Origin of the sequence: Cupriavidus sp. BIC8F (assembly GCF_032465815.1) — a bacterium.
Lineage (GTDB): Bacteria > Pseudomonadota > Gammaproteobacteria > Burkholderiales > Burkholderiaceae > Cupriavidus > Cupriavidus necator.
Genome location: NZ_CP136094.1, coordinates 2,591,538 through 2,648,097 on the forward strand (window position 1 = coordinate 2,591,538; position 56,560 = coordinate 2,648,097).

General features: G+C 67.3%; 51 protein-coding genes, 1 tRNA gene and 1 pseudogene (2 of these 53 only partly in view). 31 read left to right on the forward strand and 22 right to left on the reverse strand.

What is annotated here, in order from left to right; all coding sequences use genetic code 11:
• Positions 1-459, forward strand: partial view of an outer membrane protein assembly factor BamC gene (gene bamC, locus RS901_RS12160; RefSeq protein ID WP_316149013.1) — the 3' end only. Its footprint begins 762 nt before the window's first position; 459 of the gene's 1,221 nt are visible here — the last part of the coding sequence; the start codon falls outside the window, past its left edge; the stop codon is at positions 457-459.
• Positions 460-526: 67 nt separating this feature from the next.
• The gene (locus RS901_RS12165) at positions 527-1,315 is read left to right on the forward strand and encodes an MBL fold metallo-hydrolase (protein WP_114134582.1); all 789 of its coding nucleotides are present in this window, start codon (positions 527-529) and stop codon (positions 1,313-1,315) included.
• A gap of 91 nt (positions 1,316-1,406) precedes the next feature.
• On the opposite strand, the gene RS901_RS12170 is transcribed toward RS901_RS12165, so the two are convergent.
• Positions 1,407-1,652 (reverse strand): hypothetical protein, encoded by a 246-nt coding sequence (locus tag RS901_RS12170; protein ID WP_013956163.1) that lies wholly within the window; start codon positions 1,650-1,652, stop codon positions 1,407-1,409.
• 198 nt (positions 1,653-1,850) lie between these two features.
• Positions 1,851-3,056: a cupin domain-containing protein gene (locus RS901_RS12175; RefSeq protein WP_316149014.1), complete on the reverse strand. Its 1,206-nt coding sequence runs from the start codon at positions 3,054-3,056 to the stop codon at positions 1,851-1,853.
• Between the two features lie 11 nt (positions 3,057-3,067).
• Here RS901_RS12175 and RS901_RS12180 point away from each other — a divergent pair, with 11 nt between their 5' ends.
• Complete coding sequence (locus tag RS901_RS12180) at positions 3,068-3,595, forward strand: FKBP-type peptidyl-prolyl cis-trans isomerase (protein WP_026201125.1); 528 nt, start codon at positions 3,068-3,070, stop codon at positions 3,593-3,595.
• An 85-nt stretch (positions 3,596-3,680) separates the two neighbouring features.
• Here the strand turns inward: RS901_RS12180 and RS901_RS12185 are convergent, their stop codons facing one another.
• From RS901_RS12185 to RS901_RS12210, 6 genes are all read right to left on the reverse strand, one after another.
• Positions 3,681-4,730: a hypothetical protein gene (locus RS901_RS12185; RefSeq protein ID WP_316149015.1), complete on the reverse strand. Its 1,050-nt coding sequence runs from the start codon at positions 4,728-4,730 to the stop codon at positions 3,681-3,683.
• The gene (gene mutS, locus RS901_RS12190) at positions 4,727-7,426 is read right to left on the reverse strand and encodes a DNA mismatch repair protein MutS (protein ID WP_316149016.1); all 2,700 of its coding nucleotides are present in this window, start codon (positions 7,424-7,426) and stop codon (positions 4,727-4,729) included. The genes RS901_RS12185 and mutS overlap by 4 nt, the downstream gene beginning before the upstream one ends.
• 234 nt (positions 7,427-7,660) lie before the next feature.
• Positions 7,661-8,095, reverse strand: coding sequence for a universal stress protein (locus RS901_RS12195; protein WP_316149017.1), 435 nt, complete (start codon positions 8,093-8,095; stop codon positions 7,661-7,663).
• A 51-nt stretch (positions 8,096-8,146) separates the two neighbouring features.
• On the reverse strand, positions 8,147-9,259 hold the full coding sequence (gene ppk2 / locus RS901_RS12200) for a polyphosphate kinase 2 (RefSeq protein WP_316149018.1): 1,113 nt from the start codon (positions 9,257-9,259) through the stop codon (positions 8,147-8,149).
• 13 nt (positions 9,260-9,272) lie between these two features.
• On the reverse strand, positions 9,273-9,488 hold the full coding sequence (locus RS901_RS12205; RefSeq protein ID WP_316149019.1) for a YdcH family protein: 216 nt from the start codon (positions 9,486-9,488) through the stop codon (positions 9,273-9,275).
• A gap of 223 nt (positions 9,489-9,711) precedes the next feature.
• Entirely contained in the window at positions 9,712-10,530 is an 819-nt protein-coding gene (locus tag RS901_RS12210) for an inositol monophosphatase family protein (RefSeq protein ID WP_316149020.1), read from the reverse strand.
• 122 nt (positions 10,531-10,652) lie between these two features.
• Between RS901_RS12210 and RS901_RS12215 the strand changes: the two genes are divergently transcribed.
• Together RS901_RS12215 and cysE are read left to right on the forward strand one after the other, a co-directional pair.
• The gene (locus RS901_RS12215) at positions 10,653-11,552 is read left to right on the forward strand and encodes an RNA methyltransferase (RefSeq protein WP_316149021.1); all 900 of its coding nucleotides are present in this window, start codon (positions 10,653-10,655) and stop codon (positions 11,550-11,552) included.
• Between the two features lie 304 nt (positions 11,553-11,856).
• Positions 11,857-12,600: a serine O-acetyltransferase gene (gene cysE / locus RS901_RS12220; RefSeq protein WP_035825307.1), complete on the forward strand. Its 744-nt coding sequence runs from the start codon at positions 11,857-11,859 to the stop codon at positions 12,598-12,600.
• 30 nt (positions 12,601-12,630) lie between these two features.
• Here the strand turns inward: cysE and RS901_RS12225 are convergent, their stop codons facing one another.
• The 4 genes from RS901_RS12225 to RS901_RS12240 all read right to left on the reverse strand — a co-directional run bounded on the left by RS901_RS12225 (position 12,631) and on the right by RS901_RS12240 (position 15,376).
• Positions 12,631-13,428, reverse strand: coding sequence for a UDP-2,3-diacylglucosamine diphosphatase (locus tag RS901_RS12225; protein WP_316149023.1), 798 nt, complete (start codon positions 13,426-13,428; stop codon positions 12,631-12,633).
• Positions 13,429-13,494: 66 nt separating this feature from the next.
• Complete coding sequence (locus tag RS901_RS12230; RefSeq protein WP_013956230.1) at positions 13,495-13,995, reverse strand: peptidylprolyl isomerase; 501 nt, start codon at positions 13,993-13,995, stop codon at positions 13,495-13,497.
• A 23-nt stretch (positions 13,996-14,018) separates the two neighbouring features.
• Positions 14,019-14,603 carry a peptidylprolyl isomerase gene (locus RS901_RS12235; RefSeq protein WP_316149024.1) on the reverse strand — a complete coding sequence of 195 codons (585 nt, stop codon included), beginning with the start codon at positions 14,601-14,603 and terminating at the stop codon, positions 14,019-14,021.
• Between the two features lie 71 nt (positions 14,604-14,674).
• Positions 14,675-15,376 carry a tetratricopeptide repeat protein gene (locus tag RS901_RS12240; RefSeq protein ID WP_316149025.1) on the reverse strand — a complete coding sequence of 234 codons (702 nt, stop codon included), beginning with the start codon at positions 15,374-15,376 and terminating at the stop codon, positions 14,675-14,677.
• Between the two features lie 283 nt (positions 15,377-15,659).
• Here RS901_RS12240 and cysS point away from each other — a divergent pair, with 283 nt between their 5' ends.
• The 10 genes from cysS (at position 15,660) to RS901_RS12290 (ending at position 30,637) form a co-directional block, all read left to right on the forward strand.
• Positions 15,660-17,048 carry a cysteine--tRNA ligase gene (gene cysS, locus RS901_RS12245; RefSeq protein WP_316149026.1) on the forward strand — a complete coding sequence of 463 codons (1,389 nt, stop codon included), beginning with the start codon at positions 15,660-15,662 and terminating at the stop codon, positions 17,046-17,048.
• Positions 17,045-17,884, forward strand: coding sequence for a DNA-3-methyladenine glycosylase (locus RS901_RS12250; RefSeq protein WP_316149027.1), 840 nt, complete (start codon positions 17,045-17,047; stop codon positions 17,882-17,884). The genes cysS and RS901_RS12250 overlap by 4 nt, the downstream gene beginning before the upstream one ends.
• 115 nt (positions 17,885-17,999) lie before the next feature.
• On the forward strand, positions 18,000-18,971 hold the full coding sequence (locus RS901_RS12255; protein WP_010808961.1) for an acetyl-CoA carboxylase carboxyltransferase subunit alpha: 972 nt from the start codon (positions 18,000-18,002) through the stop codon (positions 18,969-18,971).
• Entirely contained in the window at positions 18,937-20,388 is a 1,452-nt protein-coding gene (tilS, locus tag RS901_RS12260) for a tRNA lysidine(34) synthetase TilS (RefSeq protein ID WP_410054107.1), read from the forward strand. The genes RS901_RS12255 and tilS overlap by 35 nt, the downstream gene beginning before the upstream one ends.
• Before the next feature lie 123 nt (positions 20,389-20,511).
• Positions 20,512-21,762, forward strand: a complete 1,251-nt coding sequence (locus RS901_RS12265; protein ID WP_316149028.1) for an aspartate kinase — start codon at positions 20,512-20,514, stop codon at positions 21,760-21,762.
• Positions 21,763-21,891: 129 nt separating this feature from the next.
• Positions 21,892-21,985 (forward strand) — tRNA-Ser (locus tag RS901_RS12270).
• 463 nt (positions 21,986-22,448) lie between these two features.
• A complete protein-coding gene (locus RS901_RS12275) occupies positions 22,449-25,862 on the forward strand; it encodes a bifunctional diguanylate cyclase/phosphodiesterase (protein ID WP_410054108.1) in 3,414 nt (1,137 codons plus the stop codon).
• Between the two features lie 69 nt (positions 25,863-25,931).
• A complete protein-coding gene (locus RS901_RS12280) occupies positions 25,932-26,507 on the forward strand; it encodes a hypothetical protein (protein ID WP_316149030.1) in 576 nt (191 codons plus the stop codon).
• A 204-nt stretch (positions 26,508-26,711) separates the two neighbouring features.
• Positions 26,712-27,041: a hypothetical protein gene (locus RS901_RS12285; protein ID WP_316149032.1), complete on the forward strand. Its 330-nt coding sequence runs from the start codon at positions 26,712-26,714 to the stop codon at positions 27,039-27,041.
• Positions 27,042-27,133: 92 nt separating this feature from the next.
• The gene (locus RS901_RS12290) at positions 27,134-30,637 is read left to right on the forward strand and encodes a pyruvate carboxylase (protein ID WP_316153485.1); all 3,504 of its coding nucleotides are present in this window, start codon (positions 27,134-27,136) and stop codon (positions 30,635-30,637) included.
• Between the two features lie 85 nt (positions 30,638-30,722).
• Here RS901_RS12290 and RS901_RS12295 read toward each other — a convergent pair whose 3' ends face one another.
• Positions 30,723-31,073: a hypothetical protein gene (locus RS901_RS12295; RefSeq protein ID WP_316153487.1), complete on the reverse strand. Its 351-nt coding sequence runs from the start codon at positions 31,071-31,073 to the stop codon at positions 30,723-30,725.
• Between the two features lie 302 nt (positions 31,074-31,375).
• Here RS901_RS12295 and RS901_RS12300 point away from each other — a divergent pair, with 302 nt between their 5' ends.
• Positions 31,376-33,157 (forward strand): SulP family inorganic anion transporter, encoded by a 1,782-nt coding sequence (locus RS901_RS12300; RefSeq protein ID WP_316149033.1) that lies wholly within the window; start codon positions 31,376-31,378, stop codon positions 33,155-33,157.
• A gap of 38 nt (positions 33,158-33,195) precedes the next feature.
• Here the strand turns inward: RS901_RS12300 and RS901_RS12305 are convergent, their stop codons facing one another.
• The 7 genes from RS901_RS12305 to RS901_RS12335 all read right to left on the reverse strand — a co-directional run bounded on the left by RS901_RS12305 (position 33,196) and on the right by RS901_RS12335 (position 42,549).
• A complete protein-coding gene (locus tag RS901_RS12305) occupies positions 33,196-34,521 on the reverse strand; it encodes an MFS transporter (protein WP_316149034.1) in 1,326 nt (441 codons plus the stop codon).
• Between the two features lie 126 nt (positions 34,522-34,647).
• Positions 34,648-35,628 (reverse strand): tripartite tricarboxylate transporter substrate binding protein, encoded by a 981-nt coding sequence (locus RS901_RS12310; RefSeq protein WP_316149035.1) that lies wholly within the window; start codon positions 35,626-35,628, stop codon positions 34,648-34,650.
• A 70-nt stretch (positions 35,629-35,698) separates the two neighbouring features.
• Complete coding sequence (locus tag RS901_RS12315; RefSeq protein ID WP_316149036.1) at positions 35,699-39,265, reverse strand: indolepyruvate ferredoxin oxidoreductase family protein; 3,567 nt, start codon at positions 39,263-39,265, stop codon at positions 35,699-35,701.
• Between the two features lie 91 nt (positions 39,266-39,356).
• The gene (locus tag RS901_RS12320; RefSeq protein WP_316149037.1) at positions 39,357-40,391 is read right to left on the reverse strand and encodes an Ldh family oxidoreductase; all 1,035 of its coding nucleotides are present in this window, start codon (positions 40,389-40,391) and stop codon (positions 39,357-39,359) included.
• Positions 40,388-41,092: a GntR family transcriptional regulator gene (locus RS901_RS12325; protein WP_316149038.1), complete on the reverse strand. Its 705-nt coding sequence runs from the start codon at positions 41,090-41,092 to the stop codon at positions 40,388-40,390. Before RS901_RS12325 ends, RS901_RS12320 begins: the two co-directional genes overlap by 4 nt.
• A gap of 6 nt (positions 41,093-41,098) precedes the next feature.
• On the reverse strand, positions 41,099-42,253 hold the full coding sequence (locus RS901_RS12330; protein ID WP_316149040.1) for a UxaA family hydrolase: 1,155 nt from the start codon (positions 42,251-42,253) through the stop codon (positions 41,099-41,101).
• 5 nt (positions 42,254-42,258) lie between these two features.
• Positions 42,259-42,549: a UxaA family hydrolase gene (locus RS901_RS12335; protein WP_316149041.1), complete on the reverse strand. Its 291-nt coding sequence runs from the start codon at positions 42,547-42,549 to the stop codon at positions 42,259-42,261.
• Positions 42,550-42,766: 217 nt separating this feature from the next.
• On the opposite strand from RS901_RS12335, the gene RS901_RS12340 reads away from it, so the two are divergent.
• From RS901_RS12340 to RS901_RS12390, 11 genes are all read left to right on the forward strand, one after another.
• Positions 42,767-43,228: a hypothetical protein gene (locus tag RS901_RS12340; protein ID WP_316149042.1), complete on the forward strand. Its 462-nt coding sequence runs from the start codon at positions 42,767-42,769 to the stop codon at positions 43,226-43,228.
• Entirely contained in the window at positions 43,218-43,583 is a 366-nt protein-coding gene (locus RS901_RS12345) for a hypothetical protein (protein ID WP_316149043.1), read from the forward strand. Before RS901_RS12340 ends, RS901_RS12345 begins: the two co-directional genes overlap by 11 nt.
• Positions 43,584-43,635: 52 nt before the next feature.
• Positions 43,636-44,607 carry a zinc-binding dehydrogenase gene (locus RS901_RS12350; RefSeq protein WP_316149044.1) on the forward strand — a complete coding sequence of 324 codons (972 nt, stop codon included), beginning with the start codon at positions 43,636-43,638 and terminating at the stop codon, positions 44,605-44,607.
• A 33-nt stretch (positions 44,608-44,640) separates the two neighbouring features.
• Complete coding sequence (locus tag RS901_RS12355) at positions 44,641-45,435, forward strand: TauD/TfdA family dioxygenase (RefSeq protein WP_316153489.1); 795 nt, start codon at positions 44,641-44,643, stop codon at positions 45,433-45,435.
• Positions 45,436-45,552: 117 nt separating this feature from the next.
• Positions 45,553-46,671 carry a Re/Si-specific NAD(P)(+) transhydrogenase subunit alpha gene (locus tag RS901_RS12360; protein ID WP_316149045.1) on the forward strand — a complete coding sequence of 373 codons (1,119 nt, stop codon included), beginning with the start codon at positions 45,553-45,555 and terminating at the stop codon, positions 46,669-46,671.
• Between the two features lie 22 nt (positions 46,672-46,693).
• Positions 46,694-47,044 (forward strand): NAD(P) transhydrogenase subunit alpha, encoded by a 351-nt coding sequence (locus RS901_RS12365; protein WP_013956254.1) that lies wholly within the window; start codon positions 46,694-46,696, stop codon positions 47,042-47,044.
• Positions 47,041-48,510 (forward strand): NAD(P)(+) transhydrogenase (Re/Si-specific) subunit beta, encoded by a 1,470-nt coding sequence (locus RS901_RS12370; RefSeq protein WP_316149046.1) that lies wholly within the window; start codon positions 47,041-47,043, stop codon positions 48,508-48,510. Before RS901_RS12365 ends, RS901_RS12370 begins: the two co-directional genes overlap by 4 nt.
• A 23-nt stretch (positions 48,511-48,533) precedes the next feature.
• Positions 48,534-49,322 (forward strand): SDR family NAD(P)-dependent oxidoreductase, encoded by a 789-nt coding sequence (locus RS901_RS12375; RefSeq protein ID WP_316149047.1) that lies wholly within the window; start codon positions 48,534-48,536, stop codon positions 49,320-49,322.
• Positions 49,323-49,351: 29 nt separating this feature from the next.
• The gene (locus RS901_RS12380; RefSeq protein ID WP_316149048.1) at positions 49,352-50,413 is read left to right on the forward strand and encodes a phosphotransferase family protein; all 1,062 of its coding nucleotides are present in this window, start codon (positions 49,352-49,354) and stop codon (positions 50,411-50,413) included.
• Positions 50,414-50,608: 195 nt separating this feature from the next.
• Positions 50,609-50,863, forward strand: a complete 255-nt coding sequence (locus tag RS901_RS12385) for an RNA-binding protein (protein ID WP_316149049.1) — start codon at positions 50,609-50,611, stop codon at positions 50,861-50,863.
• An 83-nt stretch (positions 50,864-50,946) separates the two neighbouring features.
• A complete protein-coding gene (locus RS901_RS12390) occupies positions 50,947-51,348 on the forward strand; it encodes a hypothetical protein (RefSeq protein ID WP_316149050.1) in 402 nt (133 codons plus the stop codon).
• 46 nt (positions 51,349-51,394) lie between these two features.
• Here the strand turns inward: RS901_RS12390 and ppk2 (RS901_RS12395) are convergent, their stop codons facing one another.
• On the reverse strand, positions 51,395-52,279 hold the full coding sequence (gene ppk2 / locus RS901_RS12395) for a polyphosphate kinase 2 (RefSeq protein WP_410054109.1): 885 nt from the start codon (positions 52,277-52,279) through the stop codon (positions 51,395-51,397).
• A gap of 351 nt (positions 52,280-52,630) precedes the next feature.
• On the opposite strand from ppk2 (RS901_RS12395), the pseudogene RS901_RS12400 reads away from it, so the two are divergent.
• The 3 genes and pseudogenes from RS901_RS12400 (at position 52,631) to RS901_RS12410 (ending at position 55,348) form a co-directional block, all read left to right on the forward strand.
• Positions 52,631-54,045: pseudogene (locus RS901_RS12400) on the forward strand (DUF3300 domain-containing protein).
• A 20-nt stretch (positions 54,046-54,065) separates the two neighbouring features.
• Positions 54,066-54,983 carry a DUF2950 domain-containing protein gene (locus RS901_RS12405; RefSeq protein WP_316149051.1) on the forward strand — a complete coding sequence of 306 codons (918 nt, stop codon included), beginning with the start codon at positions 54,066-54,068 and terminating at the stop codon, positions 54,981-54,983.
• Positions 54,980-55,348: a hypothetical protein gene (locus RS901_RS12410; protein ID WP_018315177.1), complete on the forward strand. Its 369-nt coding sequence runs from the start codon at positions 54,980-54,982 to the stop codon at positions 55,346-55,348. The genes RS901_RS12405 and RS901_RS12410 overlap by 4 nt, the downstream gene beginning before the upstream one ends.
• A gap of 31 nt (positions 55,349-55,379) precedes the next feature.
• Here the strand turns inward: RS901_RS12410 and RS901_RS12415 are convergent, their stop codons facing one another.
• Positions 55,380-55,733 carry a hypothetical protein gene (locus RS901_RS12415; RefSeq protein ID WP_316149052.1) on the reverse strand — a complete coding sequence of 118 codons (354 nt, stop codon included), beginning with the start codon at positions 55,731-55,733 and terminating at the stop codon, positions 55,380-55,382.
• A gap of 327 nt (positions 55,734-56,060) precedes the next feature.
• On the opposite strand from RS901_RS12415, the gene RS901_RS12420 reads away from it, so the two are divergent.
• A protein-coding gene (locus tag RS901_RS12420) for a ShlB/FhaC/HecB family hemolysin secretion/activation protein (protein WP_316149053.1) crosses the window boundary here: on the forward strand, positions 56,061-56,560 show its beginning. It continues 1,150 nt past the right edge of the window; only the first 500 of its 1,650 coding nucleotides appear in the window; the start codon lies at positions 56,061-56,063; its stop codon lies off the right edge, out of view.

Consider the following 56,560-nt stretch of genomic DNA (forward strand, 5'->3'; position numbering starts at 1 on the left):
CGCATGGCCAAGAACCCGGCGGCGGCGGGCAATACCGCAGCCGCCGCCGCTGCCGGCGCCGCAGCCGCCGCTGGTGCCGATGGCGCCGCGCCGGGCAAGTCGTACCTGTCCCAGGTCAACGGCGCCCCGGCGCTGCAGCTGCCCGAGCCGTTCGACCGCGCCTGGCGCTCGGTCGGCCTGTCGCTGGACCGCGTGAACTTCACCGTGGAAGACCGCGACCGCGGCCAGGGCCTGTACTACGTGCGCTATGTCGACCCGCGCACCGTTGCCGACAGCCGTGGCTTCTTCTCCAAGCTGTTCACCAAGCCGGACGATGCCAAGACCGCCAAGAAGTATCGCGTGGCGCTCAAGGGCACGGGCAGCGGCACGCTGGTGACGGTGCTCAACGATGCCGGCCAGCCTGAGAACGGCGAAATCGGCAAGCGCATCCTGTCGCTGATCGACGAGCAACTGCACTGAGCCGGCGCATGACTGCTGGCTTGCCGGCCGGCCTTCCTGGCCGGTGCCTGGCGGGGAGGGCGCTGCCATGATGCGCTTCGCCTTCCTCGGCAGCGGCAGCGAGGGCAACTCGCTGCTGATCGAATCCCGCGAAGACACCACCACCACGCGCGTGCTGCTGGACTGCGGCTTCGGCATCCGCGAGACCGCCCGGCGCCTGGAGCGCCTGGGCGTCGCGCCGGACCAGCTCGACGCCGTGCTGGTCACGCACGAGCATGGCGACCACGTCGGCTCGGCTTATGCCTTTGCCGCCCGCCATCGCCTGGCGGTCTACACCAGCCACGGTACCTGGCTGGCGACCTCGCACCTGCGCGGCGCCGATGCGGCCGACGTGCGCGTCTGCTGCGCCGACCATGCCTTTGCCATCGGCGGACTGCAGGTGCTGCCGTACACCGTGCCGCACGATGCGCGCGAGCCGCTGCAGTTTGTCTTGTCGGACGGGCAGGCGAGGCTGGGCGTGCTGACCGATGCGGGCATGGAGACGCCCTACGTGACGGCGCGCCTGGCAGGTGTGGATGCACTGGTGCTGGAATGCAACCATGACCGCGAGATGCTGCGCAATTCGGTCTATCCGGCTTCGCTGAAGCGGCGCATCGGCGGGGACTTCGGCCACCTGGCCAATGAAGTGGCGGCCAGTATCCTGGCGCAAGTTGCCCATGCCGGCCTGAACCGCGTGGTCGCGGCCCACCTCAGCAAGCAGAACAATACGCGTGAGCTGGCGACCGGGGCGCTGGCGGTGGCATTGGGGGCGCTGCCGTCCGAGGTGCTGGTGGCAGACCAGGACGAGGGCCTGGACTGGCAGGCGGTGCGCGCCTGAGGGATACCTGGATGCGGCACGCAGTGCAGTAGCGGCGCCCAGATAAAAAAAACCGGCCCGAAGGCCGGTTTTTTCATCGGTCAGGAACCGATTACTGCTTGGCAGCCGGAGCCGAAGCGTCAGCAGCGGCAGCAGCCGGGGCTTCAGCAGCCGGAGCCGAAGCGTCAGCAGCGGCAGCAGCCGGGGCTGCAGCAGCGGGAGCCGAAGCTTCAGCAGCCGGAGCGGCAGCAGCCGGAGCAGCCGTTTCAGCGGCCGGAGCGGCAGCTTCTTCCTTCTTGCCGCAAGCGGCGAGAGCAACAGCGGCCAGCAGCGATGCGATCAGGAGAGACTTCTTCATTGTTCGTCCTTTAACTTGTAATAACGGAAAACAGGCGATGAATAATTACCGGTAATTATCGCTCTTGAACTGCAAATAGAGGCCCTCCCGGGTCCCGATAAATGCAATGGTCCACAGTACTAGCCAGCCGACGATTATATCCGCGTTTTCCCGGCTTGTGTAGCGCCGAAATTTACTGATTCGCAATGTTACGCATTATTACAGCCGCGGGCCCAATTGCAGCCATCCTTCCAGCGTCCAGTGATGGAAAGTTTCCATCAGATCGGGAAGATCCGCGCAAGTCGCAACATCTTCGCCACTAAGTTGCCGATAATCGGCCAACTTTTTCAGCCACTGCATCAGTTCGGCCGGCGGCTCGTAGGCTTCTCCATTGAGGAAGAAATTCGCGCGGTCGTAAAGCGCAATCGATGCCGATGGCAGGACGACACCATGGCGGGCCGCCAGTGTCGCATAACGACGCAACGGCATGTCCGGTATCTCTGCGAATTCAACGCCAGGCTTGGGTTCTGACAGATGGCTGCCGAGGAATTCAGACACCATCTGGCTATTCCATTGCAGCGCCTTGAGCCGCTCGGCGACTGCCTTGGCCATGCCGGCGGGCAACTGCGCGGGCCGCGTGGCGGCGCGCTCGCCGGCATCGGCATAACGGCCGCCGAGGTCTTCGTTGTCTTCCACCGTTTCAGACAGCCAGGCCAGGAAATGCCCGGCCAGTTCGCGGTAGGCCGGCGCGCGGAAGCCGATCGAGCAGGTCATGCATTCGCCCTCGGCAATGCCATCGTGCGCATATTGCGGCGGCAGGTAGAGCATGTCGCCGGGTTCGAGCACCCATTCCTGTTCCGCGTTGAAGTCGGCGAGGATCTTCAGCGGCATGTCCGGGATCAGCTCAAGGCTGGTCTGCGACGAAATGCGCCAGCGGCGCCGGCCCGAGACTTGCAGCAGGAACACGTCGTAGGAGTCGAAGTGCGGGCCCACGCCGCCGCCGTCGGTGGCGTAGCTGATCATCAGGTCGTCCAGGCGCGCATCGGGCACGAAACGGAAGCGGCCCATCAGCTCCGCCGCCGCGGCGTCGTGCAGATTTACCCCTTGCACCAGCAGGGTCCACTGGCGGGTCTTGACGCCGGGCAGGTTTTCGCGCGCAAATGGGCCATGCGCGAGTTTCCAGCGGTTGCGGAAGTGCGTCACCAGGCGCGATTCGACGTCGTCGCTGTCGGCCAGGTCGAAAAGCGCTTCGCGCGACACAGGCGGCACGATTCCGGGTACTGCCTGTCGAATCAGCAGGGGCTTGCGATGCCAGACATCCCGCATGAATGCAGCAGGCGTCATGCCACCAAGCAGGTCGAGCGGAGTGTCTGGATCGACGGGGCCAGGGGGCAGGGCCTGCGCGTATAATGCGGAATCGTTCATGGAGTCAAGAATTGAAAATCGCTAAGAATACTGTGGTGTCCGTGATGTACAAGCTATCGGACGCGCAAGGCAATCTGATCGAGGAGTCAGATGAAGCCATGGTTTATTTGCACGGCGGGTATGATGGCACGTTCCCCAAGATCGAGGAAGCGCTCGACGGTCACGACGCGGGCTTCGAGACCCAGCTGCAGCTGGAGCCGGAAGACGCGTTCGGCGACTACGACGCCGATATGGTGAAGGTCGAGCCGCGCAACCGCTTCCCCGAGCCGCTGGAAGTCGGCATGCAGTTCGAAGGCATGCCCGAAGATGGCGACGAAGAGGACTCCGTCATCTACACCGTGACCGACGTGGCCGAGGACAAGGTCGTGCTGGATGGCAACCATCCGCTGGCCGGCATGGCGCTGCGCTTCTGGCTGAAGGTCTCCGAAGTCCGCGAGGCCACCGCCGAGGAAATCGAGCACGGCCACGCCCATGGCGCCTCGGGCGTTGAAGTCGTGGATGAGGACGAGGACGACGACACGCCGCGCACGCTGCACTGATCGCGCTGCACAGATCGTATTCCGCACCCTGAGAAAAAGCCGGCCGCAGCCGGCTTTTTCGTTTTCGGCCGGACCGCAAGCCGGCTCAGTGCAACGCCGGTGCGTCCTTGAGCATGACCGCGAACGGTGACGCCGCGCCTGGCGTGATCACCAGCTCGGCCCATTGCGAGACCGTGTTGGCGGGCAGCGACACGCGCGTGAAGTTCTGCATGACCTTGTCGGCCGCGTCGCGTAGCGGCTTGTCGATGCCGAAGCCGTTGTCGGCCCCGTTGGCCCCGTTTCCGCCCGCATGCACCAGCAGCACCTGGCCGCGGAAACGACCGGCCAGATTGCGCAGCTGGCGCTTGAATTCCAGGTAGCCATCGCGGGTGCGGTGGCGCATGAAGCCGTCCAGCAGCGTCGGGCGGCCTTTCTTCTCCCAGCCGTTGGCAAAATGCGGGTCGGCGTGGACCACCACCACGATGCCGTTCATGTCGCGTTGCCGCGCCACCGAGAACGCGCGCGCCAGCCACTGGCGGTTGGCCTCGCGCCGGTCCTCGAACTCGCCGTTGCGCCCGCCTTCGTTGCGGTAGTGGTTGTTGTCGCCCGGCAGGTTCATGCCGACGAGCAGGATATCGCCCACCTCCATGCGCATGTTCTCGCGGAAACTGCGGAACAGCGCCTGGTCCGACTGCCGCAACAGCGGCCGCGGATGCCGGCCGAGCGTGGCGTCCTCGGGGAAGAACAGCTCACGCAGCCGGTTCAGGCGCTCGACCGCGTCAAAGCCGCCGTTGACCGGCAGCCGGCATTCGGACCAGTCGGTCTCGCCGGGCACGTAGACCAGCGGCAGCGGCGACTGGTTCAGCAGTTGCTGGCGGTTGCCCAGCACCGCATCGCTGCACGATTCCGTATCGCCCTTGATGCCGCCGGCATGAATGACCAGGTCCAGCTTGCGCTCGCCGAAATAGTCGAGCAGTGCTGCCGCGTTGGCCTCGGCGGCCGGCCACTGGGGCAGGTCGGCGATCAGCGCGATGCGCGTCAGCTGTGGCCGGGCCGGTGCCTTGGCGCCGCGGCCGGCGGGCGCGGCCGATGCCATGCCGGCCGTGCAAAGCAGCGGCAGCAGCATGGCAAGCAGGGCACGGCGCGCACCGTTCATGCGGCGTCGAGCGCCTCGCCTGCCAGTGCCTTGAGCCGGTACAGCGCCTCCAGCGCGGCGCGCGGCGTCAGGGTGTCGGGGTCCAGGCCGGCCAGCGCATCGACCAGCGCGGCCTGTTCGGGTGCGAGCGCGGGCGCGAGCGGCGCGGACACGGTCGCCGGGGCGGCGCCGAAGTCGTCCTCGTCGTCCTCGGGCGTTGGCGGTGCCGCGAACAGGTCCAGCTGCGGCGTGGGCGTGGCGTCGGCCGATTGCTGCTCCAGCCAGGCCAGGTGCTTGCGCGCGGCGCGGATCACCGGCTGCGGCACGCCGGCCAGCTGCGCCACCTGCAGGCCATAGCTCTGGCTGGCGGGGCCGTCCTGCACCGCGTGCAGGAAGACAATGCCGTCGCCATGCTCGACCGCCGACAGGTGCACGTTGGCCGCCTGCGGGAACTCTTGCGGCAGTTGTGTCAGCTCGAAGTAATGCGTGGCGAAGAGGGTATGGCTGCGATTGTGCGACAGCAGGTGGCGCGCGATCGCCCAGGCCAGCGCCAGCCCGTCGAAGGTCGACGTGCCGCGTCCGATCTCGTCCATCAGCACCAGCGAAGCCGGGGTCGCGTGGTGCAGAATGCCGGCGGCCTCGGTCATCTCCACCATGAAGGTGGAGCGGCCGCCCGCGAGGTCATCGGCGGCGCCGATGCGGGTAAAGATGCGGTCGATCGGCCCGATCACCGCGCGCCGTGCCGGCACGTAGGCGCCGACACAGGCCAGCAGCACGATCAGTGCGGTCTGGCGCATGAAGGTCGACTTGCCGCCCATGTTCGGGCCGGTGATCAGCAAGAGCTTGCGCGCTTCGTTGAGCTGGCAGTCGTTGGCGATGAACGCCACCGACTCCGCCGCGAGCTGGTCTTCGACCACTGGATGACGCCCCTGCACGATGTCGACCACGTTCTCGGCAACGCGCTCCGGCGCGGACCAGTCCAGTGTCTGCGCGCGCTCGGCCAGTGCCGTCAGCACGTCCAGGCGCGCCAGTGCGCCCGCCACCCGCTGCAGCTCGCCGATATGCGGCAGCAGCGCCTGCAGCAGGCCGTCATAGAGCTGCTTCTCGCGCGCGAGCGCGCGGTCCTGCGCCGACAGCGCCTTGTCTTCGAAGGCCTTCAGCTCAGGCGTGATGTAGCGCTCGGCATTCTTCAGCGTCTGGCGGCGGCGGTAGTCGTCGGGCACCTTGTCGGCCTGGCCGTTGGTGACCTCGATATAGAAGCCATGCACTCGGTTGAACTCGACGCGCAGGTTGGCAATGCCGGTGCGGGCGCGTTCGCGCGTTTCCAGGTCGATCAGGAACTGGCCGCAGTTCTCGGAGATGTCGCGCAGTTCATCCAGGCCGGCATCGTAGCCGCGCGCGATCACGCCGCCGTCGCGCACCACGGTGGCCGGCTCGTCGGCCACGGCGCGCACCAGCAGGTCCAGGCAGTCTTGCGGCACGGCCAGGTCGTGCAGGGTCTGCGCCAGCAGGGTGCTGCCCTGGTCGTCACGGATGCAGGCCTGGACGTCCGGCAGCGCGCGCAAGGTGTCGCGCAGCGAGGACAGGTCGCGCGGCCGCGCATTGAGCAGCGCCAGCCGCGAGGTGATGCGCTCGACGTCGGCCAGCCGGCGCAGCGCCGCGCGCAAGGCATCGGTGCCCTGGTCGATCAGCACGCCGATGGCCTGCTGGCGTGCCTGCGGCAGCGCCGGGTCGCGCAGCGGGTGGTGCAGCCAGTGGCGCAGCGCGCGGCTGCCCATGGCCGTGCAGCAGGTGTCCAGCAGCGAGAACAGCGTCGGCGACTCGCCGCCGCGCAGGGTCTCGGTCAGCTCCAGGTTGCGCCGCGTGGCGGAATCCAGGCCGACGTACTCCGATTCGCGCTCCACCTTCACGCCCTGCACATGGCGCAGCGACTGGCCCTGCGTGGTGGCGGCGTAGTTCAGCAGCGCGCCGGCCGCGCCCAGCGCGGCACCCAGCCCGGCACAGCCGAACGGGTCCAGGCTAGCCACGCCCAGCTGCTCGCGCAGCCGGCGCGTGCCGGCGTCCTGGTCGAAGTGCCATTCGGGCAGGCGGGTACGCGCGCACGCCAGCGCGGGCAGCTCGATGCCATCGGCATACAGCAGCTCGGCCGGGCGGATGCGCTCCAGCTCGCGGCCCAGTTGCGCCGCCTCGCATTCCATCAGGCGCAGCTCGCCGCTGGCCAGGTTCAGCCACGCCAGCCCGGTCTTGCTGACGCCGCGGCGCGTGGTCTGCTGGTGCACCGCCATCAGGAAGGTATCGGCCTTGTCCGGCAGCAGCGCCGCATCGGTCAGCGTGCCCGGGGTGACGATGCGCACCACCTTGCGCTCCACCGGCCCCTTGCTGGTGGCCGGGTCGCCGATCTGCTCGCAGATCGCCACGGATTCTCCCAGCTTCACCAGGCGCGCCAGGTACTGGTCCGCCGAATGGAAGGGGATGCCGGCCATGCGGATCGGCACCCCGTTGGAGGCGCCGCGCGCGGTCAGCGTGATGTCGAGCAGGCGCGCGGCCTTTTCGGCATCGTCGTGGAAGAGTTCGTAGAAGTCACCCATGCGGTAGAACAGCAGGGTGTCGGGGTGGTCTGCCTTGATGCGGAGATACTGCTGCATCATCGGCGTGTGGCGGCTCGCGGACGAATCTGCCTGCGCCTGTTCCGGGTCGGTTTTCTTCTGCAATCCCATTGCCATTTAGCCTGTCTGGCGGTGGGCCTGCCTGATGCTGCCCGCTCCGCTCGGATCGCCGCCTTGCGCAAGCCGGATGGCGGCCGCGCGGGGCGTCCGGGCGGTCATCCGGCGGCCTGGGGCCGTGGCGCGAAGGGGCGTTTTCGAATATGGGCGATATGGTACAGCACGGGGCAGCGGTTGCCGCGCCGCGTGGGCCGGATCTGGCCCGGCGGCGGGGTCAGCGGCGTGCCGTCAGCGGAACACCAGCACCGGCACGTCGCTGTGGGTCAGCACCTTCTGCGTCTCGCTGCCCAGCAGCAGCCCGCTGATGCCCTTGCGGCCGTGCGAGGCCATGAAGATGACGTCGCAACCCAGGTCCCGGGCGGCGTTGATGATGCCGTGATACGGGGCGCTGGCGGCCGAGATGTGGCCCGCGCAGGGGACGCCGGCCATTGCCGCCGCAGCCTCGATCTTGACCAGTTCCTGGCGCGCCAGTGCTTCCACGCGTTGCTGGAACACCTCGCGCCTCTCATGGGTGCTGTCGCTGCCCACCATGTAGGGGTAGGTCTCCACGCACATGTAGGGCGTCAGGCGCGCCGCGGCGGTGCGGGCAAACTGGATGGCGGCGGACACGGCCTTGTGGGACAGCTCGGAACCGTCGACAGGCAGCAGGATGTGCTTGAACATAGGGGCCTCGGTAAAGGGGAAACGGAAGTAATGCGGGAGTAGGGGGCGAGTTCAGTTGGCCAGCGCGCGTCCCACGATCAGCGGATCGGGCTGCCCGATGGCAGTGGTGTCCCGGTTGCCGTAGGGGAAGCGCGACAGGATGGAGCGCAGCGCGTTGAGCCGCGCGCGCTTCTTGCAGTCCGAGCGGATGACCGTCCACGGCGCATCGGCGGTGTCGGTGTGGGCGAACATTGCCTCCTTGGCCTCGGTGTAGTCGTCCCATTTGTCCAGCGAGGCAACGTCGACCGGGCTCAGCTTCCATTGCTTGAGCGGGTGGATCTCGCGCTCGCGGAAGCGCCGGCGCTGTTCCTTCTGGCTGACCGAGAACCAGAACTTGAACAGGTGGATGCCGCTGCGCACCAGATGCCGCTCGAAGTCCGGCGCCTGCTGCAGGAAGTCCTGGTATTCGCGCTGCGAGCAGAAGCCCATCACGTGTTCCACGCCGGCGCGGTTGTACCAGGAGCGGTCGAATAGCACGATCTCGCCGGCCGACGGCAGGTGCTGCACATAGCGCTGGAAGTACCATTGCCCGCGCTCGGCCTCGGTGGGTTTTTCCAGCGCGACCACGCGCGCGCCGCGCGGGTTCATGTGTTCCATGAAGCGTTTGATGGTGCCGCCCTTGCCGGCGGCGTCGCGGCCTTCGAACACGATCACCACGCGCTGGCCGGTCTCGCGCACCCAGGCCTGGAACTTGAGCAGCTCCACCTGCAGGCGGTACTTCTGCTTCTCGTAATTGCGCCGCGACATCAGGTTCTGGTACGGGTACGCGCCTTCGCGCCAGCCCGCGGACAGCTCGTCGTCCGGATGGCGCTTGCGGCCGGCCTGCCAGGTGGCGGGATCGCCTTCGAGGATCAAGCTGCGCAACTGCGCGGCCTCGTCGGGCGCCAGGCCGTCAAGCAGCGTGCGCATGGCGTCGAGCATGTCGGCGCCGTGGCCGGCGCGGCTGGCCAGGATGTCCTGCATGCTGCTGGCCGCCAGCTGCACCGCGGCATCGACGGCGCTGTCGACTTCATTGCGCTGGGCTGAAAGCGCCGAGTTGGTGGGCAGTACGTCGCCCCTGGCCGTGGCACGGGCGCGTGGCGGGGTGGCGGCGTGGGCGGACGGGATGGTGTCGCGATCGGTCATCTGCGGTCCTCCGTCAGGCTGCGGTCTTGCGCAGGATCTCGTAGAGCTGGTCCTTGAGCAGGAGCTTTTCTTTCTTCAGCCGCTCGATCTCGAAGGTGGAGGCCGGCACCAGCCCCGATTCCATGTTGTGGATTTCCTGGTCCAGCGCGTTGTGGCGGTGGAACAGGCGCGCGAAGCGGGCATCCTGCGTCTTCAGGGCGGTGATCTGGTCGCGGTATTCGGGAAACATGCTGGCTCTCCTGCTGGATCCGCGCGCACGGGGCGTGGCGCATGGTTTCATTTTGAGGAGGGCGGGGTGGGGCGACCTTGACGAGGATCATGGCCGTCTGGGGAATGAGAAGGATCTGCAGTGCAAGGCGCGGTGGCGGGCGGGGCGCACCATGCAAAACGCCCGCCGGGGTGCGGCGGGCGTCGGGGTATGGCTGATCTGGCGGTTAGACCAGGTGCCGGTATCAGGCGGCGGGCTTGGCGTTGTCCAGCGAGAACGGCGACAGCAGGCGCACCATCTGGGCGAACGCCTTGGGGTTGCCGGCCAGCACTTCGCCCTGTTCCATCTGGCGCGGCTCGCCGGCGTAGTTGCCGACCAGGCCGCCCGATTCGGTGATCAGCAGCATGCCTGCAGCCATGTCCCACGGCTGCAGGCCGCGCTCGAAGAAGCCGTCCAGGCGGCCGCAGGCCACATAGGCCAGGTCCAGCGCGGCGGCGCCCGGGCGGCGCAGGCCGGCGCAGCTGCGGGTCATCAGCGCGAACATCTCCAGGTATTCGTCCATGCCTTCCAGGTCGCGGAACGGGAAGCCGGTGCCGATCAGGCAGTCGGCCAGCTTGTCGCGGCGCGTGACGCGGATGCGGCGGTTGTTCAGGAAGGCGCCGGCGCCCTTGCTGGCGGTGAAGAGTTCGTCGCGGGTCGGGTCGTAGACCACGGCCTGCACGGGCGTGCCGCGGTGCAGCTGGGCGATCGAGACCGCGTATTGCGGGAAGCCGTGGATGAAGTTGGTGGTGCCGTCCAGCGGGTCGATGACCCAGGTGTACTCGTGGGCGTCTTCGCCCTCGGCCCAGGACTGGCCGGATTCTTCCGCTAGAATGCCGTGTTCCGGGTAGGCCGTGCGCAGGATCTCGATGACCGCGGCTTCGGCGGCGCGGTCCACCTCGGTGACAAAATCGTTGTGTTGCTTGCGCGAGACGCGCACCAGATCGACGTCGAGCGACGCGCGGTTGATGATGGATCCCGCCTTGCGGGCCGCCTTGATGGCGATATTGAGCATCGGATGCATGAATCTCTCCAGGCCGGCCACGACGACGCGGCGGGGCGCAAAAGCGCCGCACGCCCGCTCATGGGCAGCTGACAACACAACGGATTGTAGAAGAACGTCGGGCGTCGCCGGTTCTGCTGCAAATGTGCCGCGAGAGTCTCGCGAGCAAGCAAAAACCTGGCGCCGCGCCAAAGAAGAACCCCGAATTGTATATGAACCCGGCAATTGATACGAGCCAGCCCGCTGCCGATGGCAACGGCGGTGACACCGGCGGTGACGCTTTCGGCCGCGTGCGCTTCGTGCTGGTCGAAACCAGCCACCCGGGCAACGTGGGCTCGGTGGCACGCGCGATCAAGACCATGGGCTTCGGCAGCCTGGTGCTGGTCTCGCCACGTGAGCCGGATGTGCTGCGGCACCCCGACGCCATCGCCATGGCCAGCGGTGCCGACGATGTGCTGGCAGGCGCGCTCATCGTCGACCAGGTCGACGCGGCGCTGGCCGGCGCCGCGCTGACCGTGGCGATGACCGCGCGCCACCGCGAGTTCGGCCCGCCGCGGCTGCTGCCGCGCGCGGCAGCGGAACGCGCGCGCCAGACGCTGTCCGGCAGCGGCGGCGTTGCCTTCGTATTCGGCAACGAGCGCTATGGCCTGCCCAATGAAGTGGTCGAGCGCTGCAACGCCGTCACCCATATCCCCGCCAATCCCGCCTATACCTCGCTGAACCTGGCGCAGGCGGTGCAGCTCATCGCCTACGAGTTGCGGCTGGCGCTGCTGGAGGCGGCCCCGGACGCCGGCGCCAATATCGGCTATGCTGGTGAGCCGGCCACGGCCGAGCAGGTCGAGGCCATGTTTGGACATCTGCAGACGGGCCTGGAGGCAATCGGCTTTCTCGATCCGTCCAACCCGCGCAGGCTGATGACCCGGCTGCGCCGGCTGCTGGCACGCAGCGGCCTGGAGCGCGAGGAAGTGAATATCCTTCGCGGCATCGCCAAGCATATGCTGATCGCCGCGCAGAACCAGCCGGGCCCGGACCAGGACCGGTGACAGGAGCAAGGACAGTGGCAGCAAACCGGAGCGATTCGATGCAGGGCGATGCAGGCACGCGCGGCAAGCGCGCGCGCTGTCGCCTTGCGGCTGCGGGTTTGCGCAGGCCCGGGCGATGTTGATCGCAGCATCGCCGCAATGTCCCTGACGGATCAGGGGCCAAACACCGGTACCCCAAGCGGGTCCGGCAAATCACTTACACTCCCTGATCCCATCCCCACCGGCCACTGACCGCGCCGGCGACCCTGCCCCGGGCACTGCCCGCGTGGCGCGGCGCACGGCGCGGCAACACGACACGACCAAGATGTTCTCTCGCCTGAAGGAAGATATCGACACGATCATGCTGCGCGATCCCGCCGCGCGCAGCCGCCTGGAAGTGCTGACCTGCTACCCCGGCCTGCATGCCGTGGTGTTCCACCGCTTTGCGCATGGATGCTGGAACGCGGGCTTCCACTGGCTGGGGCGCTGGATCTCGCACTGGGCGCGGTTTTTCACCGGCATCGAAATCCATCCGGCGGTCAAGCTGGGCCGGCGCGTATTCATCGACCACGGCATGGGCGTGGTGATCGGCGAGACCGCCGAGATCGGCGATGACTGCACCATCTACCAGGGCGTGACGCTGGGCGGCACCTCGCTGTACAAGGGCCAGAAGCGGCACCCCACGCTGGGTGCCAACGTGGTGGTGAGCGCGGGCGCCAAGGTGCTGGGCGGATTCGTGGTGGGTGACGGCGCGCGCGTGGGCTCCAACGCGGTGGTGCTCAAGCCGGTGCCGCCGGGCGCGACCGCCGTGGGCATCCCGGCCCGCATCATCCTGCCGGATGCGCCATCGGCGCAGCAGGGTGCCAAGCAGGAGTTCTCGGCCTACGGCATCACGCCCAATGCGGACGATCCGGTGTCGCTGGCGCTCAAGAGCCTGATCGACAATGCGGGGCGCCAGCACGACCGCATCGAGGCGGTGCTGGCCGCGCTCGACCGGCTTGGCGAACACCTGGAGAACACGCCGAACGATCCCTTCGACGCGAGCGAACTGCGCAGGCTGATGAAGTGAGCGGGGAAGGAACCGGGCCGGCGCTGCCGCTCAGTCCGTCTGCGGCAACAGGCGGAAGCCGTCGCGATCCAGTTGCAGCACTGCGGCGCGCGGATGGGCGCCGTCCAGGTCCCAGTCAGTGAGCACCCAGCGCACGCCGGCGGCTTCTTCATGCCGTGCCGGGCGGTGCGTGTGTCCATGCACCAGCAGCGACGCACCGGCGGCACCGAGCAACTCGGCCGCGGCGGCGGGCGCCACGTCACCATAAATCACCGGCACGGACGCCCCTGCGCTCAACTGCCTGGCGCGGTTGCCTTCACTGTCTGCCCGCAGCTTGCGGGCGATCGACAGACGCGCGCTCAGCGGCAGTGCCAGGAACACGCGCTGCACCCAGCCCTTGCGGGTCCAGCGGCGGAAGCGGTTATAGCGTTCGTCGTCGATGCACAGCATGTCGCCGTGGCTCAGCACCACGCGCTGGCCGGCACAGTGGATCACGGTGGGGTCGGGCAGCAGGCTGGCACCGGCCGCGCTGGCGAAGCGCTTGCCCAGCAGGAAGTCCCGGTTGCCGTGCATCAGGTACACGGCCACGCCGCGCGCGGCCAGTGCGCGCAGGGCGCCGGTCACGCGCTGCGCGAAGGGCGAGTCGGTTTCTTCGTCGCCGATCCAGAATTCAAAGAAGTCGCCCAGGATGAACAGCGTGCGCGCGTGCTGCGCGGCGCGCTCGAGCGTGCGCTCGAAGGCCGCCAGCGTGCGGGGCATGCCGGGCGTCAGGTGCAGGTCTGAAATGAACCACGCCGGCGCCTGTGCCTCGAAGGGACCGGCCACCGGCGTGTGGGGGATTGCGGTCATGCGCGGTGTCGGAGGGGGAATGCCGGCACGTGGATGCGCACGGAACCGCAATCGGCAGGCATCGGCTTACTCGACGATGACGGCCTTCTCGATCACCACGTCTTCCAGCGGCACGTCCTGGTGGAAGCCCGAGCTGCCGGTGCGCACGCCCTTGATCTGGTCAACCACGTCGGTGCCTTCCACCACCTTGCCGAACACGGCATAGCCGAAGCCCTGCGGCGTGGGCGACGAGAAGTTCAGGAAGTCGTTGTCGACCACGTTGATGAAGAACTGCGCGGTGGCCGAGTGCGGGGCGTTGGTGCGAGCCATGGCCACGGTGTAGCGGTCATTCTTCAGGCCGTTGCCGGCTTCGTTCTCGATCGGGGCGTCGGTGCCCTTTTGCTTCATGCCGGGCTCGAAGCCGCCGCCCTGGACCATGAAGTTCTTGATCACGCGGTGGAAGATGGTGTTGTCGTAGTGGCCCTTGCGCACGTACGACAGGAAGTTCTCGACCGACTTCGGGGCCTTTTCGGCGTCGAGTTCAATGGTGATGACACCCTGGTTGGTGTGGAGCTGGACCTTGGACATGGGATTTCCTCTGTTCGGTAATGTTATTTGACGACGGTGGCCGACTCGATCACGATCGGCGCGGCCGGCACATTGCGCATGGGGCCATAGGCCGTGGTCGGCACGCTCTTGATCTTGTCGATCGTCTCCATGCCTTCCACCACCTTGCCGAAGACTGCGTAGCCGTTGCCGTCCGGCTGCGGGTAGTCGAGATTCGAATTATCCACCACATTGACGAAGAACTGCGCGGTGGCCGAGTTGGGGTCGCTGGTGCGTGCCATGGCTACCGTGCCGGCCTTGTTCTTCAGGCCGCCGCGGGCTTCCAGCGGAATCGGCGCACGGGTGGGCTTTTCCTTCATGTCGCGGTCAAAGCCGCCGCCCTGCACCATGAAGCCATTGATCACGCGATGGAAGATGGTGCCACTGTAGAAGCCGCTCTTCACATATTCCAGGAAGTTCGCGACGGTTTTGGGCGCGGCCTCGGGGTAAAGCTCGATGGTGAACTTGCCGGCACTGGTGACGAACTGGACGCGCTCGGCGGCCTTTTGCTGCGCCAGCGCGCTGAACGAGGACAGTGCCAGGGCGCCTGCGGTCAGGCCGGCCAGGACGATGCGACGGGAACGGATCATGAAGGAACTCCGGTAAGTCTGGATGCACATGGTTCGGGCGCGCCGCGCCCGGACCTTGGAATGGGTGGCCGTCAGTTGGCCGCAGGGGCGCTGGCAGGTGCCTGGCGCTGCGCCGGCGTCGCCTTGCGGCCAGTGCCGGCGGGCGCCGCCGGCGACGCGGCATCAGGGTTCAGCTGGCGCAGGCCGGTGCTGGCGCGGGCATCGCCCGGATTGCGGCGCAGCGCTTCGGTGTAGGCCTGCTCGGCCAGGCGGCGGTAGACGTCGCCGAGGTTGGTGTAGCCAATGGCAAAGCCCGGCTTGACTTCGGTGGCCAGCAGCAACTCGGTCTCGGCGCGCTTCAGGTCGCCGCGCTTGGCGTAGAGCAGCGCCAGGTTGTTGTGGGGCTCGGGCAGTTCCGGGAAGTCCTGCGCCATTTCGGCAAAGGCCTGGATGGCGGCGTCCTCGCGGCCGGACTGGGCCAGGGCCCAGGCGCGCTGGAAGCGTGCCTGCGCATTGCGCGGGTTGGCGGCCAGCACGCGGTCGAAGCCCTTGATGGCTTCGTCGTAGCGGCGCGCGTTGGCGGCCTGCTGGGCCTCGCTCATGCCAGGGTCGGTCGACTGGATGCCACCGGCCGGCGCTGTCGGCGCGGCCAGCGACAACGGGCCGTTCTGCGCGTAGGCAGGGGCCGCCAGCGCGGCGGCCAGGGCCAGCAGGGGCAGTACGGCGCGATGGCCGCGTCGGCGCGCGGGGGCGGCGAACATGGCAGAAGACGGGGAGGGCAGCGGCAGGCTCATTGAGGACAGGTCCGTTATACTCCGCGGCATTCTAGCAAAGCGGCAAGTCCGGCACGAAGGGCGATGCCATCGGGGCAGCGGGCGCGGCATCTCGCGCGGCCTGGCAGCGCCGTGCCGGGGGCAACCAGCGCACCGCCTTCCGGTAAGATATGGGGCGCGACGGAATTGCGCCAGTGGCCGCGTTGCCGCCGGCGGCCTGCCAGGCGCCGGGCAACCGGCGCCACGGCCCGCGCTGCCTGCTGTGCGAACCCCGGCAGTCTCCTCTCACCACTCACTTCGTTTCATGCAGCTTCTGAACATCTACAACACGCTCGCGCGTGAGAAACAGCCATTCGTGCCAATCGAACCCGGCAAGGTCCGCATGTATGTGTGCGGCATGACGGTGTACGACTACTGCCACGTTGGCCACGCTCGCGTGATGGTGGTGTTCGACATGGTGCACCGCTGGCTGCGTGCCGCCGGCTACGAGGTGACGTATGTGCAGAACATCACCGACATCGACGACAAGATCATCCGCCGCGCGGCCGAGAACGGCGAGACCATCGGCGAGCTGACCACGCGCTTTATCCAGTACATGCACGAGGATGCCGCCGCGCTGGGCGTGATCCGTCCCGACCACGAGCCGCGCGCCACCGACTATGTGCCGCAGATGCTGGACATGATCGGCAAGCTGGAGGCCAAGGGCCTGGCCTACCAGGCCAGCGACGGCGACGTGAACTATTCGGTGCGCAAGTTCGACGGCTACGGCAGGCTTTCCGGCAAGTCGCTGGAAGACCTGCGCGCCGGAGAGCGCGTCAGCGCCAACGATGCCAAGCAGGACCCGCTGGACTTCGTGCTGTGGAAATCCGCCAAGGCCAGCGAGCCGGCCGAGAGCAAGTGGGAATCGAAGTGGGGCGCCGGCCGCCCGGGCTGGCACATTGAATGCTCCGCCATGAGCTGCGCGCTGCTGGGCGAGCATTTCGATATCCATGGCGGCGGGGCTGACCTGCAGTTCCCGCACCACGAGAACGAGATTGCGCAGTCTGAAGGCGCCAGCGGCAAGCCCTTCGTCAATATGTGGATGCACAACGGATTCGTGCGCATCAACGACGAAAAAATGTCCAAGTCGCTTGGCAATTTCTTCACCATCCGCGAGGTCCTGAAGTCGTACGACGCCGAGGTCGTGCGCTTCTTCATCCTGCGCGCGCACTACCGCAGCCCGCTGAATTACAGCGATGCGCACCTGGACGATGCGCGCCACGCGCTGACGCGCCTGTACACGGCGCTCAAGGACAGCCAGCCGGGCGGCTGCGCGGTGGATTGGGACGAGCCGCACGCCAAACGGTTTGCCGAGGCCATGGGCGACGACTTCAACACGTCGATCGCGATGTCCGTGCTGTTCGACCTCGCCAGCGAGATCAACCGCACCGGCTCGACGGCGGCCGCGCGCCAGCTCAAGGGGCTGGCCGGCACGCTGGGCCTGCTCGAGCGCGACCCGCACACCTTCCTGCAGGGTGGCAAGTCCGACGACGGCCCGTCGCCGGACGAGATCGAGAAGCTGATCGCGGCGCGCAAGACCGCCAAGGCCGAGCGCAACTTTGCCGAGGCCGACCGCATCCGCGCCCAGCTGCTGGAAGCGGGCATCGTGCTGGAAGACAAGCCTGGCGGTGCCACCGAGTGGAGGCGTGCTTGAACGCTGCCGCGCGCAAGCCCGCCACCGCCACGCCGCCGGCCACGCCTCCCGCTACGAGGGGCCGGGCGAAGGCGGCCGGTCCGCGCCCGGGCAAGGCTGGCGCCAGCGAGGCGCCGCTGCCTGATGGCAAGGACACGGCCAGAGGCACGCGCAACGCCAGGGCCGTGCTGCCCGAGGCGGATGCGGTGCCGCTGCCGGTCGAAACCGTCATCGACGCGGTGCGCCCCGCCTACTGGGACGAGGCCTGCGCCGACCTGATGAAGCGCGATCGCATCCTGCGCAAGATGATCCCCACCTACGGCCCGGCGCACCTGGTGTCGCGCGGCGATCCGTTCGTCACGCTGGCACGCGCGGTGGTGGGCCAGCAGATCTCGGTCAAGGCGGCGCAGTCGGTGTGGGAGCGGCTGCATGCGCTCTGCCCCAAGCTGACGCCGGCACAGTTCCTGCGCGCCGGTCCCGAGAAGCTGGCAGGCTGCGGCCTGTCCAAGCGCAAGGGGGAATACCTGATCGACCTGGCCGACCACTTCAAGGCGGGTACGGTGCATGTCGCCGAATGGGCGCAGATGGACGATGAAGCGGTGATCGCGGAGCTGACGCAGATCCGCGGCATCGGCCGCTGGACCGCCGAGATGTTCCTGATGTTCAACCTGATGCGGCCCAACGTGCTGCCGCTGGACGATATCGGCCTGATCAACGCGATCTCCGCCAACTATTTCAGCGGCGAACCCGTCACCCGCAGCGAGGCGCGCGAAGTCGCGGCCAACTGGGAGCCGTGGCGAACCGTGGCCACGTGGTATATGTGGCGCAGTCTTGACCCGTTGCCAGTGACGTATTAGTCATCGCAGCAAGAAAATTTTGTGGCAGGTGCAGTCCGGGCTATCTGGCAGGCGCTAAGATAGCGACCAAATTCCGGTAGAATGCGCCCCTTCACAGACAGGTACGTGTGATTTTATGAAAACCACCTTCCTGGATTTTGAGCAGCCCATTGCCGAACTCGAGGCAAAGATCGAAGAACTGCGCTTTGTGCAGGACGATTCGGCTGTTGATATTTCCGAAGAGATTTCGCGGCTGGCTGGCAAAAGCCAGCAGCTGACCAAAGACATCTACGCCAACCTGACCCCATGGCAGGTTGCGCAAATCGCCCGCCACCCCCAGCGTCCCTATACGCTGGACTACGTGCGCGAGATCTTTACCGATTTCCACGAGCTGCACGGCGACCGCACCTTTGCTGACGATCTTTCGATCATCGGCGGCCTGGCGCGCTTCAACGGCCAGGCGTGCATGGTCATCGGCCACCAGAAGGGCCGTGACACGAAAGAGCGCGCCATGCGCAATTTCGGCATGCCCAAGCCCGAAGGCTACCGCAAGGCCAAGCGCCTGATGGAGCTGGCCGACAAGTTCGGCCTGCCGATCTTCACCTTCGTCGACACCCCGGGCGCATTCCCCGGCATCGACGCCGAAGAGCGCGGCCAGTCCGAGGCCATCGGCCATAACCTGTACGTGATGGCCGGCCTGAAGGTGCCCCTGATCGCCACCATCATCGGTGAAGGCGGTTCGGGCGGCGCGCTGGCGATTGCCGTGGGCGACGTGGTACAGATGCTGCAGTTCGCCACCTACGCGGTGATCTCGCCGGAAGGCTGCGCCTCGATCCTGTGGAAGACCGCCGAGAAGGCACCGGAAGCCGCCGAGGCGCTGGGCCTGACCGCGCACCGCCTGAAGGCGCTGGGCCTGATCGACAAGATCGTGAGCGAGCCGCTGGGCGGCGCGCACCGTGACTACAAGGGCATGGCGGCGATGCTCAAGCGCTCGCTGGCCGAGTCGCTGCGCCAGTTCCAGGGCATGAGCGTGAAGGAGCTGCAGGCTCGCCGCTATGAGCGCCTGCTCGCCTATGGCAAGTTCAAGGAAACCGGCACCCAGGACTGACCCGTCCGCCCGGCTGACCGACAAGGTCGCACAGGCCCTCCAGGCCGGTGCGGCCTTTGTTGTTTCTGGCGGCGGCACGGGCGCGGCGACGATCGCGGTGGCCCTGTCGGGCGGTCGTGATTCGGTCGCGCTGCTGCATGCCGCCCGCGCGGCCGCGGCGGAGTGGGGCGTTGGCGCGCGCGTGGTGGCGCTGCATGTCCACCACGGCCTGCAGGCGGATGCCGACGACTGGGACCGCTTCTGCGCCGCGCTGTGCGCGCAGTGGCAGGTCGGCTATTTCGTGCGGCGGGTGTCGGTGCAGCCCGAAGCGGGCGAGGGCGTGGAAGCGGCCGCGCGCCGCGCGCGCTATGCCGCGCTGGCGGCGATGTGCGTCGACAGCGGCGCGCGCCTGCTGCTGTTTGCCCACCACCAGGACGACCAGGTCGAAACCGTGTTGCTGCGGCTGTTCCGCGGCACCGGCGTGGCCGGCATGGCTGGCATGCCAGCGCTGCGCCCGCTGGACGACCGCAGCGGCGTGACGCTGCTGCGCCCCTGGCTGGATGTGGCCCGCGCCGAGATCGAGGCCTATTGCGCGGCCAACGCGCTGCAATGGGTCGACGACCCGTCCAATGCCGATGACCGCTATGCGCGCAATGCGTTGCGCGCGCACCTGCCGGCGCTGGTGGCGGCCTTTCCGGCGTTGTCGGCCAACGTGGTGCAGGCGGCCGCGCATTTCGCCCAGGCCGGCGCACTGATCGACGAACTGGCTGCCGCCTCGCTGGCGGCGCTGGCACGCCCCGGCCGCGATGCCGACACGCTTTCCGAACTTGATCTGGCAGGGCTGCGCGCCTTGCCCATGGCACATGCCGATGCCGTGCTGCGCTTCTGGCTGCGCGACCTCGGCGTGCGCGCGCCGTCCACCGCCCGGCTGGCGGCGATGCGCGAGCAACTGGTCACCCACGCTGGCGGCGAACCCGCAATCGCGCATGAGGGGCTGGTCCTGCGCCGCTTCCGCGACCGCGTGCTGGCCTGCACGCCGCCACCGATCGCTGCGCCGGCACCCGTGACGCTGGACTGGCGCGGCGAGGCCCGCATCGTCGTGCCCGCCTGGCGCGGCGAACTCCATTTCTTCCGCGATGACACCTTCGGCGTGCCCGAAGCGGTGCTGCGCCAGCCCTTGTGCCTGGCCGCCCGCAGCGGCGGCGAGCGTATCGTGCTGCGCCCGGGCGGCCCGGCCCGGGCCCTGAAGCAAGCCTGCCAGGAAGCCGGCATCCCGGCCTGGCGCCGCGCCTGGCTGCCGCTGCTGTGGTCTGGCGATACGCTGGTGCTCGCCGCCGGCCTGGGCATGCACCGCCGCTGGCCGGACGCTGCGGCGGCGCCGCGCTGGCGCGTCGAATGGCATCCGCGGCCGCCGGCAGTGGCGATGCCGCCGCACTGAAGCCCCTGGATCGCCGCCGGCATCACTTCCAAACTGCAGCCCGAACTCCGCTCCCGCCTTGCCTGACGGGGCTTGTTCGTGTATTTTCAAAGGCTTTGCACAATCGCTGGCGTCGACAAGAAGATGGCTCTCATCGTTCACAAATACGGCGGCACTTCGATGGGTTCCTCGGAACGCATCAAGAATGTCGCCAAGCGCGTGGCCAAGTGGCACCGCGCCGGTCACCGCGTAGTCGTGGTGCCTTCGGCCATGTCGGGCGAGACCAATCGCCTGCTGGGACTCGCCAAGGAAATTTCGCCGCAGCCCAATCCGCGTGAACTGGACATGCTCGCCTCGACCGGCGAACAGGCCAGCGTGGCACTGCTGGCCATCGCGCTGCACGGCGAAGACATCGATGCGGTCAGCTACACCGGCTGGCAAGTGCCGGTGAAGACCGACTCGGCCTATACCAAGGCCCGTATCGAATCGATCGACGACGAGCGCATCCTGGCCGACCTCGACGCCGGCCGCGTGGTCGTGATCACCGGCTTCCAGGGCATCGACGACGACGGCAACATCACCACGCTGGGCCGTGGCGGCTCGGACACCTCGGCCGTGGCCATCGCCGCCGCCATCGAGGCCGACGAGTGCCTGATCTACACCGACGTGGACGGCGTCTACACCACCGATCCGCGCGTGGTCGAAGACGCCCGCCGCCTGGACCAGATCACCTTCGAAGAAATGCTGGAAATGGCCAGCCTCGGCTCCAAGGTGCTGCAGATCCGCTCCGTGGAGTTCGCCGGCAAGTACCGCGTGAAGACCCGCGTGCTGTCGTCGCTGACCGACCCGCTTATGCCGCTCGAGCAGGAAATGCACTCGGGCACGCTGATCACTTTTGAGGAAGACTCCACCATGGAAGCAGCCGTCATCTCCGGCATCGCCTTTGCCCGTGACGAAGCCAAGATCACCGTTCTGGGCGTGCCGGACAAGCCGGGCATCGCCTACCAGATCCTGGGCCCGGTCGCCGACGCCAACATCGACGTCGACATGATCATCCAGAACCAGTCCGTCGACGGCAAGACCGACTTCACCTTCACCGTGCCGCGCGGCGAGTACCAGCGCGCACTGGCTATCCTGAACGACGGCGTGAAGTCGCATATCGGCGCCGCCAGCGTGTCGGGCGACCCGAAGGTGTCGAAGGTGTCGGTGGTGGGCGTGGGCATGCGCTCGCACGTGGGCATCGCCAGCAAGATGTTCCGCACCCTGTCGGAAGAGGGCATCAACATCCAGATGATCTCCACCTCGGAAATCAAGATCTCGGTGCTGATCGACGAGAAGTACATGGAACTGGCCGTGCGCGCGCTGCACAAGGCCTTCGAACTGGAACAGGCGTGATCCGTTCGTGAACACTTCTGGCGGGACCGCGATTTTTGTGTTGAGTGATCGATTTTTCGTTGACCAACACGTGCGGCGCCGCTAGAATACGCGCTTCGTTGTGTGGCTCCCTCGCACAACGCAAGTTTGGGAGACGTGGCCGAGAGGTCGAAGGCACTCCCCTGCTAAGGGAGCATCCGGGCCAAAACCTGGATCGAGGGTTCGAATCCCTCCGTCTCCGCCAGCAATGGCGGCGAACCCCGGAAGATCGCGGTCTTCCGGGGTTTTGTTTTTTGCGGGTCTCGTTGTCCGAACAGACACCCGCCACATCTCTGCTGCCCGTGCCGTTGCGTAGGGCGGCGCCAACCCTCGAAGTCCATATCGCGATCTGGCGACGAAAGAGCGCCAGTTTCTGCAGATGCTCCCGTTAAAGCCATTGATCTGAATTCGGAGCCCACGGCCAGCGCGTGCCTGGATACCTCGCGAACGGAGTCAGTATTTTCGCTTGCGGCTAGCTTCTGCCAAGCCACTGTCCCCCCCTAAACTGCCACCCCACTTAAGTTGGGTGTTTACGCCACGATAATCAGGGCCCGTTTTTCCCCGCTTGTTATAAATTGTTAAGACATATAAGAGGCTGGGTTTCGAATCGAACCCCAGCCAATAAGTGCACTGTTAGCATCAGTCGTTGGTGACGGCCGCTCAGCCGCATGGCTGCCATCGACATCCGGGGGGAAACAATCTTGCGCCAGACGCTTGCGCGCGTGCTGCGCCCGCTTGGACGCCTTGGGTCGCGCACCATCACCGCGGGCACCTTGCTGCTTGGCGTGATGACGACGGCTGTCGTCTATGCGTTCTGCACCGACCTGCTCGAAAGGGACGTCCGCCTGCGTTTTGAGAACGATACCGGCGACGTGATCCAGCAGATCGATACACGGATCCGCCTCTATACCGATGTACTGGTGACCATGCAGGCGCTGTTCGGCGCCAGCGACCATGTCTCGCGCGGCGAGTTTCGCGATTTCGTCAGCGGCTTGAACCTGCCGCAGCGCTATCCCGGTTTCCAGACGCTGAACTACGCGCCGTACGTGCCGGCGGCCGAGATTGACGCCTTTGTTGCCCGGCAGCGCAGCGATCCGATCCTGCGCGAGGCGGGCGTGACGTTCAACGTCCGGCCCCCCGGCCGGCGGCCAGGGCATTTCGTGCTGACCTATGTCGAACCGCTCGACATCAACCTGGCGTCGATCGGCATCGACATGGGCGCCGAGCCACGCCGCCTGGCCGCGCTTGAGCGCGCGCGCGATACCGGGCAGTCAGTCAGCAGCGGGCGCCTGATCTTCAGCGAGGCAAAGAACCCGCATGTGGGTATCGCCCTGCGCCTGCCGGTGTACCGCAAGGTGCCCGACCTGGATTCCGTGGAAGCGCGCCGACGTGCCTATGTCGGCTCGGTTGGCGCGGGGATCCGGGTGGATGACCTGCTGAAGGACCTGGTCAGCAATGAGAACCTGCGCCGGATCCGGTTCCGCGTGCATGACGCCGGAGACTTCGCGGAGGCGCCGGTCCCTTCCTCCGCCGCCAACCTGCTCTATGACAGCCTGACCGGCCTGGCGGCCGGGAAGCACAGCCGGGGCGCTGGCGGCAGCGCCGTCCACGCCAGTGCCGCGCATGGCGCGACGGCACTGGCGGACGGCCAGGCGGCCCCGGGCGCGGGCCAGCATGACCTGGTCACGAGCGTGGTGCGGAATTTCGGTGGACGGCGCTGGGTGATCGCGTTTGCTGCCGATGCCAAGGCCATCAGTGGTCCCCAGCGCTACCTGCCGGCGCTGGTGGTGATTTCCGGCCTGATCATCAGCGTGCTGCTGGGGTGGCTGGCCTATGCCCTGTCGAGTTCGCGGGCGCGCGCCGTGGCCGTGGCCGACCAGGTGACGCACAGCCTGCGCGACAGCCAGGCCGCGCTGGCCGAGGCGCAGCAGATTGCCCGCCTGGGCGACTGGCGCATCGACCTGGACAAGGACATCGCGCATTTTTCCCGGGAAATGGCGCGCCTGCTGGGCTTGCGCGGCGACAAGCCGACTCCGGAAGCGCTGTTCCAGGCGATCGACGTCGGCCATCGCGCCGTGCTGCGGGAAAGGATGCGGGCAGCCCTGCAGGATCGCCAGCCGTTCGAGTTCGAGTGCCCCTACCGGTCGCGGCGCGGACGCCGGGGCTGGCTGCACCTGATCGGCCACGCGCATGGGGCCGCGGATAGCGCCGTGCTGCGGGGCACGGCGCAGGACATCAGCCAGCGCAAGTCCGCCGAGCAGGCCAGGATGCAGGAACACCAGATTGCCCTGCACCTGGCCACCGCCACCAGCGAGACCGAGGTGCTGGAGGAGATTGTCCACACGCTGCTCGAAGGCATGGACTGGGAGGCCGGTGCCTTCTGGCCGGGCGATGACAGCCAGGGGCTGAAGCTGCCGCCGGTCTACCTGGTCCGCGTCAAGGCGCTGCAGCCCTGGCTCGCCGAGCGTCCCGCAGGGCCGGCCGGCGCTGCGGTCTTGCCGGCGCCGCAATGGTATGCAAGCCGGAGCGCGATGGCCCGGCATCCGCAAGCCAGGTGGCTCGACGCGGGCGGGATCCGGACGGTATTCGCCTTCCCGCTGAGCAGGGGCCACGTGAAGCTCGGCGTGGTCGAACTCTATTCCCGCAGCAAGCGCAGCCCCGATACGCATGCGCTCGCGATGGCGGGCGGCATTGCCAATCAGACCGGGCACTTCCTGCTGCGGCGCCAGGCCGAGGAGAACCTGCGCTTCCTCGCCAATCACGATGCCCTCACCGGCCTGCCCAACCGCCTCATGTTCAAGGCCGAGTTCGAGCAGGCGCTGACCCGTGCTCGCGCCAGCGGCCAGGCCCTGCATGTCATTTTCGTGGACCTGGACGAGTTCAAGGTCGTGAACGACACGATCGGCCACAATGCCGGCGACATCGTGCTGCGCGAGATGGCCGACCGGTTGCGCGGGAGTCTGGAGGAGGTGGAGCTGATCACCCGCTTCGGCGGCGATGAGTTCGTCGTGCTGCTGTACCCCAAGGGCGATTCGACGCTCCTGGAGCGGACCATCGCCAGGATCCAGGCTGCGCTCGCGCCAGGCTTCGTCGTCAACGAGTCGGAGCTGCGCATGACGGCAAGCATCGGCATCAGCTCCTTCCCCGAGGACGGCAGCGACTGGCAGACCCTGCTCAAGCATGCCGACCTGGCCATGTACGGTGCCAAGCAGCTCGGCAAGAACGGCTACCAGTTCTACTGCCGGGGCATGAGCGCGTCCCTGCAGCGGCGCATCGACATGGAATCGCACCTGCACCGCGCGCTCGAGCAGAACGAATTCATCCTCTACTACCAGCCGCGCATTGCGCTCGCGTCGGGAGCGTGCACGGCGGTCGAGGCACTGATCCGCTGGCGCCACCCGGAACTGGGCCTGGTCATGCCCGGGGATTTCATTCCGTTCGCGGAGCAGAGCGGCGCCATTGTCGAGATCGGCGCCTGGGCGCTGCGCGAAGCGTGCCGGCAGAATGCCGCATGGCGCGCGCAGGGGCTGCCGCCGGTGCGTGTTTCAGTCAATCTTTCGGCACGGCAGTTCGCCGACAAGTCGCTCAGGCTGACCATTATCGATGCCCTGCGGCAAGCGGCGCTGCCCGGCAACCTGCTGGAGCTGGAACTCACCGAAAGCATGATCATGCGCGATGCTGAACAGGCTTCCAGCTGGCTCTCGCGCCTGAAGCGCACCGGCGTTCGACTGGCGATCGACGACTTCGGCACCGGCTATTCCTCGCTTGCCTACCTGAGCCGCTTCCCGATCGATACGGTCAAGATCGATCGTAGCTTCGTCCGCTACGTACCGGAAAGCCGCAGCGACACGCAGATTACCAGCGCGGTGATCGGGCTCGGCCACCGGCTCGGCCTGGAAGTGGTAGCCGAAGGCGTGGAGAACGAGGCGCAACTCGAATTCCTGCGCCGCGAAGGCTGCGACGAGGTGCAGGGCTACTACTTCAGCCATCCGCTGCCGCCGGCGAAGATCACTGCCTTCCTCGCCAGCCGCATGGAGAACGGCCCCGCTATCGAGCACGGGCCGCAACCGCTGCGCGCCTGACTGCCGGCAATCCGGCGCGCTTATGCAAGTCCAATAAAAGGCAGTCAAATAAAAATGGGAGCATGAATCATGCAGGTCCGTAATGTTGAAACCATGTGGCAGGCCATCGACGCCCTCGACTTTTCCAGGATGAAGGCCAAGCTGCTGCACCAGAAGCATGTGCATTGGACCCCGGAATCGCTGGAGCAGGCGGAGAGCGGCTACCGGCAATTCCTCAAGCTGGCGGCGAAGCATCCGGACACGCCCGCCGTCCCCAGCGAGCAGGTGGATGCCTTCTGGCATGCCCACATCCTGGATACCAGGCGCTATGGCAGCGATTGCGAGCGCATCTTCGGCTATGTCCTTCACCACGACCCCTACGTTGGCATCGACGGTCCGGAGGATGAGGCCCGCCTCCTGCAAATGGCCGCGGCGAGCGATGCGCTGAGCATGCGCGAATTCGGCAACCCGCTGACGTCTGCCGCATATTGCGCCCGGGCAGCAGCCGACGAGGCCGCGTACTGCGCCCGCATCGCCAGGACGGAGGAACCGGCGTACTGCGCACGCATGGCCAAGGCGGAGGATCCCGCGTACTGCGCCCGCATGGCCAAGGCCGGCGCCCCCGCATACTGCGCACTGGCCTCGCCCCAGCCCGCGGCCTGCTGAAGGCCTGGCATTCGTGGCCGGGTGAGGGTCGTCAGCCTGGCCACGTTGCCCACGCCGGCGCTCTCGGTTGCCGCGCGGCACAGGTGCTGCATCGCGCATCGGCCGCGGCATCGATGAAATGAAAAATTTCATTTCTGAAATCCGATAGGCTGGCCTCGGAAGAAAATCCTCCACTAAATCAAAGGGATGGTGCCTGAATCGGCCGTGGCCCGCTTCTTGCGGCTGCAGGCCGGGATGGGCGCGTATTTCATCGTGCCTGCAAATCTGCCGTCGCCCAGGCCATCGCGCTGCTCGTGGGCAGGCGAACCTGGTCTTGAAGAGGAAGGCACCACGATGTACTACGGAAGAAACGGAGCCCGCGCGCACAGCCGCGAGCTTGCCGGAGATGGCGATCAGCCGCTTGCCGGCCAGAATCGAAGCGAGCATGGCGATCGGGACCAGCCGTCGCCAAAGCGAGCCAACTGGGCATGGGCCGCTGCATCGGCGCACTATGACTGGATGGACTCGCACGCCCCATTTGCCCATTACGACTAGCGGCCCGGGCAAGCCTCGCGCCCGTGCTGCATCCCTGATCACCTGAGCCTGCCGTGGCGGTTGCGCACGGCTGGTTCATTTCCCTGCGCCCCATGGACTACGCCCCTATCCGTTCCCTGCTGATTGCCAACCGTTCCGAGATCGCGATCCGCGTGATGCGCGCCGCCGCCGAGATGAATGTGCGCACGGTGGCGATTTATTCGAAGGAAGACCGCCTCGCGCTGCATCGCTTCAAGTCCGATGAGAGCTACCTGGTCGGCGAGGGCAAAAAGCCGCTGGCGGCTTACCTCGACATCGACGACATCCTGCGCATTGCCAGGCAGGCGAAGGTCGACGCCATTCATCCGGGCTATGGCTTCCTTTCGGAAAACCCTGACTTCGCGCAGGCCGTGATCGACGCGGGAATCCGCTGGATCGGCCCGTCGCCCGAGGTCATGCGCAAGCTTGGCAACAAGGTGGCGGCGCGCAACGCGGCGATCGAGGCGGGCGTGCCGGTGATGCCGGCAACCGATCCGCTGCCGCATGACCTGGAAACGTGCAAGCGCCTGGCCGCCGGCGTCGGCTATCCGCTGATGCTCAAGGCAAGCTGGGGCGGCGGCGGACGCGGCATGCGGGTCCTGGAAAGCGAGCAGGACCTTGAGGGGGCGCTCGCCGCGGCGCGGCGCGAGGCGCTGGCCGCGTTCGGCAACGACGAGGTGTATGTCGAAAAGCTGGTGCGCAACGCGCGCCATGTCGAAGTGCAGGTGCTCGGCGACACGCACGGCAACCTGGTGCATCTCTATGAGCGCGACTGTACCGTGCAGCGGCGCAACCAGAAGGTGGTGGAGCGCGCGCCCGCGCCGTACCTCGACGATGCCGGCCGGGCCGCGCTGTGCGAATCGGCCCTGCGGCTGATGCGCGCGGTCGGCTACACGCATGCCGGTACGGTCGAATTCCTGATGGATGCCGACTCCGGCCAGTTCTACTTCATCGAAGTCAATCCGCGCATCCAGGTCGAGCACACGGTCACGGAGATGGTCACCGGGATCGATATCGTCAAGGCGCAGATCCGCGTGACCGAAGGCGGCCATATCGGCATGACCGAGAACACGCGCAATGAGAACGGCGAGATCGTCGTGCGCGCAGCGGGCGTGCCGGTGCAGGAAGCGATTTCGCTCAACGGTCACGCGCTGCAGTGCCGGATCACCACCGAGGACCCGGAGAACGGGTTCCTGCCGGATTATGGCCGCCTCACCGCCTACCGCAGCGCGGCCGGCTTCGGCGTGCGCCTGGACGCCGGCACCGCCTACGGCGGCGCGGTGATCACGCCGTACTACGATTCGCTGCTGGTCAAGGTCACCACCTGGGCGCCGACCGCGCCCGAATCGATCCGGCGCATGGACCGTGCGCTGCGCGAGTTCCGCATCCGCGGCGTCGCGTCCAACCTGCAGTTCCTCGAGAACGTCATCAACCATCCCGCGTTCCGGTCCGGCGATGTCACCACGCGCTTTATTGACCTGACGCCGGAACTGCTGGCGTTCACCAGGCGCCTGGACCGCGCCACCAAGCTGCTGCGTTACCTGGGCGAGGTCAGCGTCAACGGGCATCCGGAGATGAGCGGCCGCACGCTGCCATCGCTGCCGCTGCCCACACCGGTCCTGCCTGCCTTCGACACCAGCGGTGCGCTGCCCTACGGTACGCGCGACCGGCTGCGCGAGCTGGGCGCGGAGAAGTTCTCGCGCTGGATGCTGGAGCAGAAGCAGGTGCTGCTGACCGACACCACCATGCGCGACGCGCACCAGTCGCTGTTCGCCACGCGCATGCGTACCGCCGACATGCTGCCGATCGCGCCGTTCTATGCGCGCGAACTGTCGCAGCTGTTCTCGCTGGAGTGCTGGGGCGGCGCCACCTTCGACGTGGCGCTGCGCTTCCTCAAGGAAGACCCGTGGCAGCGCCTTGAGCAACTGCGCGAGCGCGTGCCCAACGTGCTGTTCCAGATGCTGCTGCGCGGCTCCAACGCGGTCGGCTACACCAATTATGCGGACAACGTGGTGCGCTTCTTCGTGCGCCAGGCGGCCAGTGCCGGCGTGGATGTGTTCCGCGTGTTCGATTCACTGAACTGGGTGCGCAACATGCGGGTCGCGATCGATGCCGTCGGCGACAGCGGCGCGCTGTGCGAAGGCGCGATCTGCTATACCGGCGACCTGTTCGACAAGTCGCGCGCCAAGTACGACCTGAAGTACTACGTCGGCATCGCGCGCGAGCTGAAGCAGGCCGGCGTGCATGTGCTGGGCATCAAGGACATGGCAGGCATCTGCCGTCCGCAGGCCGCGGCGGCACTGGTCAGGGCGCTCAAGGAAGAGACCGGGCTGCCGGTGCATTTCCATACCCACGACACCAGCGGCATCTCGGCCGCTTCGGCACTGGCCGCGATCGAGGCCGGCTGCGATGCGGTCGACGGCGCGCTCGACGCCATGAGCGGGCTGACCTCGCAACCCAACCTGTCGAGCATCGCCGCGGCCCTGGCCGGCAGCGAGCGCGATCCCGGCCTCAGCCTGGAGCGCCTGCACGAAGCGTCGATGTACTGGGAAGGGGTGCGCCGCTACTACGCGCCGTTCGAATCCGAAATCCGCGCCGGCACCGCCGACGTGTACCGCCACGAGATGCCCGGCGGCCAGTACACCAACCTGCGCGAGCAGGCGCGCTCGCTCGGCATCGAGCATCGCTGGACCGAGGTGTCGCGTGCCTATGCCGAGGTCAACCAGATGTTCGGCGACATCGTCAAGGTGACGCCGACGTCCAAGGTGGTCGGCGACCTGGCATTGATGATGGTGGCCAACGACCTGAGCGCCGCCGACGTGTGCGATCCGGCCAAGGAAACCGCCTTCCCTGAATCGGTGGTGTCGCTGTTCAAGGGCGAACTGGGTTTTCCGCCCGACGGCTTCCCCGCGGAACTGTCGCGCAAGGTGCTGCGCGGCGAGCCGCCCGCGCCGTACCGGCCCGGCGACCAGATCCCGCCGGTCGACCTCGAGGCGGCGCGCGCCGCGGGCGAAGCAGCGTGCGAACAGCCGCTCGATGACCGCCAGCTGGCTTCGTACCTGATGTACCCGAAGCAGGCCGGCGAGTACCACGCGCATGTGCGCAACTACAGCGATACCTCGGTGGTACCCACGCCGGCATACCTGTACGGCCTGCAGCCGCAGGAGGAAGTGGCCATCGACATCGCCGCCGGCAAGACCTTGCTGGTCTCGCTGCAAGGCACGCACCCCGATGCCGAAGAGGGTCTGATCAAGGTCCAGTTCGAGCTGAACGGGCAGTCGCGCACCGCGCTGGTCGAGCAGCGCAGCACCACGCAAGCGGCGGCGAAGCGCCACAGCCGTCCGGTTGCCGAGCCCGACAACCCGCTGCATGTCGCCGCGCCCATGCCTGGCTCGATCGTGACGGTGGCGGTGCAGCCGGGGCAGCGCGTGGCCGCGGGCACGACGCTGCTGGCGCTGGAGGCGATGAAGATGGAGACCCATATCGCGGCGGAGCGGGACTGCGAGATCGCCGCAGTCCATGTTCAGCAGGGGGATCGCGTGGCGGCGAAGGATTTGCTGATTGAACTGAAGGGCTGACGCTGGCTGGCAGGCGCAGGCTCCGATTCGCATCCCGCAGCGAACCGTCCGCCACCTCCACCACGCCGTGCAGACGGATTCCCGGCTACGTGCAGTTGTCCCGGTACGCCTGCTGCAGTTGCTTGCGCGTCTTGTCGCGTTCGATCTTGGGGATGGTGCGGCCCTGCGCGGTCTGGGTGGCAGGGCCGGATGACTGGTAGGAGCGCTTCTTGGAGGTGGCGTTGTATTGCTCCTTCAGGGCTTCGCACTTGGCGCGCGCGGCCTCTTCAGGATCGGGCGAGGCGGCTGACGGGGGGCGATAGGGACTGGCCCCGCCTTGCACCGCTTCCGATATGGCGCCGGCGGCACCGTCTGCCGGTGCGGGCTGCGCCAGGGCAGGCGAGGCCCACGCCAGGGCCAGCAGGCCGGTTGCCAGGCATCTTGTCGAAATCGGCATCATGTCTCTCCCCGGTGCAAAGGCATTCCGCTGGGCGCGGGAACCCTGTCGGACTACAGGCTGGCTTGCCAGACCATCTTATGTCCCATTGGTGGGATTGTCACAAGCGAATGACCCGGGCGGTTCTCCCCCGGTAGCCAGGGCGGGAGCGCGGTGCGCCAAGCAGGCAGCATTGCATTGCAGCATCCGAGCTGCTTCGCGGCACCCCGACCAGGGCGTTCCAGGGCAGACTGGGCCACTTCTTTCTTTGATCCCGCGGGGCGGCACCCTCTATAGTCGATGTATGCCAAGGAGATGCCCCCATGGAGCCTCAGAACCTGACCCCCGCCGCGGAGCGCGAAGCCGACAAGGCACCCGGGTGGTTGCGCTGGCTCCCCGGGATCCTGATGCTGAAGTCATACCAGCCGGGCTGGCTGCCGAGCGACCTCGCCGGCGGGCTGGTGCTGACCACCATGCTGGTGCCGGTAGGCATCGCCTACGCGGAGGCCTCCGGCGTGCCCGGTGTCTACGGACTCTACGCCACCATTATCCCGCTGCTGGTGTATGCCGTGTTCGGCCCGAGCCGGATCCTTGTGCTGGGGCCGGATTCGGCCCTGGCCGCGCCGATCCTGGCTGTGGTGCTGCAGGTCTCCGGCGGCGATCCTGCGCGCGCCATCATGGTGGCCAGCATGATGGCAATCGTCTCGGGCGTGGTCTGCATCGTGATGGGGCTGTTGCGGCTGGGGTTCATTACCGAGTTGCTGTCCAAGCCGATCCGCTACGGCTATATGAACGGGATCGCGCTCGCGGTGCTGGTCAGCCAGTTGCCCAAGCTGTTCGCCATCTCGATCGAAGACGCCGGCCCGCTGCGGGAGATGATCAGCCTCGGCCGGGCCATCCTGGCCGGCGAGACCAACTGGTACAGCCTTGCGGTCGGCGCGGGCAGCCTGGTGCTGATCCTGTTCCTGAAGCGCTTCGAGCGCATTCCCGGCATCCTGATCGCGGTGATCATTGCCACGCTGGTCGTCAGCGTGCTCCACCTGGACCAGTCCGGCGTGAAGGTGCTGGGCCAGATCCCGCAAGGCTTGCCGGCCTTTGTCGTGCCCTGGGTGAGCGATGCGGACCTGCTGAAGATCCTGCTGGGCGGGTGTGCCGTTGCGCTGATCTCGTTCGCGGATACCAGCGTGCTGTCGCGCACCTTTGCCGCACGCACCAACACCCGCGTCGACCCGAACCAGGAGATGGTCGGGCTGGGCGCCGCCAACCTGGCCGCGGGCTTCTTCCAGGGCTTTCCGATCAGCAGCAGCTCGTCCCGTACGCCGGTGGCCGAAGCCGCGGGCGCGAAGACCCAGCTTACCGGCGTGGTGGGTGCGCTGGCCGTGGCGGCGCTGCTGATGTTCGCGCCCAACCTGCTGCAGTACCTGCCAAACAGCGCGCTGGCCGCGGTGGTGATCGCGGCGGCCATCGGCCTGTTCGAGGTGAATGACCTGAAGCGCATCTACCGGATCCAGCAGTGGGAGTTCTGGCTATCCATGGTGTGCTTTGCCGCGGTGGCGGTGTTCGGGGCCATCCCGGGGATCATGCTGGCCGTGGTCATCGCCGTTATTGAGTTCCTGTGGGACGGCTGGCGGCCGCACTATGCCGTGCTCGGCCGCGTCGAAGGGCTGCGCGGCTACCACGACATGCAACGCTACCCGCATGCGCAGCGCATCGACGGCCTGGTGCTGTTCCGCTGGGATGCGCCGCTGTTCTTCGCCAATGCCGAACTGTTCCAGGAGCGGCTGATGGAAGCGATCGATGCATCGCCGACACCCGTGCGCAGGGTCGTGGTGGCGGCAGAACCGGTGACCAGTGTCGATGTCACCTCGGCCGACATGCTGCGCGAACTGAGCCACATCCTGCGCGAGCGCGGCATCGCGCTGCATTTCGCCGAGATGAAGGATCCGGTGCGTGACAAGCTCAAGCGCTTCGAGCTGATGGAAGCGATTGGCGACAAGAATTTCCATCCGACCGTTGGCAGTGCGGTGGATGACTACCTTGGACTTGACGACGGCCCGGCCGGCACGGGCAGCGGAAGTGCGCCTGCGGCGCAGGCCGGCCAGTGAAAAGACCTGCGCCGCATGCTTCGTTGCCGGTGCTGGGCTTACGAGAGCCGCCGGCCGAGCGTCTCCGGCACCATGGCCAACCCGAGCAGCGACACCAGGCCGCAGCCGATCAGGTAGAACGCCGGCGCATTGGGACTGCCTGTCAGGTGGATCAGCACGGTCGAGAACAACTGGGCAAAGCCGCCGAATATCGCAATGGCCACATAGTAGGTCACGGACATGCCGGTGGCCCGCAGACGCTGCGGCAATACCTCGCTCACCAGCACCAGCGTGGCGGGCGAAGTCATGGCCATGGGGATGGCCAGGCACCCGACCACCACCAGCAGGCAAGTCAATGACGGAAAGGTGTTGAGCACGAAAAAGGCTGGATAGGCCATCAGCAGCAACACCACGCGCGACCACCACACCATGGTGCGGCGCCCGACGCGGTCGCACATCCACCCGGCGATCGGGCCAAACACCACCATCATGGCCGCGGCCACGAAGCCGGCCCAGACCGCCTCCCCGCGCGGGATATGCAGCTGGAAGGTGGCGTAGTTCGGCAGATAGTAGGCGATCAGGTGTACCGCCGCGGCGAGGCCGGTCATCAGGAGCACGCTGGCCACCAGCTCGCGCCAGTGCTGACGCATCAGCTGCCATCCGCCGGCAGCGGCCTTCTTGCGCGGCGGCGGCACCAGCGTTTCCTCCAGGCGCCGGCGGATCAGCTGGCCGATGGGGATTACCAGGATGCCGAGCAGGAATGCAGCGCGCCAGCCCCAATGCTCGAGGGCATCGGCGCTGAGCGTATGGCTGAGCGAGAGCGCCACCAGCGCTGCGAACACGGCGGCAATACCCTGGCTGGCCGTCTGCCAGCTGGTGTAGAAGCCGCGCGAGCGTTCGTCCGCGTACTCCAGCAGCATGGCGCTGGCCGAGCCCATCTCACCGCCGATCGCAAAGCCCTGCAGCAGGCGTGCGAGGATCATCAGGATCGGGGCCAGGTAGCCGATCTGTGCATAGGTCGGCGTCACCACGAGGATCAGGGCGCTGAACGCCATCAGCCACATCGACAGCAGCACCGCGGGCTTGCGGCCGTGGCGGTCGGCGTACGCGCCGATCACCAGTCCGCCCAGGGGCCGCATCAGGTAGCCCGCGCCAAAGGTGCCGAACGAAAGTAGCAACTGGCCGAGCGGATTGCCGACAGGAAAATAGAGGGGAATGATCAGGGTGGCGAAGAAGTTGTACACCCCCGAGTCGTATAACTCCAGGGCACCGCCGATGGTGATGGCGGTGACCGCAGAAGTCCTGGACATGGGCTTGGGGTTGTCCTCGGCCGGCGCGGGCGTGGACACTGGCGACGCCATGGTGGTGGTGGGATCGAAGGGCAAAGCTGTCTCCTGGCGCGGCCATTGCTGGTACGGATGCGGGCAAGACGCCGCCGCGCGCGGTTGTTAGTCTGATGAAGTGAGTCGGTTGAGGCGGGTCGCGGCCTGGCGCCGCCAGGCCGTGCTGCCTTATTCCAGCCGGAATCCGGTCTGCTTGATGGCGAGCGCCCATTTTTTCTGCTCGGCCGCCATGAACGTCGCAAACTGGTCCGGAGAGCTCTGGCTGGCCGGCTCATAGCCCCTGCTGAGGAGCTGCTGGCGTACGCCCGGCGCATTGAGCGCCTTGTCGATCTCCTTGCTCAGCAGCGCCACGATCTCCTTGGGCGTGCCGGCAGGCGCGACCAGGCCATACCATTCGCTCGCCTCGATACCCGGGAAGCCGGCTTCGGCCATGGTCGGCACGTCCGGGAACAACGGCAGCCGCTGCCTGCTGGCCACGGCGATGCCCTTGAGCTGGCCGCCCTTGACGAACGGCATCACCGCCGGCACGCCGTGGAACATCATCTGGATGTGGCCTCCGACCATGTCGGTCAGCGCCTGCGGTCCGCCCTTGTAGGGCGCGTGCACGACGTTGATATGGGCGGTCTCCTTGAACACCTCAGTGATCACGTTCTGCTGGGTGCCCGGGCCGACCGATGCATAGCTGAGCTTGCCGGGCTCCGCCTTGGCGCGTGCCACCAGGTCCTTGACCGAGCCGCCCACGGACGGGTGGATTACCAGCATGTACGGCGAGCTTGCCATCAGCCCCAGCGGCGCGAAGTCCTTGCCCATGTCGAAGGGCAGGTTCTTGTGCAGGCTGGCGTTGATCGCCATCGGTGCGCTGGCGACCAGCAGCGTGTAGCCATCCGGTGCCGCCTTGGCGCCCATGCCGGCGCCGATATTGCCGGTTGCCCCGGGCCGGTTGTCGACCACGACTTGCTGGCCCAGGCTGGCTGTCATCTTTTCGGCCACCGTGCGGGTGACGGCATCGACGCCGCCGCCCGCCGGCCAGGGCACGATGATGCGGATCGGGCGGTTGGGGTATCCGCCTTGTGCCAGCGCGCCGGTGGCGCAGGCGGCAAGTGCGATCGCGCCCAGGGTACGGCCAAAACGGTTCAGTACGGATTTCATCTGTTGTCTCCTCGCTGTCTCTGGCGGGCCCCGTGCGGGTGGCGGCGCCTACGCTGTTTCAGTCTTTGGTTTATGCCGCTTCAGTAGCCCTGGTCTGTCCCGGCTTTGCGCTCCCTTGCTGCCATTGCGCCATCAGCCGTTCCCAGCGGGCACGGGTGGCCGCCAGGTTGCGCGCCTTGACGTGGCCGTAGCCGCGGATCTCCTGCGGCAGCCGGGCAATCTCCAGCGCCAGGTCAAGGTTTCGTGCGGAAAGTGCCGGCAGCAATGCTTCCACGCTGCGCCGGAATTCACCGATCAGGGCCCGCTCGTGCTTGCGCTCCAGGGTGTAGCCGAAGGGATCGAATGCCGTGCCGCGCAGTCCCTTGAACCGGGCCAGTACGCCGAACGCGGTGCGCATCCACGGGCCATAGGCGCCCTTCACCAGTTCGCCGGCCTGGTTCTTCCGCGCAAACAGGGGAGGGGCCAGGTGATGGACCAGCCGGACCTTGCCTTCGAACATCGACGCGATCTGCTGGCGGAATGCGGCGCCGGTATGCAGGCGAGCCACCTCATATTCGTCTTTATAGGCCATCAGCTTGAACAGCGAGCGGGCCACGGCCTCGGTCAGGCGGGTGCCGCCGACGACCGATTCCGCCGCCTTCACGCGGCCGACAAACGACTCGTATTGCGCCGCATAGGCCCGGTTCTGGTAGCCGGTCAGGAAATCGGCGTGCTTCTTCATCAGTTCCTCGACCGGCACCTTGCGCACGAACTGGATCACCTGCGAGCCGGACGGCTGCGCGGGTAGCTTTGACATATCGTGGGCGCACAGCCGGCCCCATTCGAAGGCCGCCTTGTTGCTGTCGACCTGCACGCCGTTGAGCTCGATGGCGCGCATCAGCGCGGCGTGCGACAGCGGCACCTTGCCTTTCTGCCAGGCATAGCCGAGCAGCAGCAGGTTGGCGTAGATCGACTGGCCGAGCAACTGCTTCGCTACCTGTTCGGCGTCGAAGCTGGCGAGCTGGCCCTCGCCGACGGACTGCGCGATCCTGCCCACGGCCTCGCCGACCTGGGGATCCCAGTCGGGGTTGCGGACGAAGGCCGCGGTCGGGGTGATATGGCTGTTCAGCACCACATAAGTCCGCGCCGGCGACATCGCGGCCAGCGAGGTCTTGCTGGCGGCGACCACGGTATCGCAGGCGATCACCAGGTCGGCCATGGCCATGTCGACGCGGCTCGCATGCAGGGCGTCCGGGCTGGCGGCGATCTGGATGTGGCTCCAGGTGGCCCCGCCCATCTGCGCCATGCCGGTCGCGTCCTGGGTGATCACACCCTTGCCTTCGACGTGGGCGGCCATGCCCAGCACGCCGCCGATGGTGACGATGCCGGTGCCGCCGATCCCCGCCACCACGATGCGCTGCGGCTTGCCGGCATCCGGCAGCGTGGGCATCGGGATGGCCGCAGGCGTGGCGCGGCCGCTCGCGGTGGTGGCGGGCTTCTTCAGTTGGCCGCCTTCGACCGTGACAAAGCTCGGGCAGAAGCCCTTGGTGCAGGAGAAGTCCTTGTTGCAGGTGTCCTGGTTGACCTTGCGCTTGCGCCCGAAGTCGGTTTCCACCGGCTGCACCGCCAGGCAGTTGCTTTGCACCGAGCAGTCGCCGCAGCCTTCGCACACCAGCTCGTTGATGACCACGCGCCTGGCCGGATCGGCCATGGTGCCGCGCTTGCGCTCACGGCGCTTCTTGGTGGCGCAGGCCTGGTCGTAGATGATCGCGGTCACGCCGGACACCTCGCGCAGCTCGCGCTGCACGGTATCGAGCTCGTCGCGGTGGCGCACGGTGACGCCGGCGGCAAGGTTGCTGACGCCCTTGTACTTGTCAGGGTCGTCGGTCACCACCACGATCTGTCGCGCGCCTTCGGCGGCCAGTTCGCGCGTCATCGCCGGCACGTCGAGCTGGCCGTCCACCGGCTGCCCGCCGGTCATGGCCACGGCGCTGTTGAACAGGATCTTGTAGGTCAGGTTCACGCCGGCATGGATCGACTGGCGCACCGCCAGCAGGCCGGAGTGGTTGTAGGTGCCGTCGCCCAGGTTGGCGAACATGTGGGTGCGCTTGCTGAACGGTGCCTGGCCCATCCAGTGCACGCCTTCGCCGCCCATCTGCGACCAGGAAGTGGTCGAGCGGTCCATCCACACCACCATGCCGTGGCAGCCGATGCCGGCCGTCGCGACCGAGCCTTCCGGCACTTTGGTGCTGGTGTTGTGCGGGCAGCCCGGGCAGAACCATGGCAGGCGGTCGGTGGCGCGCGCATCGCCCTGGGCGGTGGCGCGTTCCTTCGCTTCGATTTCCTGCAGGCGCACGTCCATGCGCGCGGCCACGTCGGCCGGCACGCCCAGCGCCTTGAGCCGCTGCGCGATGGCCTTGGCCACCAGCGCGGGCGAGAGATCGGCCTTGGCGCGCAGCAGCCAGTCCTCGGCGGGCTTGCGGTGGCTCCATTCGCCGCCGGCGCCGTCGGTGTGGTGGTACTTGCCGAAGACGGCCGGGCGGGCGGCGGGCGGGTAGTGGTACAGCTCGTCCTTGAGCTGCTGTTCGATGATGGGACGCTTTTCCTCGACCACCAGGATTTCGCGCAGCCCGCGCGCAAAGTCGCGCACGCTGTCGGGCTCCAGCGGCCATACCACGCTGACCTTGTGCAGCCGGATGCCGAGCGCGCGGCAGGTGGCGTCATCCAGGCCGAGATCAAGCAGGGCCTGGCGCGTGTCGCTGTAGGCCTTGCCGCTGGCGATGATGCCAAGGCGGTCGTTGGATCCCTCGATCACGTTGCGGTTCAGGCGGTTGGCGCGCACATAGGCGAGCGCGGCCGGCCACTTGAACTCCATCATGCGCGCCTCGGCCGCGAGCGGATCGTCAGGCCAGCGGATATGCAGGCCGCCGTCGGGCAGGGCGAAGTCTTCCGGCAGCACGATGCGCACGCGATCCGAGTCGGTGGTCACCGAGGCGCCCGATTCCACCACCTCCTGCACGGTCTTCATGCCGGCCCACAGTCCGCTGAAGCGGCTCATGGCCAGGGCATGCACGCCCAGGTCGAGGATGTCCTGCACATTGGATGGGAAGAACACCGGCAGCCCGCACGCCATGAAGGTGTGGTCGCTCTGGTGGGCCAGCGTGCTGCTCTTGGAGACGTGGTCATCGCCGGCGAGTGCGATCACGCCGCCCAGCGGCGAGGTGCCGGCAAGGTTGGCATGCTTGAGCGCATCGCCGCTGCGGTCGACGCCGGGGCCCTTGCCGTACCAGATGCCGAATACGCCGTCGTAGCGCTTGCTGGCGGCATCGAAGTCCAGTTGCTGCGAGCCCCATACCGCCGTGACGCCGAGTTCCTCGTTGACGCCGGGTTTGAAGACCACGTGGTTATCGGCAAGATGCTTCCTTGCCTGCCACAGCGCCTGGTCGTAGGTGCCGAGGGGCGAACCGCGGTAGCCGGAAATAAAGGCGGCAGTGTTGTGGCCGGCCGCGGCATCGCGCTTGCGCTGCAACAGCGGCAGGCGTACCAGCGCCTGCACGCCGCTCATGTAGGCACGGCCGGAGTCCAGCGCGTACTTGTCGTCGATCGACACGGCTTGCATCGCCTGCCGGGCCGCGTCGGGGAGGATTGGAGCATTCATAAGGGCGGTTTTCAGGCAAACAGGGTTGAACGGGGCCTGCCGGCGTGCCTTGGCACCCGGATTCCAGGCAATACAGGTGATGGAAGCGGCGCTAGCCGGGGAGGGGGATGCCGAGTTCCCGGCCTAGCGCATCCAGTTCCCGCACGACCGCGTCGGGCAGGGCGATGCCTTGCTCGCGGCCTTCGCGTTCGAGCGCTTCGCCACGGTGTCCGGGGAGCCGTGCGTCGGTGCCGCCGGCGGCAAGATAGTTGCCGGTCCACTGCGCCATGTAGTCCGCGAACAGGTCCTTGCCGGCAAAGGCGTCCGGCTTGACCAGCCAGACAAAACCGCCCTGGCGGCCGACCGCGCCGGCGCCTGAGACGGTGTTGCGCGCGGGAGAAAGCGAGTCCGCGGTGGCGGCCATGGCGCCGGCCAGGCACTCCACCATCATGGCGATACCGATGCCCTTGTGCCCGCCGGTGGGCAGCAGCGAGCCTGCCAGCGCGCGTTGCGCATCGGTGGTCGGATGGCCGTCGGCGTCGAGCGCCCAGCCCGCGGGAATCGGCTTGCCTTCACGGGCGGCCAGCAGGATGTGGCCGCGGGCGGCGACGCTGCAGGCGACGTCGAACACGATCGGCGCCGCGCCCGGCAACGGGCAGCCGAAGGCAATGGGGTTGTGCCCGATCGCGGCGCGGGCAAAGCCTTCCATGCCCAGCACGGGCGGCGTGCGCTGTCCGACCATGCAGAAGGCACCCGCCTCGGCAGCCAGCAGCGCCGGGATGCCCAGCGCGCCGAGATGGCCGCACGATTGCACGGCAACCAGCACCGACGCGCACGATTGCAGCGCCTCCAGCCCCAGTTGCACGGCACGCGGGCCCGCGATCTGGCCCATGGCGCCGTCGGCGTCGAGCACGATGCCGCCCGGGAAGGCCTTGTGCGAGATACTGGGGCGCGGGTTGAAATCGCCGGCACGCAGGCGTTCGACGTAGGAGGGCACCCGCGTCAGCCCATGCGTCTTGTAGCCGCGCAGTTCGCTGCGCACCAGCGCGGCGGCGGCTTCCGTCGCGTGGTCGGGCGCGACGCCGCACGACTCGAACACGGCGGCGGTCCAGCGCGCAAGGCTGTCGGTGTTCCAGCGGATACTCATGTCGATTTCTCCCGCACGATCATCAGGCGCTCCGCGAACGGGGCGGCATAGACCGACTGGTAGTAGAGCGGCTGGTCGCGCAGCGTGTAGCCGCGCAACTCCATGATGAATGCCGGCGCCTCCGGGTCGAGCCCGAGTTCCTGCGCGGCCGCGGCCGGGGCCGGGCCGAAGCGGATCCACTGGTCCACGCGCAGCGTCGGCAGCGACAGGCGCTGGCCGATCAGCTCGCGCAGATTCTTCTCCAGGGCATCGCGGTCCAGCCCGCCGAGTTGCGCGAAGTCTTCCTCGCGCAGCCAGAACTCGCTGTAGAGATCGAAGCGGCCGCCGACACTGATCACGCGCTCGATGCGCACGTAGCCGTCACCGGCGAGGAACTCCGACCACGGTCCCTTGCGCTTGATCCGCTTTACCGAGCGCGCGTGGACGTAGGACGGCAGCTCGTTGCCCTGTTCATCGCGAAAGCGCAGGTAACGGACATCGGCCGGCGCAACGCGCGTCCCGGAGACAAAGGTGCCCCGTCCCTGTTCGCGCGTGATCAGTCCGGAGTGCGTGAGCCGCGCCAATGCCTTCTGGATCGTGCCGACGCTGACCCCATGGAAGCTGGCGAGCTCGCCCTCGGAGGGCAGGCGGTCGCCCTCGCGCAGCGCGCCGGATTCGATGGAGCGGATGATCGCGTCGGAGACGCTGCTAAGTTTGGTCATGGTTGTTCAGAGGCTCAGTGCGAATCGACTGACCGCGGTCTCCCGGATATCGAGCACCTCGCTGGTCAGCCGCGTGCCGGATGCGATGTCCATCGCATAGCCAAACAGCTGCTCGCCGAGGTCGGAGATCTTGTCCCCGTTCTGCAGGACTCCGCTGACATCGAAGTCAATGTTGTCGGCCATGGTGTGCAGGGTATTGACGTTGCCACACACCTTGACGGTCGGTGCCACCATGCTGCCGATCGGGTTGCCCACCCCCGTGCCGAAGAAGGTGAGCTGGCATCCGCCGGCAGCCAGCGCAGTGAGATTTTCCACTGCCGCGGCCGGCGCGTCCATGAAATGCAGCCCCTTCTTCTGCGGTGCCTCGCCATAGCGCAGCACGCCCACCAGCGGGCTGGTGCCGGCCTTGGCCATCGCGCCCAGCGCCTTTTCCTCGACCGTGGTCAGGCCGCCGCGCTTGTTGTCAGGCGATGGCTGGTCCTCGCGCATGTCGACGCCGCGCGAGATCGCCAGGTTTTCCATATTGCGCACCGCCGTGACAAAGGCCTCGCGCACCCGGCCATCGGCCGCGCGCTCGGCGAACAGGTGCTCGGCGCCGATGAACTCCGAGGTCTCGGAAATGATCACGGTGCCGCCCCCGGCGATCACCATGTCCGCCATGCGGCCGATCACCGGATTGCAGCTCAGTCCGGAAGTGGTGTCAGAACCGCCGCACTCGACGCCGATCACCAGCGACGACACCGGGCACGGCACGCGGCGCGCCTTCGACGCCGCCAGCGAGAGCCGGCTGGCCTTGCGCGTGCCTTCGGCAATGCATGCGACCGTGCCGTCGGGCTGCAGGTGCACGCATTCGACCGGCTTGCCGGTGCTGCGGATGCGGCGTGCGACCTCTTCCGTCGACGAGTCTTCCAGGCCCACCAGCAGCACCGCGGCGATATTCGGATTGCGGCCAAGGCCGGCCAGCGACTCGAACGCGAAATCCAGGTCGGCGCCGAACTGTCCGCGCACGAACAGCGTCGTGACCGGGATGCAGCCGCCCACCGTGCGGGCAATGGTGCGGGTGACCGGATTGCAGTTGTCCATCACGGAAACCACCGCGACCCAGTTGCGCACACCGACCGCGCCGTTCTCGCGCGGGTATCCGAGGAAGGTTGTTGTCATCTGCATTACCCCTTTTGCAGGTCGCCGCGGGCACGCGCCGACTCGATGTTGTGAACGTGCATGTGTTCGCCGGCGCGCACCGCGCGGCTGGCGCGGCCGATGACCTGGCCGTACTTCACGATGGTCTCTCCCTCGACCGTGTCGGCGATGCAGATCTTGTGGCCGAACGGCACGTCTTGCAGCAGCACCAGCTTGCCGTGTTGCTCGCCTTCCAGCGCGCAGGCGTCGCCGGCCTGGCCGGCGTCCAGCAGGGTGGCCACATTGTCGGCCGGGTTCAGTACGATGGCTCGTGGCATTGATAAACTCCTGTATAGGTGTTGAGATCAAATGTAGGGAGCAGGCTGCCATACGGTCAAGAAAAAATAGAAGGACTCAGAGAAAACCACTACTCCAACAGTGAAAGTCCTATATAGAAGTTTATTGACATCGATCCGGCCGCTGTCTATCGTCATGACAACGGCGATGTTGTCTGCGCCGGAGCATCGACGCAGTGAATCAACGGAGAAGGCCGACATGAACGTCATGTCACACAAGGAGAAGATCGCGAAGCTGCAGGCCCTGCGCGCACGCCTGGATCCGCTGGAGGATTTCGGCCTGTGGTTCTGGGCAGGCATGACCGCCGGCACCCATGCCGTCAATGCAGCACTGCATCAGGCGCGCATCACGCTTGACGACGACAGGTTCCCGACGCAACCCGGCGTCTACCTGGTGCCGCAGCCAGATGGCAGCCTGAAGCCGGCGTTCCGGCCGCTGGGCGACGTGCTGCATGTCGGCCGCCCGAAAGTGGAGGGGCCGGTGCCTGCCGATATCGCCGAGATGATGGAAGCGATGGAGCACATCGAGCACTACCGCGATCCTTGCCTGCGCGAGGGGCTGGCGCCCACTGCCGGGATTGCCGCGGGTTGCGACGCCGCGCTGCGCCGCTGCCTGGACTTGCTGGAAGCGCGCCTGGAGGGAGGCCGCCATGAACATTGAACAGCACATGGCGATGGCGCGCAGTCTCGAGGCGTCGCTGCAGAAGTGCTCCAGCGCCGACTATGAGATGACCATCGAAGGCGCGATGCTGGCGGGAACGCACTGGCTGAACGCGCTGCTGCACAAGCTGGGCGCGACATCGCCGCAGGCGGATGTGTTCCACACCTACCTGCTGACGGTCAATGAATTCCGGCGGCTGGCGGTGGCGGCGGAGAGGCCGCTGCAGGCCCTGGCCGCCATCGAGGATACGCGGGCGCCATTTGTACGCGGCAACCATCCGGGTGGCGAAGCTGCCGCCGAACGGGCGCTGGAACTGCTTTCGCTGATCCGCGCGACGGCGCTGGGCGGCGCATAGCAAGTCAAGACACAGCAAGAGACACGTCGAGAGACAGGGAAAGGAGACAACAGTGAAGGCAGTCCGTGTAGTACCGGGCCCCGAGGGCGGCAAGGTCGAAGTGCAGGATATCCCCGTGCCGGTGGCGGCGGCGGGGCAGGTACTGGTGAGGGTGCGCGCTGCCGGCCTCAACCGTGGCGAAATCAACCAGGCGAAGGAGCTGCGCTCGGGCAACACGATTACCACCGGCGTCGAATTTGCCGGCGAGATCGCGGAAGTCGGCGAAGGCGTCAGCGGTTGGCGCAAGGGCGACCGCGTGATGGGCCATGGCCGCGGCTGCCAGGCGGAGTACGTGGTGGCCGACCCGTTGGCACTGATCCCGGTGCCGGACGGCTTGTCGTGGATCGATGCCGCGGCGTTCCCCAACGTCTTTATCACCGCGCATGACGCACTGGTCACCAACGGCCGCCTGGTGGCGGGCGAGTCGGTGCTGGTCAACGGCGCCTCGGGCGGCGTGGCGATGGCGGCGATCCAGATCGCCTCGCTGATGGGCGCCCGGCCCGTGATCGCGTCCTCGCGCTCGGCGGCCAAGCTGGACAAGATCAGCCAGTTCGGCGTGGATGTCGGCATCGACGCCTCGCAGGACGACCAGGTCGAGGTGGTCTTGCAGGCCACCGGCAACAAGGGCGTCGACATCATCATCGATACCGTCGGCGGTCCGGTGTTCGAGGCCAATATGAAAAGCCTGGCGGTCAAGGGCCGCCTGGTGAACATCGCGCGGCTGGGCTCGGCGACCGCCCAGATCGACCTGGCGCAGCTCTGGCTCAAGCGCCTGCAACTGATCGGCGTGACCTTCCGCACCCGCACCGAACAGGAGCGGCTGGAGTGCATCCAGGCCTGCGCGCGCGACATGCTGCCGTTCTTGCGCGCGGGCCGCGTGCGCCTGCCGATCGACCGGACCTTTGCCATGACCGACATCGACGCCGCGCATGCGTACATGAAGCAAGACCAGCACGTCGGCAAGATCGTGTTGCTGGTCGACTGATTCGACAGAAAGCGATAGATAAGAGGAGACATGATGACAATCCAGATCAAGCCGCTGACCGGCTCCGTGGCTGCAGCCGTGACCGGTGTCGACCTGAACCAGCCGCTCGACGACGCCAGCTTCGAGATCCTGCACCGGGCGTTCCTGGAGCATGGCGTGCTGGTATTCCGCGGCCAGCAGCTGCAACCGGCCGCGCAGGTCGCGTTCGCCCGGCGCTGGGGCAAGCCGGTGCAGGGCAACCCGCTGCTCAAGGGCCTGACCGAGTTCCCGGAACTGGCCCAGGTCACCAGGATCCCGAAGGAAACCGCCTCGACCGAGGCCTGGCATTCGGACTCGATCTACACCGAGGTGCCGCCGAAGATCTCGATCCTGTCGGCGGTCACCATCCCCATCGGCGGCGACACCATGTGGTGCAACCAGTACGTCTCGTACGACCGCCTGTCGCCGGCGATGCAGCGCATGATCGAAGGGCTGCGGGCCCGCTTCTCGGGGGCGCGGCTGGCCAGGATGACGGGTTCGGACAAGGTGCCGATGGCGGTGCACCCGATCGTGCGCACGCACCCGGAGACCGGGCGCAAGGCGCTCTATGTCGGCCACCCCGACACCGCGCAGTGCATCGAAGGCATGACCGAAGCGGAGAGCCGCCCGCTGCTCGACTTCCTGTATGAGCACTCGGTGTCGCCGGACAACGTCTACCGCCATATGTGGCAGGAGGGCGATGTGGTGATGTGGGACAACCGCTGCACCATGCACTACGCCGTGCAAGACTATGGCAATGCCGACCGCGTGCTGAACCGCGTCACGCTGGAAGGGGAAGTGCCACGCTGAGCTGTACCGCCAAAACCGGCGCCGCGCCTTGCCCGTTGATCCGGCACGCGGCGCCCGGCACACAGGTTGCCCGTCCACCCCCGACGCACGGAATGCACGGGAACAAAGGAGATTGAAATGCAGATAGGGATCCCGACTGAGACGCGGGCGGGGGAGGCGCGCGTTGCTGCAACGCCGGAGACCGTGAAGAAATACGTGGCACAGGGCCACCAGGTCATATTGCAGGCTGGCGCCGGCGTGCGTGCCAGCCAGACAGACAGCGGCTATGAGGCCGCGGGCGCGCGCATCGGCAGCGCCGCCGAGGCGCTGGGCGCCCAGCTGGTGCTGAAGGTGCGCGCACCGGACGAAGCCGAGCTGGCGCAGATGAAGCCGGGCGCCGTGCTGGTCGGCATGCTCAATCCCTTCGACGCCGAGAACAACGCGCGCATGTCCGCCGCGAGCATCACGGCCTTTGCCCTGGAAGCCGCGCCGCGCACCACGCGCGCGCAGAGCATGGACGTGCTGTCGTCGCAGGCCAACATCGCCGGCTACAAGGCCGTGCTGGTGGCAGCGCACCACTACCAGCGCTTCATGCCGATGCTGATGACCGCCGCCGGCACCGTCAAGGCGGCGCGCGTGCTGATTCTTGGCGCGGGCGTCGCCGGCCTGCAGGCCATCGCCACGGCCAAGCGGCTGGGCGCGGTGATCGAGGCCTCCGATGTGCGCCCCGCGGTCAAGGAGCAGATCGAATCGCTCGGCGGCAAGTTCCTCGACGTGCCTTTCCTCACCGACGACGAGCGCGAGATCGCGCAGGGCGTGGGCGGCTATGCGCGCCCGATGCCGCCGGACTGGATGAAGCGCCAGGCCGAACTGGTCCACCAGCGCGCGATCCAGGCCGATATTGTCATCACCACCGCGCTGATCCCCGGGCGCAAGGCGCCGGTGCTGCTGCAGGAAGCGACCGTGCAGCAGATGAAGCCGGGCTCGGTGGTGGTCGACCTGGCCGCCGCGCAGGGCGGCAACTGCCCGCTGACGGTGGCCGACGAAGTGGTCGAACGCCACGGCGTCGTGCTGATCGGACACACCAACCTGGCCAGCATGGTCGCGGCGGACGCCTCGGCGCTGTATGCGCGCAATGTGCTGGACTTCCTCAAGCTGGTCATCGACAAGGACGGCCAGTTCACGCTGAACCTGGAAGACGACATCGTCGCCGCCTGCCTGATGACGCGGCGCGAAGAACTGGCGCTGGCCAGCTGAACCGGCAATCAAGGAGATCTCGATGGAAATAGTTGGCCACACGGTGATCAACCTGATCATCTTTGTACTGGCGATCTACGTGGGCTACCACGTGGTCTGGACGGTCACGCCCGCGCTGCACACGCCGCTGATGGCGGTGACCAATGCGATCTCGGCCATCATCATCGTCGGCGCCATGCTGGCCGCCGGCCTGACCGAGGGCTACGTTGGCCGCGCAATGGGCACGCTGGCGGTGGCGCTGGCGGCGGTGAATGTGTTCGGCGGCTTCCTGGTCACGCAGCGCATGCTGGAGATGTTCAGGAAGAAGGCACCCAAGGCACAGCCCGAAGCCAAGGGGCAGCCTGGCGGCAAACTGGCGGAGGTAGCGCAATGAATGGCCTGTCGATGAATATGGTGACGCTGTCTTACCTGAGCGCGTCGGTGTGCTTTATCCAGGCGCTCAAGGGGCTGTCACACCCGACCACGGCGCGGCGCGGCAATGTCTTCGGCATGGCCGGCATGGTGGTTGCGGCACTCACCACGGTGGCGCTGATCTTCAAGCTGAAGAGCGAGTTGTTGTCCGGTGGGGCGGACCCGTCCGCGCCGGGCACCGGCCTGGCGCTGATCCTGGCCGCGCTGGTGGTGGGCGGCGGCATCGGCGCCTATGTGGCGAAGAGAGTCCAGATGACCAAGATGCCCGAGCTGGTCGCGGCGATGCACTCGCTGATCGGCCTGGCCGCGGTGTTCATCGCGGTGGCGGCAGTGGCCGAGCCCGCTGCCTTCGGCATCACGGCTGCCGGTTTGCATGACATTCCGCTGGGCAACCGCATCGAGCTCTTCATCGGCTGCTTCGTCGGCGCGATTACGTTCTCGGGCTCGGTGATCGCCTTCGGCAAGCTGGCCGGACGCTACAAGTTCCGCCTGTTCCAGGGCGCTCCGGTGGTGTTTGCCGGCCAGCACTGGCTGAACCTGCTGCTGGCGGTGGCGATGGTGGGCTTTGGCATCGCGTTCTTCCTGACGCAGGCGTGGATGCCGTTCCTGGTCATGCTGGCCCTCGCCTTCGTGCTGGGCGTGCTGATCATCATCCCGATCGGCGGCGCCGACATGCCGGTGGTGGTGTCGATGCTGAACTCGTATTCGGGCTGGGCAGCGGCGGGCATCGGCTTCTCGCTGAACAACCCGATGCTGATCATCGCGGGCTCGCTGGTGGGCTCCTCCGGTGCGATCCTGTCGTACATCATGTGCCGGGCGATGAACCGATCGTTCTTCAACGTGATCCTGGGCGGCTTCGGCAGCGACGCCGCGGCCGCGAGCGGCCCGGCAGGGCAGGCCCAGCGCAACGTGAAAGCGGGCTCGGCCGATGACGCCGCCTTCCTGATGGGCAATGCGGAGACGGTCATCATCGTGCCGGGCTACGGCCTTGCGGTCGCGCGCGCCCAACACGCGCTCAAGGAGTTGACCGAAGCGCTCACGGAAAAAGGCGTGACCGTGAAATACGCGATCCACCCCGTCGCGGGCCGCATGCCGGGCCATATGAACGTGCTGCTGGCCGAGGCCGAGGTGCCGTACGACCAGGTCTTCGAGATGGAAGACATCAACAGCGAGTTCGGCCAGGCCGACGTGGTGCTGGTGCTGGGCGCCAACGACGTGGTCAACCCGGCGGCCAAGAACGACCCCAAGTCGCCGATTGCCGGCATGCCGATCCTGGAGGCCTACAAGGCCAAGACCATCATCATCAACAAGCGCTCCATGGCCGCCGGCTACGCCGGGCTGGACAACGAGCTGTTCTACATGGACAAGACCATGATGGTGTTCGGCGACGCCAAGAAGGTGGTCGAGGACATGCTCAAGGGCGCCTGAGCCCAATGCAGCGGAGACAAGCAATGAACCAGCAAGAACGCAACCTCGGCCTGTTTGCCGATCTGGAGGGCAAGGTGGCCCTGGTGACCGGGGCCTTTGGCGGCCTGGGCCTGCATTTTGCGCGGACGCTGGCGCGCGCCGGCTGCAAGGTGGCACTTGCGGGGCGGCGCGTGGCCGAAGGCGAGGCCGTGCTGGCGGACCTGTCCAGGCGGGGCGGGCAAGGCTGCGTCGTTGCGCTCGACGTCAGGGACCCTGCGTCGGTCGGTGCGGCGTTCGAGGCAGCGCGCCAACAGCTCGGCCCGGTCCAGGTGGTCGTCAACAGCGCCGGCATCGCCACCACCGGGCCGGCCATGGAGGTGGAGGAGGACGCCTGGCAAGGCGTGATCGACACCAACCTGAACGGCGCCTGGCGCGTGGCGCAGTGCGCGGCGCGGATGATGCGCGAGGCCGGCAACGGCGGCAGCATCGTCAATATCGCGTCGATCCTCGGCCTGCGCGTGGCGCAGCAGGTTCCCGCCTACACCGCCGCGAAGGCGGGCCTGATCCACCTGACGCGCTCGCTGGCGCTGGAATGGGCGCGGCATGGGATCCGCGTCAACGCGCTGGCGCCGGGCTACTTCGAGACCGACATCAACCGCGGCTTCTTCGAGACCGACAGCGGCCGGGCCATGATCGGGCGCATTCCGCAGCGCCGGCTGGGCCAGCCCAGCCAGCTCGACGGCGCGCTGCTGCTGCTGGCCTCGGATGCGTCCGACTACATGACCGGTACGGTGCTGCCCGTGGACGGCGGCCACGCGGTCAGCTCGCTCTGAGCCCACCCGCAATCGAGGAGAGCGATCCGATGCAACCAGCCCTTGCAGTTTCCGCCGCCACCGGCGGTTCGGGTTTCGACAGCGCTGCGCTGGCAGCGCTGCTGCACGCAGAAGGCCTGATCGACCGGCCCGAACTGACCCTGGAGCGCCTGGCCGGCGGCCAGTCCAATCCGACCTACCGGCTGGCCTGCGATGCACAGCAGTACGTGCTGCGCACCAAGCCGCCGGGGCAGCTGCTGTCGTCCGCCCATGCCATCGACCGCGAGTACCGCGTGATGCACGCGCTGCGCGACAGCGACGTGCCGGTGCCCCCGGTCTACCTGTACAGCGAAGACACCGCGATCCTTGGCACGCCCTTCTACCTGATGGGATTCCTGCAGGGCCGCGTGATCTATGACCAGTCCCTGCCGGACCAGTCCCCGCAACAGCGCGCCGCGATCTACCGCGAGATGAACCGCGTGATCGGCGCCTTGCACCGCGTCGACTACCGCGCCGCCGGCCTGGCGGACTATGGCAGGAGCGGCGGCTACGTGGCGCGCCAGGTCGCGCGCTGGGCCGGCCAGTGCCGCGACACCGGCATGGGCGACAACAAGGCGCTGGCGGCGCTGGCAGAGTGGCTGCCGCAGCACGTCCCGGACGCTGAGCAGACCAGCGTGGTGCATGGCGACTACCGCATGGACAACCTCGTCTTCCATCCCACCGAGCCCCGCGTCATCGGCGTGCTCGACTGGGAGCTGTCCACGCTCGGCCACCCGCTGGCGGACCTGGCCTACCACTGCATGAGCTGGCATATCCCGGCCGACCTGTGGCGCGGCATCGGCGGGCTCGACCTGCAGGTGCTGGGCATTCCGGATGAGGCGGCCTATCTGCGCTGGTACGGCGAAACCAACGGCACGCACGCGCTCGAGCACTGGGACTTCTATCTCGCCTACAACTTCTTCCGGCTGGCGGCGATCATGCACGGCATCGGGCAGCGTGCCAGGAGCGGCAACGCCGCCGCGGCGGATGCCGTGGAGACCGGCAGGAAGGCTGCGCCGCTGGCCGAGCTGGGGTGGCAATTCGCCATGCGCTACCGCGCGGCAGGGCGCTAGCGTCGGCGCACGGCCCGGCGCCAGCCGGATCGAAGCTCCCGCAGGTGACGGAGTCTGCCCTGGGTTCCCTATCGGGAATCAAAGTTTGCCTTCCGATCCGGCCTGGCTTAAAGATAGGAAGGGGAGATGGGCCCATGGATTCATGGCCGCATCGGAACCGGGCTGTCTGGCATCCCGAGCCTTCAGGAGACGTCAATGAGTGTGCTGATGCTTGTGAATATCGATACGGCGACAACCGACGAGGAAATCCAGGAGTTCATCGGTCGCTACGGCTTCCCGGCCTGCGATGAGATCGAACGCGTGCCGGGAGACGGCACCCGCCCGGCGGTGTCGCTGCATTTCAATTCGATCGATGGGGCCGCGCTGCGGCTGCTGCAGCCGCGCATCAACCACCTGTTCTGGAAGCAGCGCAAGGTGGACGCGATGGTTCTGACCGAGCGCTTCGAATAGGCCGCTGCCGCGGCTGGCGGGCATGTGGGACCCGTGCTTCCTCGCTTGCCCGCCTCGGGGCATGCCGTGGCGGAGGAGGCAAGATGAACAGGCGATACAGGATCCTGCACGCGCTGGCATGCAGTGCCGCGATGCTTGCGGGTGCAATGCCGGCGGGGCCGGCCGCTGCCTATTTTGACCACTACCTTGGCGGCACCATCGTCGGCACGCTTACCCAGGACCAGCTCACGGCGTTGACGGATGTCTTCCGCAGGACCCTGGAGCAGGGCGCCGACGGCGCCCGCATGCCGTTCAGGCTGCCACCCGATACGCGGGAGCGGCAGGTCGAAGGTTCCTTCACGCCATTGCAATCCCGGCGCGACCACGGCGACCGCTGCCGGCAACTGCGCAGCGAATTCCGCCGGGCCGGCGAAACCGAAGCCTGGACCGGGTGGTACTGCAAGGAGAAGGACGGCAACTGGAGGTCGCGCAAGCTGCCGAAGTAGGGGCTCCGGGCGGCCGAGGGTCTGTTCCATATGGGGGGGACAGACCCTAGTACCGCTCCTCCACATACCGATACGGATAGTCGGGCTCCCGGTATCCGCCCGCCTTCTGCCTGGCAGGCAGCTTGACTGGCTTGCGTTCGATCGCCTTGTACGGGATCTGTGCCAGCAGGTGCGTGATGATGTTCAGGCGCGCCCGGCGCTTGTCATTGGAATTGGCCACATGCCACGGGGCATAGTCGGTGTCGGATGCGGCAAACATGGCGTCGCGCGCGCGTGAATAGTCGTGCCAGCGGCTGTATGAGCGCAAGTCCATGTCAGTGAGCTTCCAGACCTTGCGGCCGTCGTTGATGCGCCCCAGCAGGCGGCGGGTCTGCTCCTCCGGGCTGACCTCGAGCCAGTACTTGATCAGGATGATGCCGGAATGCACGATGGCGCGTTCGACCAGTGGGACGGCGCGCAGAAACTCGTCGGCCTGCGCTTCGGTGCAGAATCCCATCACGCGTTCGACGCCGGCGCGGTTGTACCAGCTCCGGTCGAAGATGACGATCTCTCCCGCGGCGGGCAGGTGCGGCAGGTAGCGCTGCACGTACATCTGGCTCTTTTCGCGGTCGGTCGGCGCGGGCAGGGCGATCACGCGGAAAATGCGCGGGCTGACGCGTTCCGTGATGGCCTTGATGGTGCCGCCCTTGCCGGCACCGTCGCGCCCTTCGAACACCACGCAGACCTTGCTGCCGCTGGCCTGCACCCATTGCTGCAGCTTGACCAGCTCGACATGAAGGGCGAAGAGCTCCTTCTGGTATGCCTTCTCCGACATGCGCTCGCGCGGCTGCCGGTCCGGCTTTTCGTCGAGGCTGTCGGCCGGGACTGGTTCGCGCGGCGGCTCCGTCTGGCTCCGGTTGTCGTCGTAGCGCTTCCCTTTCCGCTTGGCCATGATCTTCCTCCACTGACGTACCGGTGCCTTGAGGGTCCGGTCATGCACCTTCAAACCGGGGGTACCGCTTGCATGCGCACAGGCGGCTCGTTTCTACGATAGAAGCAAAATCGGGGGAAATCCTCATGCAGATCCATTATCCTGGCGCAACCCTTGCCGGCTGGCCTGCCGGACGGCGACCGGAATTCGGTTGAATTTCAATGTGTTCCGTACTACCTTCGTAGCGCGTATGGAGCAATATCCGCTCCGTATGTCGTCTGGCAATGGCACGCGGCAGGAGAACTTCCTCCGGCCCGGTGCGCTGCCCCAGTACGCCTCGGATGGCTCCGTCACCAGTTGCGAGGAGGGAACATGGCCTTTCTGGTCAGGCGGCTGCTTCAGTCCGGCTGTGCGTGGCTGTTTGTCGCGCTGGCGGCGGCAGCGGGCGGCGCCGCTGCCCAGGACGCACCGAAGCCGCCACCCACCTTCAAGCCCGAGGAGCTTGAGGCGCTGGTCGCGCCGATCGCGCTCTATCCCGATTCCGTGTTGTCGCAGGTGCTGATGGCCTCCACCTATCCGCTTGAGATCGTGCACGCGGCGCGCTGGGTCAAGGCCAACCCCAAGGTCAAGGGCGACGCCGCGGTCAAGGCCGTGGCCGACCAGCCCTGGGATGTCAGCGTGAAGTCGCTGGTGGCCTTCCCGCAGGTGCTTGAGCCGATGAACGACAAGCTCGACTGGACCCAGAAGCTGGGCGATGCCTTCCTGGCCCAGGAGAAAGACGTGCTGGCCGCGGTCCAGCGGCTGCGCAACAAGGCCCAGCAATCCGGCAACCTCAAGACCACTGAACAGCAGAACGTCATTGTCGAGCCCGCGACCACCGCGGCGCCAGGCGTGCAGACCGTGGTGCGCATCGAACCGGCCGACCCGCAGGTCATCTACGTCCCGGCCTACAACCCCACCGTGGTCTACGGTTCCTGGGGTTATCCGTCCTACCCGCCGTACTACTGGCCGCCTTATCCCGCCTACTACCCGGGCGCCGCGCTGGCCACGGGCTTTGCCTGGGGCGTCGGGCTGGCCGCCGCCGGGGCGATCTTCGGCAACTGCAACTGGGGCGGCGGCGACGTGAACGTCAATGTCAACCGGGCCACCAATATCGACCGCAACTTTGACCGCACCAAGGTGCAGAGCGGCGGGCGCTGGCAGCACGACGCCGCTCACCGGCAGGGCGTGGCCTACCGCGACAATGCCACGCGCGAGAAATTCTCCCGGGATGTGCCAGGTGGGGACCGGCGCAATGAGTTCCGGGGTCGCGAGGGCGGTGCCGGCGTGTCCGACCGCGCGGCGCGCGACCGGGCCGGCGGGCAGGACCGGGCGGGTGCCGGAGACCGGGCCGGAGACCGGGCGGGTAATCGGGCGGGAGGCGCCGGAGACCGGGCCGGTGATCGCGCTGGCGAACGGGGCGGTGATCGGGCCGGGGTCTCTGACCGGGCCGGTGTATCGGACCGCGCAGGGGCCGCCGATCGGTCACGGGGCGGCGGTGAACGGGCCACCACCGTAGCCGACCGCGGCGGCGGTGGCGGGCGGGACAACGCATTCCAGGGCGTGGGCGGCGGCGCGGCGTCGCAGCGCGACTTTGATCGCGGACGCTCCAGCATGCAGTCGGCCGGAGGCCGCGCAAGCGGCGGCGTCAGCAGCGGCGTCAGCGGCGGCGGCGGCGGGGGCGTGGCGGCGGCGGCTTCAGCGGCGGCGGGGGCCGTGGCGGCGGCGGACGCGGTGGCAGGCGCTAGCGGACCAGGGAGCCTCGATCATGACGTCACCACTAAGCCTTGCCCGATCCCTGCCTGGCCGCCTGGCCTGCGCGCTGGCGCTTGCGCTCGCGCTGACCGTTGCCGGCATGCATGCCGCGCACGCGCAGAAGTCCTTCAAAACCCCCGAGGCTGCCATGAACGCCTTTGGCGAGGCGGTCGCCACCAGCGACGACGATGCCATGAAGGTGCTGCTGGGCGCCAGGATCCACGACCTGATCCCGCCAGTCGGCGCCGACATCCGATACCGCTTTCTCGAGGCCTGGCGGATCTCGCATGCGGTCCAGCCAGAGGGCGACAGCCATGCCCGCATCGCCGTAGGCAATGACGGCTGGACCCTGCCAGTGCCGCTGGTGAAGACATCGAAGGGCTGGCAGTTCGATACGCGTGCCGGGGTCGACGAGACGCGCATACGCCGCATCGGCCGCAATGAACTCGCCGTGATCCAGACCATGCTCGCGGTCTATGACGCCCAGCGCGAATACGCCCGGACCGATCATGACGGCGACGGCCTGCTGGCCTACGCAGGCAAGCTTGCGAGTACGCCGGGCAAGCAGGACGGGCTGTACTGGCCGACATCGGAGGGCAAGCCGCCCAGCCCGCTCGGGGTTGCGTTCCTCACGGCCGGCCGGCACAACCCGGGGCAGGGCGGCTACTACGGCTATCACTTCAAGCTGCTGACCGCGCAGGGGCCCAACGCACCCGGCGGCGCGTACAACTATGTCGTCAATGGCAAGCTGTTCGGCGGCTTCGCCGTGCTGGCCTGGCCGGTGCGGTATGGCGATACCGGCGTGAAGAGCTTCATGGTCAGCCACGATGGCCAGGTCTATGAGCGCGACCTGGGGCCGGACAGCGCCGGCAAGGCCGCGGCGACCAAGACCTTCGATCCCGGCCCTGGCTGGAGCAAGGTGACACCATGAAGCATGGGCTCGGGCTCCTGGCGGGTGTTGCCGTGTTCGCCGCAGTGCCGGTGCTGACGGCATGCTATCCCTACCCTTACCCTGCCGAGGTGGTCCCGACCACCTACCCGGGGCTGCAGCCCAGCCGCTACGACCGCGCCTTTGCCGCGGCCGCCGGCGCCATGCGCGACCAGGGCGTGGCGATCAGCACGGAGGATGCCGTTGCCGGCACGGTGGAGGGAACCCGCAACAACCTGCCGGTGAGGGCCAGCGTGCGCCGCCAGGCCGACGGCACGGTGCGGGTGCAGTTCGACGGCACCGACCCGTCGGATCCCCGCCTGCTGGAGCGCATCTCGCGCAGCTACGACGCGCGCATGGGCCGCTGAGCCGCGCTGCGCCACCCTTGCCGCCAACCACTCAAGGCTGCGCACGCGGAATGACCGGCGCCCCCGGCGCGGGACTGGCCGGGCGCTGCGGATACACCGACGTGCCAAAGGTGTTGCCCATGCGATGGCTGGTGGCCGCCTCGTTATAAAGGCCGAGCTGGTTCGAGGGCCGCTGCGCGATCGCCTCGGCCGCCAGTCCGCTGTCAGGCCGTGCCGGCCTGTCTGCGTTGGCAGGTTGCAGCTTCCGCGTCAGGCACGGGAACGAAGGCGCGCGCTCGCCGTTGACCTCGACTTCGACGCAGGGCGCGGGTCCCGCAGCGGCGGCGGGTGCCATGTCGACCAGTCCAAGCGCCGCAACGGCGCATAGCGTCAGCCAGGTCCGCATCCGATACCCCCTTCGTTGACCGCCAGGCAGGGCGCTGGCGAAGCCGCTGCAGTATAGCCAGCATGCTGCGCTCGCGGGCACCATCCTCGCGCAGGGATTTGCCGTTGACGCGCTGTCCCCGCGCCTCCCTCTTTCTTCTTCGATGAATCTTTTGTGACAAACGACAGGCGGCGCCAGTGCCGTCCGTCTAGGCACCGTGCGCAATGCTGACATGAGGGCTCGCCATCATGTCCTGCGATCGGATGCGCGCCTGCCGTGCCCTTGGTCAGGGCGTTGCGGCAGGGGCGCGGCGGCAATCGATTCGAACAAGAAGCTTGAGTCAATCCAATGCATGACGTGAAGAAGAGCGGCCCGCCTTCGTGCTGGCGGGCGGTGTGGCTGGCAGTGATTGGACTGGGAACCCTGGGAACGGCGGCGGCGCAGCAGGCGGCAGCGGAGCAGGCCGCGGCGGCTGCGCCGGCAAGCGCGCAGGCCGCCGAGGCCGAGCGGCGCGTCAATGTGAACGAGTACATCGTGCGCGGCAATACGGTGCTGGATGTCCGTTCGATCGAGCGGGCGGTCACGCCGTTCCTGGGCCCGGCCCGCACCATGAAGGATATCGAGGGCGCCCGCGACGCCTTGCTGGCGGTCTACCAGGCCAAGGGCTATCAATCGGTCTACGTCGACTTGCCGGAACAGCAGGTCACCGACGGCGTCGTGATCCTGCAGGTCAGCGAGACCCGCGTGGGCCGCGTGCGCGTGGTCGGTGCCGAGTACAACTCGCCGCTGGAGGTGCGCGAGCAGGTGCCGGCGCTGGCTGAAGGCGTTGTGCCCGACTTCACGCAGGC

Excerpts from the sequence above, each read along its gene's own strand:
- RS901_RS12300 (WP_316149033.1), top strand. The coding sequence starts at position 31,376 with ATGGAGCCTCAGAACCTGACCCCCGCCGCGGAGCGCGAAGCCGACAAG.
- RS901_RS12225 (WP_316149023.1), bottom strand. The coding sequence starts at position 13,428 with ATGACCGCAATCCCCCACACGCCGGTGGCCGGTCCCTTCGAGGCACAG.
- RS901_RS12265 (WP_316149028.1), top strand. The coding sequence starts at position 20,512 with ATGGCTCTCATCGTTCACAAATACGGCGGCACTTCGATGGGTTCCTCG.
- RS901_RS12210 (WP_316149020.1), bottom strand. The coding sequence starts at position 10,530 with ATGCATCCGATGCTCAATATCGCCATCAAGGCGGCCCGCAAGGCGGGA.
- RS901_RS12370 (WP_316149046.1), top strand. The coding sequence starts at position 47,041 with ATGAATGGCCTGTCGATGAATATGGTGACGCTGTCTTACCTGAGCGCG.
- RS901_RS12345 (WP_316149043.1), top strand. The coding sequence starts at position 43,218 with ATGAACATTGAACAGCACATGGCGATGGCGCGCAGTCTCGAGGCGTCG.
- RS901_RS12325 (WP_316149038.1), bottom strand. The coding sequence starts at position 41,092 with ATGACCAAACTTAGCAGCGTCTCCGACGCGATCATCCGCTCCATCGAA.
- RS901_RS12275 (WP_410054108.1), top strand. The coding sequence starts at position 22,449 with ATGGCTGCCATCGACATCCGGGGGGAAACAATCTTGCGCCAGACGCTT.
- RS901_RS12230 (WP_013956230.1), bottom strand. The coding sequence starts at position 13,995 with ATGTCCAAGGTCCAGCTCCACACCAACCAGGGTGTCATCACCATTGAA.
- RS901_RS12310 (WP_316149035.1), bottom strand. The coding sequence starts at position 35,628 with ATGAAATCCGTACTGAACCGTTTTGGCCGTACCCTGGGCGCGATCGCA.
- RS901_RS12340 (WP_316149042.1), top strand. The coding sequence starts at position 42,767 with ATGAACGTCATGTCACACAAGGAGAAGATCGCGAAGCTGCAGGCCCTG.
- ppk2 (WP_410054109.1), bottom strand. The coding sequence starts at position 52,279 with ATGGCCAAGCGGAAAGGGAAGCGCTACGACGACAACCGGAGCCAGACG.
- RS901_RS12375 (WP_316149047.1), top strand. The coding sequence starts at position 48,534 with ATGAACCAGCAAGAACGCAACCTCGGCCTGTTTGCCGATCTGGAGGGC.
- RS901_RS12195 (WP_316149017.1), bottom strand. The coding sequence starts at position 8,095 with ATGTTCAAGCACATCCTGCTGCCTGTCGACGGTTCCGAGCTGTCCCAC.
- RS901_RS12405 (WP_316149051.1), top strand. The coding sequence starts at position 54,066 with ATGACGTCACCACTAAGCCTTGCCCGATCCCTGCCTGGCCGCCTGGCC.
- RS901_RS12365 (WP_013956254.1), top strand. The coding sequence starts at position 46,694 with ATGGAAATAGTTGGCCACACGGTGATCAACCTGATCATCTTTGTACTG.
- RS901_RS12205 (WP_316149019.1), bottom strand. The coding sequence starts at position 9,488 with ATGTTTCCCGAATACCGCGACCAGATCACCGCCCTGAAGACGCAGGAT.
- RS901_RS12290 (WP_316153485.1), top strand. The coding sequence starts at position 27,134 with ATGGACTACGCCCCTATCCGTTCCCTGCTGATTGCCAACCGTTCCGAG.
- RS901_RS12320 (WP_316149037.1), bottom strand. The coding sequence starts at position 40,391 with ATGAGTATCCGCTGGAACACCGACAGCCTTGCGCGCTGGACCGCCGCC.
- RS901_RS12315 (WP_316149036.1), bottom strand. The coding sequence starts at position 39,265 with ATGAATGCTCCAATCCTCCCCGACGCGGCCCGGCAGGCGATGCAAGCC.
- RS901_RS12415 (WP_316149052.1), bottom strand. The coding sequence starts at position 55,733 with ATGCGGACCTGGCTGACGCTATGCGCCGTTGCGGCGCTTGGACTGGTC.
- RS901_RS12335 (WP_316149041.1), bottom strand. The coding sequence starts at position 42,549 with ATGCCACGAGCCATCGTACTGAACCCGGCCGACAATGTGGCCACCCTG.
- RS901_RS12240 (WP_316149025.1), bottom strand. The coding sequence starts at position 15,376 with ATGAGCCTGCCGCTGCCCTCCCCGTCTTCTGCCATGTTCGCCGCCCCC.
- RS901_RS12360 (WP_316149045.1), top strand. The coding sequence starts at position 45,553 with ATGCAGATAGGGATCCCGACTGAGACGCGGGCGGGGGAGGCGCGCGTT.
- RS901_RS12355 (WP_316153489.1), top strand. The coding sequence starts at position 44,641 with ATGACAATCCAGATCAAGCCGCTGACCGGCTCCGTGGCTGCAGCCGTG.
- RS901_RS12330 (WP_316149040.1), bottom strand. The coding sequence starts at position 42,253 with ATGACAACAACCTTCCTCGGATACCCGCGCGAGAACGGCGCGGTCGGT.
- RS901_RS12235 (WP_316149024.1), bottom strand. The coding sequence starts at position 14,603 with ATGATCCGTTCCCGTCGCATCGTCCTGGCCGGCCTGACCGCAGGCGCC.
- RS901_RS12380 (WP_316149048.1), top strand. The coding sequence starts at position 49,352 with ATGCAACCAGCCCTTGCAGTTTCCGCCGCCACCGGCGGTTCGGGTTTC.
- RS901_RS12215 (WP_316149021.1), top strand. The coding sequence starts at position 10,653 with ATGTGCCGCGAGAGTCTCGCGAGCAAGCAAAAACCTGGCGCCGCGCCA.
- RS901_RS12390 (WP_316149050.1), top strand. The coding sequence starts at position 50,947 with ATGAACAGGCGATACAGGATCCTGCACGCGCTGGCATGCAGTGCCGCG.
- ppk2 (WP_316149018.1), bottom strand. The coding sequence starts at position 9,259 with ATGACCGATCGCGACACCATCCCGTCCGCCCACGCCGCCACCCCGCCA.
- RS901_RS12165 (WP_114134582.1), top strand. The coding sequence starts at position 527 with ATGATGCGCTTCGCCTTCCTCGGCAGCGGCAGCGAGGGCAACTCGCTG.
- cysE (WP_035825307.1), top strand. The coding sequence starts at position 11,857 with ATGTTCTCTCGCCTGAAGGAAGATATCGACACGATCATGCTGCGCGAT.
- mutS (WP_316149016.1), bottom strand. The coding sequence starts at position 7,426 with ATGGGATTGCAGAAGAAAACCGACCCGGAACAGGCGCAGGCAGATTCG.
- RS901_RS12255 (WP_010808961.1), top strand. The coding sequence starts at position 18,000 with ATGAAAACCACCTTCCTGGATTTTGAGCAGCCCATTGCCGAACTCGAG.
- RS901_RS12280 (WP_316149030.1), top strand. The coding sequence starts at position 25,932 with ATGCAGGTCCGTAATGTTGAAACCATGTGGCAGGCCATCGACGCCCTC.
- RS901_RS12410 (WP_018315177.1), top strand. The coding sequence starts at position 54,980 with ATGAAGCATGGGCTCGGGCTCCTGGCGGGTGTTGCCGTGTTCGCCGCA.
- RS901_RS12295 (WP_316153487.1), bottom strand. The coding sequence starts at position 31,073 with ATGCCGATTTCGACAAGATGCCTGGCAACCGGCCTGCTGGCCCTGGCG.
- RS901_RS12385 (WP_316149049.1), top strand. The coding sequence starts at position 50,609 with ATGAGTGTGCTGATGCTTGTGAATATCGATACGGCGACAACCGACGAG.
- RS901_RS12170 (WP_013956163.1), bottom strand. The coding sequence starts at position 1,652 with ATGAAGAAGTCTCTCCTGATCGCATCGCTGCTGGCCGCTGTTGCTCTC.
- RS901_RS12185 (WP_316149015.1), bottom strand. The coding sequence starts at position 4,730 with ATGAACGGTGCGCGCCGTGCCCTGCTTGCCATGCTGCTGCCGCTGCTT.
- tilS (WP_410054107.1), top strand. The coding sequence starts at position 18,937 with ATGGCAAGTTCAAGGAAACCGGCACCCAGGACTGACCCGTCCGCCCGG.
- cysS (WP_316149026.1), top strand. The coding sequence starts at position 15,660 with ATGCAGCTTCTGAACATCTACAACACGCTCGCGCGTGAGAAACAGCCA.
- RS901_RS12175 (WP_316149014.1), bottom strand. The coding sequence starts at position 3,056 with ATGAACGATTCCGCATTATACGCGCAGGCCCTGCCCCCTGGCCCCGTC.